This window comes from Maribacter sp. TH_r10, assembly GCF_033101095.1.
Classification (GTDB): domain Bacteria; phylum Bacteroidota; class Bacteroidia; order Flavobacteriales; family Flavobacteriaceae; genus Maribacter_A; species Maribacter_A luteus.
This window is the reverse complement of sequence record NZ_JAWMPY010000006.1, coordinates 115,344-173,014: the sequence shown is the minus strand read 5'-3', so window position 1 is coordinate 173,014 and position 57,671 is coordinate 115,344. Positions and strand designations below refer to the sequence as shown.

General features: G+C 37.2%; 48 protein-coding genes and 1 pseudogene (2 of these 49 cut by a window edge). 32 read left to right on the top strand and 17 right to left on the bottom strand.

Translation table 11 applies throughout. The features are described 5' to 3' along the window. Positions 1-21 carry the final stretch of a xanthine dehydrogenase family protein molybdopterin-binding subunit gene (locus R3X28_RS14690; RefSeq protein WP_317665267.1) on the top strand. The gene continues 2,178 nt to the left of window position 1, outside the view, so only the last 21 of its 2,199 coding nucleotides appear in the window; the start codon falls outside the window, past its left edge; it ends in the stop codon at positions 19-21. 50 nt (positions 22-71) lie between these two features. Here R3X28_RS14690 and msrA read toward each other — a convergent pair whose 3' ends face one another. Together msrA and R3X28_RS14680 are read right to left on the bottom strand one after the other, a co-directional pair. After that, positions 72-566, bottom strand: a complete 495-nt coding sequence (gene msrA, locus R3X28_RS14685) for a peptide-methionine (S)-S-oxide reductase MsrA (protein ID WP_154365122.1) — start codon at positions 564-566, stop codon at positions 72-74. Positions 567-702: 136 nt separating this feature from the next. Further along, positions 703-2,268: a protein adenylyltransferase SelO gene (locus tag R3X28_RS14680; protein ID WP_317665265.1), complete on the bottom strand. Its 1,566-nt coding sequence runs from the start codon at positions 2,266-2,268 to the stop codon at positions 703-705. 305 nt (positions 2,269-2,573) lie between these two features. Between R3X28_RS14680 and ppdK the strand changes: the two genes are divergently transcribed. The 25 genes from ppdK to R3X28_RS14555 all read left to right on the top strand — a co-directional run bounded on the left by ppdK (position 2,574) and on the right by R3X28_RS14555 (position 29,901). Further along, positions 2,574-5,303 (top strand): pyruvate, phosphate dikinase, encoded by a 2,730-nt coding sequence (gene ppdK / locus R3X28_RS14675; protein WP_317665263.1) that lies wholly within the window; start codon positions 2,574-2,576, stop codon positions 5,301-5,303. 163 nt (positions 5,304-5,466) lie between these two features. Then, positions 5,467-6,204, top strand: coding sequence for a tyrosine-protein phosphatase (locus R3X28_RS14670; protein ID WP_317665261.1), 738 nt, complete (start codon positions 5,467-5,469; stop codon positions 6,202-6,204). Between the two features lie 675 nt (positions 6,205-6,879). Continuing rightward, complete coding sequence (locus R3X28_RS14665) at positions 6,880-8,223, top strand: MraY family glycosyltransferase (protein WP_317665259.1); 1,344 nt, start codon at positions 6,880-6,882, stop codon at positions 8,221-8,223. 308 nt (positions 8,224-8,531) lie between these two features. Further along, positions 8,532-9,599: a dTDP-glucose 4,6-dehydratase gene (gene rfbB, locus R3X28_RS14660; RefSeq protein ID WP_317665257.1), complete on the top strand. Its 1,068-nt coding sequence runs from the start codon at positions 8,532-8,534 to the stop codon at positions 9,597-9,599. A gap of 2 nt (positions 9,600-9,601) precedes the next feature. Beyond that, on the top strand, positions 9,602-10,480 hold the full coding sequence (gene rfbA / locus R3X28_RS14655) for a glucose-1-phosphate thymidylyltransferase RfbA (protein WP_317665255.1): 879 nt from the start codon (positions 9,602-9,604) through the stop codon (positions 10,478-10,480). A gap of 1 nt (position 10,481) precedes the next feature. Then, entirely contained in the window at positions 10,482-11,054 is a 573-nt protein-coding gene (gene rfbC, locus R3X28_RS14650) for a dTDP-4-dehydrorhamnose 3,5-epimerase (protein ID WP_317665253.1), read from the top strand. Then, the gene (rfbD, locus tag R3X28_RS14645; RefSeq protein ID WP_317665251.1) at positions 11,047-11,931 is read left to right on the top strand and encodes a dTDP-4-dehydrorhamnose reductase; all 885 of its coding nucleotides are present in this window, start codon (positions 11,047-11,049) and stop codon (positions 11,929-11,931) included. Before rfbC ends, rfbD begins: the two co-directional genes overlap by 8 nt. Positions 11,932-12,000: 69 nt before the next feature. Further along, positions 12,001-12,429: an FdtA/QdtA family cupin domain-containing protein gene (locus R3X28_RS14640; protein ID WP_317665249.1), complete on the top strand. Its 429-nt coding sequence runs from the start codon at positions 12,001-12,003 to the stop codon at positions 12,427-12,429. After that, positions 12,401-12,820 (top strand): FdtA/QdtA family cupin domain-containing protein, encoded by a 420-nt coding sequence (locus tag R3X28_RS14635; RefSeq protein ID WP_317665247.1) that lies wholly within the window; start codon positions 12,401-12,403, stop codon positions 12,818-12,820. The genes R3X28_RS14640 and R3X28_RS14635 overlap by 29 nt, the downstream gene beginning before the upstream one ends. A gap of 5 nt (positions 12,821-12,825) precedes the next feature. Beyond that, complete coding sequence (locus R3X28_RS14630) at positions 12,826-13,845, top strand: GNAT family N-acetyltransferase (protein ID WP_317665245.1); 1,020 nt, start codon at positions 12,826-12,828, stop codon at positions 13,843-13,845. 115 nt (positions 13,846-13,960) lie between these two features. After that, entirely contained in the window at positions 13,961-14,533 is a 573-nt protein-coding gene (locus R3X28_RS14625) for a GNAT family N-acetyltransferase (RefSeq protein WP_317665243.1), read from the top strand. 223 nt (positions 14,534-14,756) lie between these two features. After that, entirely contained in the window at positions 14,757-16,484 is a 1,728-nt protein-coding gene (locus R3X28_RS14620; protein ID WP_317665241.1) for an HAD-IIIC family phosphatase, read from the top strand. A gap of 5 nt (positions 16,485-16,489) precedes the next feature. Further along, complete coding sequence (locus R3X28_RS14615) at positions 16,490-16,732, top strand: acyl carrier protein (protein WP_317665239.1); 243 nt, start codon at positions 16,490-16,492, stop codon at positions 16,730-16,732. A 130-nt stretch (positions 16,733-16,862) separates the two neighbouring features. Next, on the top strand, positions 16,863-17,930 hold the full coding sequence (locus R3X28_RS14610; RefSeq protein ID WP_317665237.1) for a ketoacyl-ACP synthase III: 1,068 nt from the start codon (positions 16,863-16,865) through the stop codon (positions 17,928-17,930). A 1-nt stretch (position 17,931) separates the two neighbouring features. Then, positions 17,932-18,147 carry an acyl carrier protein gene (locus tag R3X28_RS14605; protein WP_317665235.1) on the top strand — a complete coding sequence of 72 codons (216 nt, stop codon included), beginning with the start codon at positions 17,932-17,934 and terminating at the stop codon, positions 18,145-18,147. Between the two features lie 146 nt (positions 18,148-18,293). Further along, positions 18,294-19,397, top strand: a complete 1,104-nt coding sequence (locus tag R3X28_RS14600; protein ID WP_317665233.1) for a DegT/DnrJ/EryC1/StrS family aminotransferase — start codon at positions 18,294-18,296, stop codon at positions 19,395-19,397. Further along, complete coding sequence (locus R3X28_RS14595) at positions 19,390-20,889, top strand: O-antigen translocase (RefSeq protein WP_317665231.1); 1,500 nt, start codon at positions 19,390-19,392, stop codon at positions 20,887-20,889. The genes R3X28_RS14600 and R3X28_RS14595 overlap by 8 nt, the downstream gene beginning before the upstream one ends. Next, positions 20,889-21,875: a glycosyltransferase family 2 protein gene (locus R3X28_RS14590; protein ID WP_317665229.1), complete on the top strand. Its 987-nt coding sequence runs from the start codon at positions 20,889-20,891 to the stop codon at positions 21,873-21,875. Before R3X28_RS14595 ends, R3X28_RS14590 begins: the two co-directional genes overlap by 1 nt. Positions 21,876-21,933: 58 nt before the next feature. Then, on the top strand, positions 21,934-23,151 hold the full coding sequence (locus R3X28_RS14585; RefSeq protein WP_317665227.1) for a glycosyltransferase family 4 protein: 1,218 nt from the start codon (positions 21,934-21,936) through the stop codon (positions 23,149-23,151). Positions 23,152-23,176: 25 nt separating this feature from the next. Further along, positions 23,177-23,887 carry an acyltransferase gene (locus R3X28_RS14580; protein WP_317665225.1) on the top strand — a complete coding sequence of 237 codons (711 nt, stop codon included), beginning with the start codon at positions 23,177-23,179 and terminating at the stop codon, positions 23,885-23,887. Between the two features lie 147 nt (positions 23,888-24,034). Beyond that, positions 24,035-25,087: a glycosyltransferase gene (locus R3X28_RS14575; RefSeq protein WP_317665223.1), complete on the top strand. Its 1,053-nt coding sequence runs from the start codon at positions 24,035-24,037 to the stop codon at positions 25,085-25,087. Positions 25,088-25,114: 27 nt separating this feature from the next. Beyond that, positions 25,115-26,275 carry an EpsG family protein gene (locus R3X28_RS14570; RefSeq protein ID WP_317665221.1) on the top strand — a complete coding sequence of 387 codons (1,161 nt, stop codon included), beginning with the start codon at positions 25,115-25,117 and terminating at the stop codon, positions 26,273-26,275. 64 nt (positions 26,276-26,339) lie between these two features. Further along, the gene (locus tag R3X28_RS14565; protein WP_317665219.1) at positions 26,340-27,557 is read left to right on the top strand and encodes a glycosyltransferase; all 1,218 of its coding nucleotides are present in this window, start codon (positions 26,340-26,342) and stop codon (positions 27,555-27,557) included. Between the two features lie 353 nt (positions 27,558-27,910). Beyond that, complete coding sequence (locus R3X28_RS14560) at positions 27,911-28,810, top strand: NAD(P)-dependent oxidoreductase (protein ID WP_317665217.1); 900 nt, start codon at positions 27,911-27,913, stop codon at positions 28,808-28,810. Between the two features lie 2 nt (positions 28,811-28,812). Then, positions 28,813-29,901, top strand: a complete 1,089-nt coding sequence (locus R3X28_RS14555; protein ID WP_317665215.1) for a DUF1972 domain-containing protein — start codon at positions 28,813-28,815, stop codon at positions 29,899-29,901. A 256-nt stretch (positions 29,902-30,157) separates the two neighbouring features. Here the strand turns inward: R3X28_RS14555 and R3X28_RS14550 are convergent. Then, a pseudogene (locus R3X28_RS14550) lies at positions 30,158-31,285 on the bottom strand (IS3 family transposase). 230 nt (positions 31,286-31,515) lie between these two features. Then, a complete protein-coding gene (locus tag R3X28_RS14545; protein WP_317665213.1) occupies positions 31,516-33,108 on the bottom strand; it encodes a glycosyl hydrolase family 28-related protein in 1,593 nt (530 codons plus the stop codon). A 376-nt stretch (positions 33,109-33,484) separates the two neighbouring features. On the opposite strand from R3X28_RS14545, the gene R3X28_RS14540 reads away from it, so the two are divergent. Then, entirely contained in the window at positions 33,485-34,345 is an 861-nt protein-coding gene (locus tag R3X28_RS14540) for a DUF1080 domain-containing protein (RefSeq protein ID WP_317665211.1), read from the top strand. Positions 34,346-34,395: 50 nt separating this feature from the next. Here the strand turns inward: R3X28_RS14540 and R3X28_RS14535 are convergent, their stop codons facing one another. Then, a complete protein-coding gene (locus R3X28_RS14535; RefSeq protein ID WP_317665209.1) occupies positions 34,396-36,774 on the bottom strand; it encodes a polysaccharide biosynthesis tyrosine autokinase in 2,379 nt (792 codons plus the stop codon). Positions 36,775-36,815: 41 nt separating this feature from the next. Next, entirely contained in the window at positions 36,816-37,580 is a 765-nt protein-coding gene (locus R3X28_RS14530) for a polysaccharide biosynthesis/export family protein (protein WP_317665207.1), read from the bottom strand. 525 nt (positions 37,581-38,105) lie between these two features. Here R3X28_RS14530 and R3X28_RS14525 point away from each other — a divergent pair. The 3 genes from R3X28_RS14525 to R3X28_RS14515 all read left to right on the top strand — a co-directional run bounded on the left by R3X28_RS14525 (position 38,106) and on the right by R3X28_RS14515 (position 42,241). Continuing rightward, complete coding sequence (locus tag R3X28_RS14525; RefSeq protein WP_317665205.1) at positions 38,106-39,140, top strand: NAD-dependent epimerase; 1,035 nt, start codon at positions 38,106-38,108, stop codon at positions 39,138-39,140. Positions 39,141-39,362: 222 nt separating this feature from the next. After that, positions 39,363-40,760 (top strand): nucleotide sugar dehydrogenase, encoded by a 1,398-nt coding sequence (locus tag R3X28_RS14520; protein WP_317665203.1) that lies wholly within the window; start codon positions 39,363-39,365, stop codon positions 40,758-40,760. A 185-nt stretch (positions 40,761-40,945) separates the two neighbouring features. After that, complete coding sequence (locus R3X28_RS14515) at positions 40,946-42,241, top strand: nucleotide sugar dehydrogenase (protein WP_411556617.1); 1,296 nt, start codon at positions 40,946-40,948, stop codon at positions 42,239-42,241. Positions 42,242-42,377: 136 nt separating this feature from the next. Here R3X28_RS14515 and R3X28_RS14510 read toward each other — a convergent pair whose 3' ends face one another. From R3X28_RS14510 to R3X28_RS14470, 9 genes are all read right to left on the bottom strand, one after another. Continuing rightward, complete coding sequence (locus R3X28_RS14510) at positions 42,378-43,544, bottom strand: OmpA family protein (RefSeq protein ID WP_317665201.1); 1,167 nt, start codon at positions 43,542-43,544, stop codon at positions 42,378-42,380. A gap of 119 nt (positions 43,545-43,663) precedes the next feature. Then, positions 43,664-44,128: a hypothetical protein gene (locus tag R3X28_RS14505; RefSeq protein ID WP_317665199.1), complete on the bottom strand. Its 465-nt coding sequence runs from the start codon at positions 44,126-44,128 to the stop codon at positions 43,664-43,666. A gap of 1 nt (position 44,129) precedes the next feature. Then, positions 44,130-45,278 carry an N-acetyl-alpha-D-glucosaminyl L-malate synthase BshA gene (gene bshA / locus R3X28_RS14500; protein WP_317665197.1) on the bottom strand — a complete coding sequence of 383 codons (1,149 nt, stop codon included), beginning with the start codon at positions 45,276-45,278 and terminating at the stop codon, positions 44,130-44,132. 161 nt (positions 45,279-45,439) lie between these two features. Next, a complete protein-coding gene (locus tag R3X28_RS14495) occupies positions 45,440-48,352 on the bottom strand; it encodes a glycoside hydrolase family 3 N-terminal domain-containing protein (RefSeq protein ID WP_411556616.1) in 2,913 nt (970 codons plus the stop codon). Positions 48,353-48,459: 107 nt separating this feature from the next. Beyond that, positions 48,460-48,942 (bottom strand): ABC transporter ATPase, encoded by a 483-nt coding sequence (locus R3X28_RS14490; RefSeq protein WP_317665193.1) that lies wholly within the window; start codon positions 48,940-48,942, stop codon positions 48,460-48,462. Between the two features lie 37 nt (positions 48,943-48,979). After that, complete coding sequence (locus R3X28_RS14485) at positions 48,980-49,771, bottom strand: (Fe-S)-binding protein (RefSeq protein WP_154364959.1); 792 nt, start codon at positions 49,769-49,771, stop codon at positions 48,980-48,982. Positions 49,772-49,789: 18 nt separating this feature from the next. After that, a complete protein-coding gene (locus R3X28_RS14480; RefSeq protein ID WP_317665191.1) occupies positions 49,790-51,115 on the bottom strand; it encodes a (Fe-S)-binding protein in 1,326 nt (441 codons plus the stop codon). Then, positions 51,116-52,084, bottom strand: coding sequence for an MlaD family protein (locus R3X28_RS14475; RefSeq protein ID WP_317665189.1), 969 nt, complete (start codon positions 52,082-52,084; stop codon positions 51,116-51,118). A gap of 55 nt (positions 52,085-52,139) precedes the next feature. After that, positions 52,140-53,435, bottom strand: coding sequence for an N-acetylmuramoyl-L-alanine amidase family protein (locus R3X28_RS14470; protein ID WP_411556615.1), 1,296 nt, complete (start codon positions 53,433-53,435; stop codon positions 52,140-52,142). 71 nt (positions 53,436-53,506) lie between these two features. Between R3X28_RS14470 and R3X28_RS14465 the strand changes: the two genes are divergently transcribed. Both R3X28_RS14465 and R3X28_RS14460 read left to right on the top strand, forming a co-directional pair. Continuing rightward, complete coding sequence (locus tag R3X28_RS14465; protein ID WP_317665187.1) at positions 53,507-56,248, top strand: putative LPS assembly protein LptD; 2,742 nt, start codon at positions 53,507-53,509, stop codon at positions 56,246-56,248. Between the two features lie 75 nt (positions 56,249-56,323). Next, positions 56,324-56,704: a RidA family protein gene (locus R3X28_RS14460; protein ID WP_317665185.1), complete on the top strand. Its 381-nt coding sequence runs from the start codon at positions 56,324-56,326 to the stop codon at positions 56,702-56,704. A 3-nt stretch (positions 56,705-56,707) separates the two neighbouring features. On the opposite strand, the gene R3X28_RS14455 is transcribed toward R3X28_RS14460, so the two are convergent. Together R3X28_RS14455 and gap are read right to left on the bottom strand one after the other, a co-directional pair. Beyond that, on the bottom strand, positions 56,708-57,559 hold the full coding sequence (locus tag R3X28_RS14455) for an N-acetylglucosamine kinase (RefSeq protein WP_317665183.1): 852 nt from the start codon (positions 57,557-57,559) through the stop codon (positions 56,708-56,710). An 81-nt stretch (positions 57,560-57,640) separates the two neighbouring features. After that, positions 57,641-57,671 carry the final stretch of a type I glyceraldehyde-3-phosphate dehydrogenase gene (gene gap, locus R3X28_RS14450; protein WP_154364969.1) on the bottom strand. The gene runs 971 nt beyond the window's last position, so only the last 31 of its 1,002 coding nucleotides appear in the window; its start codon lies off the right edge, out of view — the gene reads right to left on this strand; the stop codon is at positions 57,641-57,643.

The following is a 57,671-nucleotide window of genomic DNA, read 5'->3' as shown; positions in this document are numbered from 1 at the left end:
GAACGGCAGGTAATCGGCTAAAAAACCAATATACAACGTAATAAAAAAGGAGGGTATATAAATCCCAAATCTTATAAAAAACTTTCAGTAAACCGCTCAAAATGGCAGGTATACCCATTAGGGTTGCGCACCAAATAATCTTGATGTTCAGGTTCTGCCGGCCAAAACGTCGTATAGGGTTCCAAGGTCGTCACAACTTTCCCTTCCCATTTTTGTGAGGCGTCAACAATGGCCATGACTTCCTGCGCTTGTTCTTTTTCCTCTTCATTCTGAAAAAAAATGGCCGAACGGTAACTAGAGCCCAAATCGTTCCCTTGCCTATCAATGGTTGTGGGGTTGTGCATCCGAAAGAAATAATCCAGCAGCTCTTTAAATGTGGTAACTGAAGGGTCATAAGTGATTTCTATACCTTCGGCATGACCGGGGTGATTCTTATAGGTAGGGTGTTCATTTTCCCCACCGATATATCCTACTTCGGTATCCTTTACTCCAGGGCGTGTTCTAAAAAGTTCTTCCATTCCCCAAAAACACCCACCGGCTATATATGCTTTTTTATCGTTGTTCATCATCTAAGAATTTAATTGTAATGCAATATCAATATAACGGGAATGTTAGTCAATTTTAATTTCAAAAAATTACATATTGATGTGATTATTTACATCTTTTTTAATTGACCATCACCTTAATTCAAAAGAAATAAACCTACGAACTACAGGACAACATAGAACAGCCTACTTTGTTCCTTGCCCATTCGGGACGTTTGGCAAACCATTTGCCGCTATAGGGCTGCTCATCATAAGGCTTCTTCAAGAGATTGAAAAGTTCATCTAAAATAGTGTAGTCCCCTTTATCGGCGGCATCAATGGCCAATTGAGCCATATAATTGCGAAGTACGTACTTAGGATTTACGGCATTCATTCCTGCAACCCGTTCAACGTCGTTTTTCCCCTCTAATTTCAATCGTACCCTATAAGCCGAGAACCACTCTTTCCATTGTCTTGAAACTTCACCTTTAATGTCTTCAGGATGGTAAAAAGCATCTTTTATCAAATCCAATCCATCATTGGAATCATCTCCTTTAAAACCAGTAAGCAATCTAAAGAAGATAGTCATATCGGTTTCTGAAAGTTGTAGTACATCTTCCAGTTTATCTACCAAATCCTGATCATTTTCATCTGTCTTATATAAACCTAACTTAGATTTCATCATGTTCAAATAAGCTACTTTCAACTCATCTTGATATTCTGCAAGTACGGCCTGTAGGGGTTCTACTTCTTCAATAAGTGGATATAAGGCATTTGCTAGTTTCAACAGGTTCCATAGAACAACCTGAGGTTGGGTGCCATACCTATAACGCTTATGTGCTTTATCGGTTGTATTGGGTGTCCACCCGTGATCATACCCTTCTAACCATCCATAAGGGCCATAATCAATGGTAAGGCCTAAAATGGACATATTATCGGTATTCATTACCCCATGTACAAAACCTACACGTTGCCAATGCATCACCATTTCCAGGCTTTTCACGGCAACTTCCTTAAAAAAAGCCAAATAAGTATCCTTGGAAGGTTTGCCCAAATATGAAAAATAGTGCTTTATGGTAAAATCAGTTAATTTACGCAATGTTTTCACATCATCCTGTGCCGCCAATATCTCAAAATTACCAAAACGGATAAAGGATGGTGACACACGGCATACGATGGCACCTTTTTCATAAGCAGGATTACCATCGTACATGACATCCCGAAGCACTTGGTCTCCGCTTAAGATCAAAGATAGTGCCCTTGTTGTAGGTACACCAAGGTGGTACATGGCCTCACTACAAAGATATTCCCGAATGGAAGAACGTAAAACGGCCAAGCCATCTGCAGTTCTAGAATAAGGGGTCTCCCCTGCCCCTTTGAGCTGAAGCGCCCATGTTTTACCATTATTTTCTACCTCGGCAAGGTTTATGGCCCGACCGTCACCCAACTGTCCTGCCCAATTCCCAAACTGATGTCCGCCATAGCACATGGCATAGGGTTTTGTTCCTTTCATTACTTTGGCACCCGAGAATACGTTTAAAAAATCTTTTGACTTAATAGAATTCATTATCCCAAGCGCCTCTCCCATTTCTGGAGAAACATGCACCAATGAAGGATTGGAAGGCTTTTTTGGGGTAACATAAGAGAAACATGCGTTGCGTACTTGTCTTCTTGTATTCTGCTCATTAGGATCCGCCGGAAGCTCCTTATTGAATTTATCCGCTATGTTGAGTTTTAATTTCAATTTATAAATTTATCAAATAAAGGTACAACCTTGGAAATATCATTGACTTCGATTTTTCAAAGATTCATCCTTTGTTTCCTTATTGTTCTTAATAGGTTAGTAATATAAGATATAAAACAATACTAGAATTTTAGTTAAAAATAATTTATCAAAACATTATTTTTTGAACTCCAAACAAAAACCCCGTTTTAAGTACAATAATTTTGTAACCTAGGTTACACAGAGGTAGTTATCATGATAAATGTCATGAGATTTGGTTTTCTAAGTCTTTAAATTTGGTAGAATACATACTAATATAAATTCTTATGGAAACCTTAACAGAAATAAAAAAAAGAGTATTCCTATTTGGAGATAAAAAAGCTGATGGGAACAGTAAAATGAAAAACCTTCTAGGAGGTAAAGGGGCCAACTTAGCCGAAATGAGCGCAATTGGTATACCCGTGCCCCCAGGATTCACAATTACCACAGAGGTATGTACGGAATATAACACCCTAGGGAAAGATACCGTGATCAATGAACTTAAGGAAAGTGTTGAATCGGCTATCGAATCCATCGAAAAAACAATGGGCACTAAATTCGGGGATTCCGAGAATCCATTGTTGATTTCCGTACGATCCGGTGCTCGGGTTTCCATGCCGGGAATGATGGACACCGTTCTTAACCTTGGACTTAACGACCAAGCAGTACTAGGCTTGGTAAAGAAAACCAATAACGAGCGATTTGCATGGGATTCATACCGTAGATTCATTCAAATGTACGGTGGTGTTGTTCTAGGAATGAAACCCCATACCAAAGAAGATATTGATCCTTTTGAGGAAATAATGGAACACCTTAAGGATAAAAGAAATATAGAGTTGGATACTGAATTCACGGTTCAGGATTTACAGGATTTGGTCTATGACTTCAAAGATGCCGTAAAAAAACGAACCGGTCATGATTTTCCTACCGATCCTTGGGATCAATTATGGGGAGCGGTAATGGCCGTTTTTGATAGTTGGAACGGTGATAGGGCCAAATATTATCGTAAAATGCATAATTATCCCAGTGATTGGGGAACGGCTGTGAATGTACAGGCTATGGTTTTCGGTAATATGGGAACCAATTCAGGAACCGGGGTATGTTTTACAAGGGATGCAGGTACGGGAGAGAATGTTTTTAATGGCGAATACCTGATTGATGCTCAAGGAGAGGATGTTGTAGCCGGGGTAAGAACACCACAACAGATTACAAAATTGGGATCACAACGTTGGGCAGAACTAGCTAAGGTTGAAGAAGCGGATAGAGCTGAGAATTATCCTTCTTTGGAAGAATTGATGCCTTCTATATATGCCGAACTCAATGAGTACCAACAAAAACTGGAAGACCATTACTCCGATATGCAAGATATGGAGTTTACCATCCAAGACGGTAAATTGTGGATCCTACAAACCCGAATAGGTAAGCGAACCGGTGCCGCAATGGTCAAAATAGCGATGGACCTCTTTAAAGAAGGAGTTATAGATGAAAAAGAAACCTTATTACGTATTGAGCCCAATAAATTGGATGAATTATTGCATCCTGTCTTTGATACTAAAGCCTTGAAAAGGGCCAATGTAATTGCACAAGGGTTACCTGCATCCCCAGGTGCGGCAACCGGTCAGATCGTTTTCTTTGCTGATGAGGCCAAAAAATTCAAGAATACCATATTAACACGTATAGAAACATCACCTGAGGATTTAGAGGGTATGAATGTCGCTAAGGGAATCTTAACCGCTCGTGGGGGTATGACCTCCCATGCAGCCGTTGTGGCACGTGGTATGGGCAAATGTTGTGTTTCAGGGGCAGGAGCCTTAAAAATCGATTATAAGAATAGGGTTCTAAGGGTCGATGGCAAGGAATTTCATGAAGGGGATTGGATTTCCCTAAATGGATCTACAGGGAACATCATCGAAGGTAAAGTCGCCACTATGGAACCCGAATTAAGTGGTGAATTTGGGGAGATTATGGAACTTTCGGATAAATACAGTACCATGGAAGTGCGTACAAATGCCGACACCCCCAAAGATGCGGCCATCGCAAGAAACTTCGGGGCACAAGGTATCGGGCTCACAAGAACGGAACATATGTTCTTTGAAGTAGACCGGATTAAAGCCATGCGTGAAATGATATTGGCCGATACAGTTAAAGGAAGAAAACATGCGTTGGAAGAATTACTTCCCATGCAACGAAGTGACTTTGAGGGTATCTTCGAAGCTATGCAAGGGTTACCGGTAACCGTTCGTTTATTGGATCCACCATTACATGAATTTGTTCCCCATCAATTGGCAACACAAAAAGAATTGGCCGAAGACATGCATATTTCCTTGGCGGCAGTCAAAAATAAAGTAGCCGAACTACAGGAATTCAATCCCATGTTGGGACATAGGGGATGTAGGCTAGGTAACACCTACCCTGAAATTACGGAAACGCAGACCAGGGCGATCATAGAGGCTGCATTGAACTTAAAGGAAAAAGGCATAGTGGCCAAACCTGAAATCATGGTGCCGCTCGTAGGAACCGCTAATGAGTTCATAGAACAGAAAAAGATCATTACCGAAACTGCCAATAAAGTTTTTAAAGAAAGAAATGACAGCATCGAGTATTTGGTCGGTACTATGATCGAGATTCCACGTGCCGCATTAATGGCCGATAAGATTGCCGAACATGCGGATTTCTTTTCTTTTGGAACCAATGATTTAACACAGATGACCTTGGGCTATTCCAGGGACGATGCCGGTAAATTCTTAAATGTATACCTTGAAAAAGGAATCCTTACCCACGATCCTTTCGAAGTATTGGATCAAGAAGGCGTTGGCCAACTAGTGGAAATGGGAACGTTAAGGGGCAGAAGCACCAAACCGAACCTAAAAGTAGGTATTTGTGGTGAGCATGGTGGAGAACCAAGCTCAGTGGAATTCTGTAACAAAACAGGTATGAACTATGTTAGTTGTTCGCCCTTTAGAGTGCCTATAGCAAGACTTTCCGCTGCTCAGGCCGCCATTAAAGCAAAAGCTTAATGAAGGTTATTAATAGTTAGAATAAAGGCTTTACAAGACTGTAAAGCCTTTTTTGTTTTACAACCTAAAGGTTCATCAATAGCTGTAACAGTCAAAATAGAAGTACTATATTTGTTGTTTCCAAACTACACGGTTGTAGTGTAGCTACAAATTAATTTGAATAATGTTTGACTTTTTCAAAAAGAAAAATTTTCTAGTCGATTATTTAGAAGGTTTTATTGATATTCACAATCACATCTTACCGGGTATTGATGATGGGTCAAAAAATGTTGATGAATCCATTGAGCTGATCCAAGGCTTTGGGGAAATCGGAGTTACCGATTTCATTGCAACGCCACACATTATGAACAATTATTACCCGAACGATCCAAAATCCATTAAGGACGCTTTGATTGTTGTAAAAAATGAATTGATACAACACAAATTGAAAGATGTCTCTATTCGGGCCGCAGCCGAACATATGATCGATGACAATTTTGAAGCTATTCTGGAACGGGATGAGATCATGCCATTGGGAGGCAATTACCTCTTGGTTGAGATGTCTTATTTACAGGCTTCCATCAATTTTGAGGAGGCGTTGGAAAAAATCAGGCAGAAAGGGTATTTCACCATCTTGGCCCACCCGGAAAGATACCTTTACCTACATTCAAAGATGGGGTCCCATAAAGCATATAAAAAGCAGGGAGTACTCTATCAGTTGAACTTACTTTCATTAAGCAAGTACTATGGAAAAGAAGTACAACAAATGGCAATGAAATTATTGAGTAAGGGATTAATAGACTTTGCTGCGACCGATGTTCATAATAAACGGCAATTGAACAGTCTTAAGGAAGTACAGGTAGATACCAAAACATTGGAACTACTAAAACCTATACTCCTTAAAACCAATAATTCATTTTAGAAAAAGAAATTATTATAAGACTTAATTAATTAGAAATCAACTTCATAATTATTACTATTCTTTTAGGTACCAAGAAAAACCTTCAACAAGAATACTCTTGAGGTGTTATATAATATTACCTAATTAAGACTTGTAAAGTGATAAGACCTTTTATATGAACATGGCCCCAAATTACTTACTTAAAGTATTCTTATTTAGCCTCTAGTCAAAAAGAAATTCAACCGTCTTTATGTAAGAAAGGCATTTCAACTCATTCGTAAAATATATAAACTATCCAAAGCCTGTTTGGACTTATTATTAAACAAATTCATAATTGGCATAAGTTTTGAACAGGTAATTGTGACCATTAATAACAAACCTAAGACTGAACCTTAAAAACAATCGAAGCTCCTTAAAAACTCAGATTATTACTGAAAAAATGATACACATCATTTCCCTTGACACATCATCATTTTAACTTTCATCCCAAAACATTGATGTACTTAACAAAATGGTAAAATCAATCGAAATATGAAGGATAAGTGTCGATAACATGTTTTTTTCGTATTTAATCGAAAATTAACCAGCAAACATATTGAAGTGCAATATCTTCGATGTAAGTTTCCCATAAAACCAATTATTTTTTTAATACACTAGATACTAGATATTTGAAACAAAACTAACCAAACACTTTTTATGGACTACTTAATTGACTTATTTTCCAACATTTACGTTTTAGCTGGACTTTCAGTAATAGTGGCTTTTTTGTCATCCATACGCATGTTCCCTGTTATCATTTATATTGTTAGAACAAAAAACATAATGGATGAGCCCGGTGGAAGAAAAGTACATTCTGAAAAAATTCCGACTTTTGGGGGCGTTGGGCTATTTGCTTCATTTGCCTTAGCTATCATCTTATTTGGCATGTCCATTGGATTGGAGCATAAAGACCTAATAAAACTTTTATCCCTTTTAGCGGCGACCATTCTGTTATTATTCATGGGGATTAAAGATGATTTAATCGCAATTCCACCAAAGAAAAAATTATCTTCTCAATTAATTGCATCTGGCATAGTTATATTTATGACCGATGTCCGAATCATGGATTTTCAAGGATTATTCGGCATAGGTGAATTGCCTTATTTAGTTTCGGTCTTATTTACTTTCTTTGTTTTTATTTTAGTAATAAACGCTTTTAATCTTATTGATGGTATTGACGGTTTAGCCGGTTCAATTGCCTTAATCGGCTCCTGTACCTTAGGCATATTTTTCTTACAGAACGATCAGTCCCTGTTGGCATTGGTATCTTTTGTATTAATAGGTTCTCTATTAGGTTTTCTAAGGTTCAATTTATCGAAATCTAGATCAAAAAAATTATTCATGGGAGATTCCGGGTCAATGTTCATAGGTTTTCTATTGGCTTATTTGGGAATTTCATTCTTGGCAGTCAATGCATCTGTAAATATTCCAATGCCTACCACAAATGCTCCGATTCTACTACTTACCATTTTATCCTTCCCCCTTTTGGACACCCTTAGAGTGTTTATTATTCGATTAAGTGAAAAACGCAGTCCTTTTAGTCCTGATCGAAACCATATTCATCACCGCCTATTGAATCTCGATATGTCGCATAGAAAATCTACCTTATTTATAGTTAATTCCAATTGGTTGGTAATAGGTACGGCTTTTATGGTTCAAGATTTGAATATTAACCTGCAATTAGTAATTTGTCTAATGATGATGGTAGTACTTTACCTCTCCCCTTATCTGCCGTTTGTTGAAAGCTTTCTTCGTCAAAAAGTCTCAAAGAAAAAAGACCTTCTGATAAAATTGAATGGCAATGATATTAAAAATGAAGTCCCTGAAACGAAAGGTTCACTTGAACCTGATCTTGAATGTGAAATTACTGAAAATGAAAATTCTGAAGTTTTAAAAGTAGCCAATAGTAATATAAATTACTCAAAAGAAAAAGACTCTGAATTACAAAAAATCATTGACAAAAGGGCTTCAATTTTAAAAAAGACGACTGTTCTTGAATAATTATTACAAACACCCATTAACTAAAAACCCAAGAAAATATTGACAAATAGGTTCATTATAAAACCAAGGGTTTTTTTGTCTAAATTAATACGAAATACCTATTTTTAATTTCCTGCCATATATTTTACCAAATAATTCATGTAAAAAAAGATTTAACATACCAACAAAATCGGTTTCAGCTTTTTAAATTGAGTTTATAGTTCATAATTATAGCATTCCGATTTCTAAATAAGACAAAAAAAGGAAAGAATATTATTTGATTTTAATCGTTTAACATTACGATGATAATATAATTAATCAATTAAGACATGCCAGAAAAAAGAAATGCCAGAAAATCAATATTAATAACCGGAGGGGCTGGTTTTATAGGTTCCCACGTAGTCCGAAGGTTTGTCAACAATTATCCTGAATATCATATATATAATTTGGATGCCTTGACATATGCCGGAAATTTAGAAAATCTAATGGATATAGAAGAAAAAGAAAATTACACTTTTCTTCAAGGAGACATTACCAATGAAAAATATATCAACACGATTTTTGATGAATATCATTTTGACAGTATAATACATTTAGCTGCGGAGTCCCATGTCGATCGATCCATAAAAGACCCTCTAGCTTTTGCCAAAACCAATATTTTAGGCACCATGATACTTTTAAATGCATTTAAATCACAATGGCAGGATAATTGGGAAGGTAAACTATTCTATCATGTAAGTACAGATGAAGTTTATGGTACATTGGGAAAAACCGGATTATTTACTGAGTCAACTTCCTATGACCCTAATTCCCCGTATTCATCATCAAAAGCTAGTTCTGACCATTTTGTAAGGGCATATGGCGAAACATACAATCTTCCATATGTGATTACCAACTGCTCTAACAATTATGGGGCAAATCAATTTCCCGAAAAGCTAATTCCATTGTTTATACACAACATTATCAATAATAAACAACTGCCCGTATATGGTGATGGGGATTATACAAGGGATTGGTTATATGTAATCGACCACGCGATAGCCATTGACCTTGTTTTTCATAAAGGTATAAATCATGAGACCTATAATATTGGTGGTTTTAATGAATGGAAGAATATTGACTTGGTGAAATTACTTTGCCAACAAATGGACGAAAAATTGGGTCGTGAGAAAGGAAGTAGCGAGCAGTTGATCACTTTCGTCAAAGATAGGCCTGGCCATGACCTACGATATGCGATTGACGCAACCAAAATAAACAAGGAATTGGGCTGGAGCCCAACCGTCACTTTTGAAGAAGGTCTAGCAAATACTATTGATTGGTATTTAAACAACGAAGAATGGCTAAACAATGTAACCAGTGGAGCCTACCAAAAATATTATACATTACAATATAAATAAAAATGAAAGGAATAGTATTAGCGGGAGGTTCAGGCACAAGATTATACCCTTTAACCAAGGGTACGTCAAAACAATTATTACCTATCAATGATAAACCGATGATTTATTATCCCATATCGGTATTAATGTTGGCCGGAATCAAAGAGATATTGATTATCTCCACACCATTGGATTTACCGCGCTTCAAACAACTTTTAGGTGATGGATCTGATTTTGGGATAGTTTTTGAATATAAGGAGCAGCCTTCCCCTGACGGTCTTGCCCAAGCCTTTATTATTGGAGAAGATTTTATCGGTAACGATGACGTATGTTTGGTTTTAGGAGACAATATTTTTTATGGTCACGGATTTACCGATTTATTATCCAAATCACTGACCAATGTAAAAGAAGAAAATAAAGCCACCGTATTTGGGTATTATGTACAGGACCCTGAGCGATATGGGGTTGTTGAATTCGATAAGAGTGGAAAAGCGTTAAGTATAGAGGAGAAACCCTTAAAACCCAAAAGCCCCTATGCTGTTGTCGGCCTTTATTTTTATCCCAATAGTGTGGTGAAAATTGCAAAAAATGTTAAACCGAGCCATAGGGGAGAATTGGAAATAACTTCTGTGAACAAAGCTTATTTGGATAAAGATAACTTAAAAGTGGAAATCATGGGAAGAGGTTATGCATGGTTGGATACAGGCACCCATGAATCCCTATTGGAGGCATCTAACTATATACAGACCATAGAAAACAGGCAAGGACTTAAAGTTGCCTGCTTAGAGGAAATTGCTTATCAAAAGGGATATATCTCCAAAGGTCAATTATTGAAATTAGCTGAACCATTGAAAAAGAATAATTATGGTAAATATTTAATACAGCGTGCTGAAGAATATTAATATGAATTTCAAAAGATTGGAAATACCGGATGTTGTATTATGTGAACCCAAAGTTTTTGGGGATGAACGAGGCTATTTTACCGAAACCTTTCGAGAGGACCGGCTTACAGAGTTTTTGGGTTACAAGGTAGATTTTTGTCAGGACAACGAATCAAAGTCTACCTATGGCGTTATTAGGGGCCTTCATTATCAAATGCCCCCTTTTGCCCAAACCAAACTTGTTCGCGCCATCAAAGGTAGAGTATTAGATGTTGCTGTTGATGTCAGAAAAGGCTCACCAACTTTTGGAAAGCATGTAGCTGTGGAGTTAAACGAAGAGAATAAAAGACAATTATTTATACCAAGAGGGTTTGCCCATGGCTTTGTTGTATTAAGCGAAGAAGCCCTATTCGCCTATAAAGTTGATAATTATTACAGTAAGGAAAGTGAACAAGGAATTGCTTTTGACGATGAAGCACTTGGAATTGACTGGAAAATAAACAGGGATTTACTTGAACATTCTTTAAAGGATTCACAATTGCCTTTATTTGAAGGAGCTGAATATTTTGATTTCAAAACCAAATGCTATGAATAATATATTGGTGACCGGCGCTAATGGTCAATTAGGTTCTGAAATACGCGCTTTAAGTACAAATTATCCTAGGAACAACTTTATGTTTACGGATTTTTCCCAATTGGATATTACAAATCATTCCGATGTAAAGAATTTTATAGAAGCCCATAATACAACAGTAATTATTAATTGTGCTGCTTATACTGCTGTTGATAAGGCAGAGTCAGATGAGGTCAAGGCAAACGAAATAAATAATTTGGCTGTCCAAAATATGGCCGAAATCGCAAAAAAAAAGAATGTGAAATTGATACATATCTCAACGGATTATGTATTCGATGGAAATGGACACCAACCTTATCAGGAAGACGACCTTCCCAACCCCCAAAATGTTTACGGTAAAACCAAGTTGGAAGGAGAACAAGCCATGCAAATGATAAATCCTGATAAATCTATAATAATTCGAACTTCTTGGGTGTATTCCAGTTTTGGTGCAAATTTTGTTAAAACTATGTTGAGGCTTGGAAAGGAACGAGATCAATTGGGAATAATTGCTGATCAGATCGGCTCCCCTACGTATGCCAGGGATTTGGCAGCGACCATCTTAAATATCCTACCTAAGTTGGAAAACAAAAATGTGGAAGTTTACCATTTTTCAAATGAAGGAGTCTGTAGTTGGTATGATTTTGCCAAGGCTATTTTTGAATTGGAAAAAACACTAATCAAAGTAAATCCTATTGAAACCATAGATTACCCTACACCAGCTACAAGACCGTTTTATAGCATAATGAATAAACGTAAGATCAAGGATACTTTTGAATTGGATATTCCATATTGGAAAGAATCTTTACAGTCTTGTTTGCAACATATGCATGAATTAATATTGGATAAATCAAAATAAGGGTTTAGAGACCTTTCAACTTAATTGACGTATTATATGATCCAATTTTAAAAACAATACAATCGAAAAATGATCAATGACGAGCCTAGAATTATTGAACTCCCAAAAATATTGGATGATAGGGGAAATTTAAGCTTTTTTGAAAACAGCAAACAGATTCCTTTTGATATTAAAAGAACATATTGGATTTATGATGTACCTGGTGGTGAGATTAGAGGGGAACATGCCTTTAAAACTTCTACCGAATTCATAATTGCGTTATCAGGAAGTTTTGATGTTATACTAAGTGATGGGGAAAATGAAATGAAATTTAGTTTAAACCGTTCTTATTATGGTATATATGTCCCCAATTTGTATTGGAGAAGAATAGAGAACTATTCCACGAACTCCTTGTCTTTGATTGTTTCTTCTATTCCATATGACGAACAGGATTACATTAGGGACTTTAACAGTTTTAAACGAATTAGAAATGAAACTAAAGCGAAATACGGTCTTTGATTGCTCGGTAATCGATATTTCGAAAGTACATTCGGAATCTGGAAATATTACCGTTGTAGAAAATAATAAAAATATTCCATTTGCAGTTGAAAGAATCTATTACTTATATGATGTACCCGGTGGGGAAACCCGAGGTGGGCATGCCCATTATGAACTGGAACAATATATTATAGCTGCCAGTGGAAGTTTTGATGTTATTATCGACGATGGTATAAATAGAAAAACGGTGTCCCTGAACAGACCTAACCTGGCTTTACATATTGTACCAGGGCTTTGGCGAGAATTGAATAATTTTTCTTCTGGCTCCATATCAATGGTACTAGCTTCCCATGTTTTTGAAGAAAGCGATTATATTAGGGATTATAATTCTTTTTTAGAATATAGAAAATAATCAAAATGCAAGGTTTAGAAGCAATAACGGTCAGAAAATATAAAAAAGGGGATAAGGAAATTTGGGATGATTTTATCGATCATTCCAAAAATTCCACTTTTTTATTCAAACGGGATTTTATGGATTATCATAAAGACCGCTTTAACGATTGTTCGTTGATTGTTTTTGAAAACGATGTAACGGTAGCCGCCTTTCCTGCACATAGAGTTGATGAGTATACCATAGCCTCTCATTTTGGTCTAAGTTATGGTGGCATAATACTCCGCAAAACTGAAACACTTTATAAAACCCTCCAGATAGTCTATAAAATACTCTACGTTCTAAAAGAAAACCATATCAATAAGATTATTTATAAATCATTCCATAAGTTTTATAATTCAATAGGTGCTGAAGAAATAACCTATGCCAAATTTTTGGTCAAAGCAAAGCTTACCGTAAGGCAATTTTCATCCGTAATCAATTTAAATGATAAACTGGAAATGAATAGAACTCGATTGAGACTTGTCAGAAGGGCAAAAAAATTGGGTGTGGTGATTAAGGAAGTAGACACCTTCCATGAATATTGGAACCAAATATTGATGCCGAACCTAAAAGACAAATATAATGCCAAGCCTGCCCATACCGTTGAGGAAATCATAAGGTTACATAAATCGTTCCCCAGCAACATTCGCCAATTCAATGCGTACTTAAATAATACCATTGTCGCAGGCGCAACAATTTTTGAAACGACTAACGTTGTTCGCGTGCAGTATAATTCAGCCAATGATGAAGGAAGGCAGTCAGGCGCATCTGACCTTCTTTATTTTGAATTAATTGAAAACAATTTCAAACATAAAAATTACTTTGATTTTGGAAGCTCCTTTGATTGTAATGGCCTTAACCTTGGATTACTTAAATGGAAAGAAAGTTTTGGAGCAAGGGCATTTTCAATCGATACCTTTGAAATAGAAACAAAAAATTACCACTTATTGGAAAAAGATTTAATTTTTAATAATCAAAAAGTTGTATTAAACTACCACCATTAAGGTGCCCATGACATAACCCATAAGTAAGTTCTCGTTAATTTTACTGATGTTATTGCATTTAGGGCCTGACAATCACTTTTTCGCAAACAGAATTAATAACATTAAAAAAACACCGATGATCGATAGAAAAAAAATAATAGATGAAATTTTGCCAACAACTGCCTATGGTTGTTATTTCAGATTGGTTGAAATTGAAGATGCCGAATTCATTCTTTCGTTGCGAAACAATGAAAAATTAGCCAGATATATCAATAGGACGAGTTCCAAACTCGAAGACCAGATTAATTGGCTCAAAGAATATAAGATCAGGGAAAAAGAGGGTAAGGACCTTTATTTTATGTGTTTAAAAGAAGACAAAAAAACAAGATTGGGCTTAAATAGGTTATATGATATCTCAGGGGACATTTGCGAATATGGCAGTTGGTTATATGGTCCGGAAGCTGTTTCTAATGAAGCCGTTCTCGGGGATTTGTTCATTAAATCACTAGCTTATGAAAAACTTGGATTTAAGACACTTACTATGTCGACCATGAAAAAGAACATAAGTGTTATGAGATATACCAAATCTTTTAACCCCAGGTTTATCAAAGAGGATGAAATAAGTGAATATTTCGAATTAGAGTATGACGATTGGGATGCCCAAAGAAAAAAGTATTTGAAAATATTTCTTAAAGAGGACAAAAAATAATCTCATAAATATCGAATTCCGTAACTTATAAATAAATCCATTTCCCTAAACAATATTTTGATGATTTTCACTAAACTTACTGTAAACTGATTTTAGTAATCAATTCCAATTTATAGCGTAATTTGTATGCAATTGGGATGTTATATTTTATTAATCTCTAAACATGATATTTTTAAATTTAGCGTTAGCATAAAAAAGATAATCAATCGATAAAACATCCGATATGGCGAAAAATTTCATACAGATTAAAAAAAACCTAAAAAAGGACTTTTCTGGATTAAAGACCATAAAGTTAGCCATTTTGGGGGATACCGCAACTCAATTCTTGAGCCAAGCCTTAAAAGGCACTGGCTATGACTATGGATATAATTTCGATCTTTGGGAAGCGGATTTCAATCAAATAGAACGGCAAGTATTCGATCTTTCTTCCGAGTTTTACGAATTTAAACCGGACATCGTTGTAATATTTCGTTCTTCCCATAAACTATTGGGGAAATACAATAAGCTCAAGCCAGCTAAACACTCAGCTTTGGCTAACGATGAATTGGAGATCATAGATTCCATTTACAACAATATCACAAATCATCTTTCGGCAAAAATCATTTATTATAATTATACTGAAATCGACGATTCTATTTTCGGAAATTATGCCAATAAGACACCTTCTTCATTTGTATTCCAATTAAGGAAACTGAACTTTGAACTCATGTTGTCGGCATCCGAAAAGCCCAATTTGTTCCTATGTGATATTTCCTCGCTTCAAAACCAAAAAGGTAAATCGACCGTTTTCCAACCCTCCCTTTATATAAGTACGGAGATGGTTTTAAGCATCGACATTCTACCCAAAGTAGCCCATAAGACCATTGACCTGATCAGGGCTTTATATGGTAAAATAAAGAAGTGTATAATCCTCGATTTGGACAATACAACCTGGGGTGGGGTTATAGGTGATGATGGACTAGAGAATATTCAAATAGGAAGCTTGGGTATCGGAAAGGCCTTTTCCGAATTTCAATATTGGGTCAAAAAATTAAAGGACCGCGGTATTATTGTTGCCGTTTGCAGTAAAAATACTGAGTCAATTGCAAAAGAGCCCTTTGAAAAACATCCTGATATGGTTTTACGTCTAAAGGATATTTCTGTCTTTAAGGCAAATTGGGACAATAAGGTTGATAACATTCGACAGATTCAGAGCATCTTGAATATCGGTTTCGATTCCATGGTGTTTTTAGACGATAATCCTTTCGAAAGAAGTATCGTTAAGGAGAACATTCCTGAAATCACCGTGCCCGAATTGCCTGAAGACCCTGCCAATTATCTTGAATATTTATATAGTTTGAATCTTTTTGAAACAGTGTCCTTTTCCAGTGAAGATTCAGAGAGAACCAAATTATACCAAATCGAAGCTGAAAGGGTTAAGGAGTTCCAAAAATTTACTAGTGAAGATGATTTCTTGAAGAATTTAGAAATGCATTCCAAGATTGAACCTTTCAACAAGTTCAATACACCTAGGGTAGCCCAATTATCCCAAAGGACAAATCAGTTCAACCTTAGGACAATACGATATACTGAAGCGGATATTGAACGAATATCAAAATCCGATGATTATGCGACGTTTACCTTTACCTTAGATGATAAATTCGGCGAAAATGGCTTAATCTGCGCAATTATACTGAAAAAAGAAGATCATAATACACTGTTCATTGACACGTGGTTTATGAGCTGTAGGGTCTTAAAGCGTGGCATGGAAAAATTCGTTTTGAACACCATTGTGGATTACGCCAAAGAAAACGGTTTTACAATCTTAAAAGGGGAACACATACCCACCGCTAAAAATGTTTTGGTAAAAGACCATTATACAGATTTGGGATTTCTAAAAAATGGTGCTTTTTTCTCCCTCATGGTAGATGAGTATAAAAATATTAAAAGTTTTATAAAAATTAAGGAATAGATTATATGACACGAAACGACATATTAAAACAAATCAATCAGATTTTCATTGAGACATTGGACAATGAGGAGATTACACTTACGGAAAATACACAAGCGTCGGATGTTGACGAATGGGATTCCTTAATGCACGTGTTATTGGTTGATGCAATGGAAAAACATTTCAATCTCCGCTTTAAGGCTAGTGATATCCAAAATTGGAACAATGTTGGGGAAATTATTGATTCGATCAACCATGATTTACATTGATTCAACTAAGAAAAATCATTATTTAGTATTCAATATTTAATTTTGTTCCCCGGCTAGCAATAAAGGCTCTCCTTACTAAAGAAGAACTAACGCGTTTCAAAAAAAAATAACCCTTTTAAATAAAGGCATCATGAATTTAAAATTTAAGAACAAGAAAATCACCGGCATTCTGACCATCTTGCCAGAAAAAGAAGTCAAATTTGAAGATGAAATCGAGAATTATGATTTTACCCGCCGACAATCAATGAAATTAAAATTGGTAATGGGCTTTAATAAGCGAAGGGTAGTCAAAAAAGGAACTACCGTTTCAGACCTTTGTATATTTGGCTTAAATTATCTATTTGACAAAAACTTGTTACAAAAGGACGATATTGATGCGCTAATTTTGGTAACAGAATCCCCGGATTATTTCATGCCGGCCACAAGTCATGTGATTCATGGTATGCTAGACTTAAAAAAAGATATTTATCTCGATGACATTACCCAAGGGTGCTCTGGTTATTCATTTGGATTGAATAAGGCGTTTATGCTACTCGAACAAGAGGAAATAAAAAAAGTAGTCGTTTTAAATGCCGATATCATGAGTACCAAAGTATCCAAACATGATAGGAGTAGTGCCCCCTTAACAGGTGATGGAGCAGCAATAACCATCGTTGAAAATGATGATGCGGGGAATAGCATTTATGGTGCGGTTAAAGCGGATGGGCAAGGTGTAGATGCCTTGATCATTCCTGCTGGGGCATTCAAGTTACCTTCTTCCAATGAGACGGCTAAATTAGAAAAAGATAAGGCAGGGAATTTAAAAGCCTTGGATCATATCTCCATGAAAGGGGATGATGTTTTTAATTTTGTTCAGCGTGAAGTACCTCCAATGATCGATACATTATTGGAAAAGGCCGGTAAAAGCAAAGACGATGTGGATTATTTCATGTTTCACCAGCCCAATAAATTCATGGTAAAACAATTGGCCAATGCCATGGGTGTTTCCGACGAAAAAATGCCCAACAATCTCGTTGAGAACTTTGGTAATTCAGCCAGTGTTACAGTACCTGCGCTTATCTCCTTTAATCTTGGCGATAAACTAAAAAATGAATCCTTCCTTATTTGTATGGCTGGATTCGGTAATGGCCTAAGTTGGTCCTCCCTGCTTATGGATATAGGGAATTTAAACTTTTGTAAAATAATTGAATATAAATAATATGGAAGAATATTTAGCCACAATGTCTGAAATTTTAGACGTCGAAAGTGTGGAACTCAGTGATCATCTCACCTCGTTCGAAACTTGGGATTCACTAACCAATTTGGCCTTGATCGCCCATTTTTCAAGTGAATATAATATCTCATTGTCCGCTGAGGAAATAGAAAATGCAGAAACCATTCAAGGCTTAAAAGAATTGATAGACTCAAGGAGATAATAGATTTTGAACTTATAAAAAATAAGGAATCCACATTAGTCAATTTTTAAAATCCCCCTTATTGATTTTTCCAAGTAAAGTATTTTTAAATGTTGCATGTAAGCACATAAAAACACCTTGCTATTAAACCTTAAAAAATAAATTTTGTGATTAAATTTTTAGATCTTCAAAAAATCAATGCCCAGTTTGCCACTGAGTTAAAGGAAGCTTCCCAAAGGGTAATTGACTCTGGTTGGTATTTATTGGGGGCTGAATTGGCTACATTCGAGCGTGATTATGCCGAATATTGTGGTGCCAAGAATGTTATTGGTGTCGCTAACGGGTTAGATGCCCTACGAATGATCCTTAAAGGATATATAGAACTCGATCTTATCAAAAAAGGGGATGAGATCATTGTTCCTGCGAACACATACATAGCTTCAGTTTTGGCCATCACTGATAATGATCTGATTCCCGTTTTTGTAGAGCCCAATCTTAAGACCTACAATTTGGATTCCTCAAAAATCGAAGCTGCCATCACCAAAAAAACGAAGGCTATATTAACCGTGCATTTGTACGGTCAAATTTCGATTGACCAACAGATGTTGGATATTTGTGCCAAACATGGTTTAAAACTTATCGAGGATGCGGCTCAATCGCATGGAGCTCAATGGCAGGACAAAATATCAGGGGCAATTGGCGATGCTGCGGGACATAGTTTCTATCCAGGCAAAAACCTTGGTGGTCTTGGTGATGCGGGGGCTATTACCACCAATGATGAGGAATTGGCCACTATTACTAAGGCGCTTGGAAATTATGGGTCGATTAAAAAATATGAGAATATATATCAAGGGCTCAATTCCAGACTGGATGAAATACAAGCTGCTTTTTTAAGTGTAAAATTAAAACACATCAAAAAGGACATCGCGGCAAGAAGAAAAGTTGCCAACTATTATCTACAGAACATTACGAACCCATCGATAGTATTACCAGAAGTGGTTCATAAAGACGGTCATGTTTGGCATTTGTTCGTGATTCGTACTGAAAATCGCGACAAACTTCAAAAACACCTTCATGAACAAGGGATACAAACGCTGATCCATTACCCAATCCCCCCCCATAAACAAGAGGCTTATAGCCATTATAACCACTTACGTCTTCCCATTACCGAACGCATACACGAAGAGGTATTGAGTTTACCCATTAGTGCAGTGATGACAGAAATTGAAATTGAAAAAGTGGTAGACGCCGTAAATAAATATAATGGTTAAAAACGATAATGAATCGGAAAAAGTAGGTGGTTATCGACAGATTATGAAAGCGACCTCCATTTTTGGGGGGGTACAGGTGTTTAACATCATTATTTCCATCATTAGATCTAAGGTAATTGCCGTTTTATTGGGCCCCACTGGTATGGGTATCGCCGGCTTATTGACTTCAACCACAGCCCTTATAGGTTCTCTTACCAACTTTGGTTTGGGAGTTAGTTCGGTAAAGGATATTGCCGCCGCCAATGAAACCAAGGATGACTTGGAAATTTCTAAAGTGGTTGTTGTGGTTAGGCGCTTGGTATGGTTTACAGGCCTATTAGGTGCTTTAATCACCCTCATACTTGCTCCCTGGTTAAGTGAGTTGTCCTTTGGAAATAGCGATTATACCATTGCTTTTTTATGGCTTTCCATCACCCTCCTTTTTAATCAGTTGACGAGTGGGCAAAATGTATTACTACAAGGGTTGCGTAAATTAAACTTTCTTGCCAAGGCCAACATGTTCGGTTCGGCCCTTGGGTTATTGGTATCCTTCCCTCTGTATTATTATTTTGAAATTAGGGGTATCGTGCCTGCCTTGATTTTAACCACCATAATCACCTTCCTTGTCAACCTATATTTTTCCAATAAGATACCTATCCAAAAGATCCAGGTTACTTTAAGCGAAACCAAAACTCAGGGCAAAGGCATGATGCTTATGGGTTTTATGTTAAGTTTAAGTGGCATAATGACCGTAGGCTCTTCCTATGTGGTACGAATTTTTATAAGTAATACCGGAGGTGTTGATGATGTGGGATTCTTTAATGCGGCCTTTGCCATTATCAATACCTATGTCGGTCTCGTATTTACGGCCATGGCTACGGATTATTACCCTAGGCTTTCAGGAGTTGCCCAAGACAATAAAAAGGCTACTTTATTAATAAACCAGCAGGCAGATATTGCCATTTTGATTTTAGCCCCTGTATTGGCCGTATTCATCATTTTTATCAATTGGGTTGTTATTTTACTGTATTCCACAAAATTTGCCCCGATCGATTCCATGTTACATTGGATGGCTTTGGGCATGTTCTTTAAGGCAGCCAGCTGGTCCATTTCCTTTATTTTACTGGCCAAGGGAGCCTCAAAAGTATTTTTTTGGAACGAATTGATCGCCAACATCTATGGGCTCGGATTAAATCTTTTAGGGTATTATCTCTTTGGATTGGAAGGCTTGGGCATCTCCTTCTTGATCAATTATGTGCTTTACCTAGTTCAAGTTTTTATATTAGCTAGGTATAAATATGGATTTAAATTCAATACTGATTTCCATAAAATTTTTGTTATCCAATTCATATCCGCAATGAGTTGTTTTTTTATTATAAAATTCACTCCCCTACCCTATTCTTATATATACGGGACACCAATTATACTATTCTCGGCCTGGTATTCGTTTAAAGAACTGGATAAACGCATGGATCTTAAGGAACTATTGGGGAAAATAACTAAAAAGAAATAATGACAATAGATAGGTCAATAAAAGAAATAAAACCCAAAAATCAATTACTTCCGGATAAACCCTTGGTCTCCATTATTGTAGTCACCTACAATTCGGCCAAATATGTTTTGGAAACTTTAGAAAGCGCCAAGGATCAAACGTATACCCATTGTGAACTCATTATCACGGATGACGGCTCCAAAGATGACACTTTACAAATTTGCTCTCATTGGCTTGCTGAAAACAAGGATAATTTTGTTCGTACAGAATTGATCCGTGTGGAAAAAAATTCAGGAATCCCTGCCAATTGCAATCGAGGTCTAAAGGCAGCACAAGGATCTTGGATTAAATTGATAGCAGGGGACGATATGCTTCTGCCCACTTGCATAAGTGATTGCCTTGCTTATACCAATGAAAACAATGTGGCGGTTTTAGCAGGGCAAATGCAACCTTTCTCTGTAGATTCCAATGGTACTGAAAAACTCCATCCATTATTGCCCTTAGGACAATTTATACCTTTTTTTGCACTTAATGCCAACCAGCAGAACAAATACCTTCTTAAAGGGAGTTTTAATTTTGCACCTACCGTATTTTTCAATAAAGCTATATTGGATGAAGTTGAGGGGTTTGATGAACGCTATCGGTTCTTTGAAGATCTCCCGATGTGGTTAAAACTGACCTCAAGAGGACACAAAATAAACTATAACAATACCTGCTTGGTCAAATATCGAATTAACCACGATAGTATGGTCAATCGGGAAAAGGATTTTTATAATCCAACCTTTATGCAATGTATGTGGGATTTTCGAAAAACCTATGTATATCCAAAAATAGGCTTTTGGAATATCCTTTATTATCAAGAGGAATTAGTATTTTGGTGTAAATACCTGATAATAATACATTTATTAAAAAACAAGAGAAATAATTTAACTAAGAGAATCGACAAATATTCCTTTTATTTCATTCTTAATAGTTATATAAACAAAATAAAGAAGATTTTAAAGTGAAAGATTTAGATTTTACCTATTGTAAATTCAAACCCAGATAGGCCAAAAAAACTCATAAATGAAAATATTATTTTTCTGCGATGAATACCCACCCGCTAAAACGGGTGGTATAGGTAGCGCTACAAAAATTGTGGCAGAAGAGCTGGTAAAAAGAGGGCATGAGATTTTTGTGGTGGGTAATTATGATTATTCCTGTAACCTACCCTATTTTAGTATTATCAATGATGTTAAAATATTTAGATTAAAGTGTTTTTCTTATTCTAAATTTGTCCCCAACAAACTCTTGAAATATATTAATTATCTCCTAACTCGAACAGGTATTTTTTCGTACCTGTCCGAATTAAATATCAAAAAAACCGAAGATTTCATCTTAGAGTTGATTAAGATTGAAAAAATCGACTTAATAGAATTGGTTGATTTCACAAAACTGATAAAAAATTTAAAAAAGGTTATTGAGTTTAAAAGATTTCCTATTCCCACCATATTAAGGGTTCATGGTTGCAAATCCTTTTTTGAATACTATCAAGATAAAATACAACCTATCACTTTAGCAAATGACACTGCTAATTTTAAACGTGCAGATGTATATTTAGCGGTAAGTCATTTTATATCTACATTCATTATAGAAACACTAAACATAAATAAGAAGAAGGTTAATATGATTTACAATCCTATTGATTCTTTTTTCCTAGAAAATAAATCTTTTAATAAAATCAATACTCAGAACATTTTATTTGTCGGTAAAATTATCGAAACGAAAGGTGCCTTTTCTTTAATAAAAGCTTTTAATATTATTGCAACAATATATCCAGACATAAAATTAATTATGATTGGAGGTGGTGAGTTGGATAAAGGAATGTCCTTGGTCAATGAAAAATATGTGAATAGAGTGGAGTTCAGGGGCTATGTACAAAGGGAACAAATTAGAAAGGAAATCGATCAATGCAAATTTGCGGTTGTTCCTTCTTACTTTGAATCGATGGGTATGGTGGCTATAGAAATTATGGCCAGGGGTAAGGCCTTAATATTTACCAATCGTTCAGCTGGTCCAGAAATGATTAAGCATAATTTTGATGGGCTATTAGTTGACCCTACAAACGTTGATGATATTGTTGATAAGATGAAAAAATTATTGATCAATGACCAATTGCGTATATCAATTGAAAGCAATGCAAGGAAAAAAATAAAAAATCATTTTTCACAAAAGATGATTGTCGACCAGTTGGAAACATTTTATAAAGCCACGATTCATAATATGAATAGAGGGATTAAATGATTTTAACAGCTAATGCGCACAGGCTATGACAGAATATATCAAAAATAAAATATTTCATTTACGAAAAAGACTTGGCACCTTAGGTTCAAGGCATTATATTCAATATTTAAAAGACAAGGGAGTTTCTATTGGTGATAATTTTATCATTAAAGGAGATATTAATTCCATTCTAATTGATGTAACAAGACCTTCTTTAGTTAAAATAGGTGACAATGTTGCTGTTAATCACAATTTTAAATTGCTTACCCATGATTTTGTTTCAAGAATTTTCATTAGAAAATTCAATGAGTTCATTCCTTCCTCGGGGCAAGTTGTTATTGGAAATAACGTAAGCTTTGGGATGGATTGTACGGTATTAAAAAATGTTACTATTGGTGATAATTGCTTTATCGGAATCGGATCGATAGTCTCCAAGGATATACCTTCAAACTCAATTGCTGCTGGTTCACCAGCCAAAGTAATATGTACTATTGATGAATATTTTGAAAAGCGCAAATTACTTCAAGTTGAAGAAGCTTTTGCCTATGCCCGTAGCATTAAGGAACGATTTGGAAGGAGACCGGTAATAGAAGACTTTTGGGAGGAATTCCCTTTGTTCGTTAATGGAAATGAGGTTTCCAAATTCCCTATGTTACCTATAGAATTTCAACTTGGTGATGCTTATGAGAATTGGGTACATGATCACAGGGCTCCATTTAATGGTTTTGATGATTTTTTAAATAAAGCTGGTTTATAGATAAAATAAGTATCATTCCGTTTTACATGAAATTTTAAATACAAAATTATTTCCCTTCTAAAAACCAATATTCTCAAATTATGGAAATGACAGCCATGGTTATTTCAAAGCTCAAAAAATCCATAAACATTTCAACACATAGAAAGTATGAGCCAATATATTACAACTAGAAAGCTGCCAAAAGTAAGCATTATTGTACCCATTTATAATGTGGAACCCTATCTGTCCCGCTGTATGGATTCTTTATTGGGGCAAACCTTGGAAGACATCGAAATCATAATGATCGATGATGAATCTCCGGATAATTGTCCTCGATTATGTGATGATTACGCGGCGCGGGATTCCCGAATTAAAGTCCTCCATAAAAAAAATGGCGGATTGGGTTATGCCCGGAATTCAGGGCTGGATATCGCTACCGGGCAATACGTTGCTTTTCTGGATTCCGATGATTTTGTTGATTTGGACATGTATGAGATACTCTATAAAACCGCCGTTAAACACGATTTGGATACCGTATATTCCGGATGCACCAGATTGGATGACAACCTCAAAACCACAGCTGTTTACAAAATCCCTGAACTCGAGTTGCTTTCCTCTCCCGATGAGATCCATAATGTGATACTAAACATGATTGCAACAGAACCTTCGAATCCAATAGAACGAAAATACGAGATGTCAACATGCTTTAGTATCTATTCTAGGGAATTGATTGAAAAATACCGAATCCGTTTCCTTTCTGAACGTAAATGTCTCTCCGAGGATATCATCTTTAATATGGATTATTTGTCAAAGGCCCAAAATTTGGCATTTGTTCCACAAGCCTTCTATTATTATTGTCATAACGGAAGTTCCCTTACAAGAACGTTTCGTGATGATTCCTTTGAGAGACAGAAAAAGCTTTATTATCTCATTGAAAATCGATTAAAAGCCATGCACGTTGTCCCCTCACTTTATAAAACCCGACTGGATAAATTCTTTATCGGATATATTAAGTTTAATTTAAATCGGATTGCAAAGGCAGATATTCCCTATTTTCGTAAAAGGCTATTAGTGCGTGAAATGTGCGATGATCCTATTTTGGATGCAATGGATAACTTTCCTATAAAGGAGATGCCTTTAAAACAACGAATAATCTTCTCTTTGATCAGAAACCAAAGTATAAATTCCCTATTATTGCTGTACCGATGGTTTCGAAGTTAATTAAGCTTATTTTACACCCATAAAAAGATGTTACAAAGCTTTGTCGTATATGGCGGCCTCTTTATCGCAATGTTTCTATTGAACCTCAAATACGTTGCCTTACCTAGGGACAAATACAAGGGTAAATTCCCTTTTTTGGAACCTGGATTACTACTTTCCCTTTTGCTTTTTGCCATAATAAGCGGATTACGATACCAAGTCGGGGTAGATTACATTACGTATCAATTTATATTTGGCCGAATTAAATCACAACCCTATAATTTACATTTTCCAGAGTATGAAACAGGATTTGTTTGGTTACTGAAATTATTTGCGAATGCCGATTTTCACTATACCTTAATGTTTGGCATTTTTGCCTTTATACAGATTTTCTTTATCTATTACGCTTTTCGAAAACAACGTTTTTTATATCCGATACTGGCCTTTGTCATTATGACCGTATTTTATTTTACAATGATGAACGCAATAAGGCAAAGTATTGCTTGGTGTATCCTATTTTCTGCTATTCCCTATGCCAATAAAAAGGATTTTCCTAAATACGCCCTATTGACCCTCATGGCTTATTTATTCCATAAATCGGCATTACTTTTCATCCCTATTTTTTTTATCGCCTATCCTGAAAAAGGCTTTCTTAGGAGTATTCCTCTACAATTAGGACTATTATTTAGTGCGATTCTTTTAGGGGAAACCTCTTTTATAGACATTTTTATAGATCAAATGCAGTATGTGGTGAATCTTATCGGATACGGGGAACGATATGGAAACCTTAGCGAAGTATTAAGCAATTTTCAAACCAATTATAGCAAAGGAGCCCGCTATTTTGGTCCTTTTGTTATCTATGTCACTGCTATCTTTTATAGCAAAGAAATGAAGGAATTTTTCACATCTAAATCGTTTGTTAAATTCTATAATTTGTTTTTTATCGGGGCCTTATTATTTTTTCTAACTTATCAAAGTATGCTTTTGCAACGCCCATCCCGCTATTTTATCGTAATGCAACTGCCTATTACAGCCTATTTGATTTATTATTTATGGAAAAGACCCAATAGAAGACCTATTGATCTTTTTGTACTTTGGGGAATAGTACTAATTCATATCCTAATATGGTACGCTTTCATTAAATCCAACTTTTACACCCAATACCTATTCTATTGGGAAAATTTACTTTTTATTAGACCGTCATTATGACACTTATTTAAAGTAATTTTTTGATCTTTAAATTATATTATTTTAACTTTTTACCAACTATATTTTGAAAATACTTTTAATCAATAATTACCACTATGCCCGAGGAGGTGCCGACACCGTATATTTAAACACCGGTAAATTGTTAAAGAATAACGGAAATGAAGTTATCTACTTTAGCACCACTGATGAACAAAACCAAAAAGAAGGCCAGAACATTTTTTTTATAGCTCCCTTTAATACCGGATTAACCCACTTACCGCGTTTCTTTTATTCTCAAAAGGCCTTTCTAAACCTCAAAAGTTTAATATCTAAAGAGAGACCAGACGTAGCCCATGTCCACATCTTTTATGGGCAATTGACAAATGCTGTAATAAAAGCCTTAAAGGATAATAATATTCCAATCGTAATGACAATACATGATTATCGCATACTTTGTCCAATCAATATAATGCTGAATAACAATGAAAAAATATGCGAGAAATGCGCAGGAGGCAAATATTATAATTCAGCCCTATATAAATGCAATAAAAGTAATTTCTTGTTTAGCACAGTTTCTGCAATGGAATCCTATTTTAGAGACATCTTTTTTGATTATAAAAAAAATATCGATCATTTTATAATGGTAAGTGAGTTTATTAAGAATAAGCATGTAGAATATTATCCTTCATTAAAAGAGAAGTCTTCTACACTTTACAATTTTAAAGATTTTGAGGATCGTAAACTCAACACTGAAAAAAATGGAAATCTATTATACTTTGGACGCCTATCCAAAGAAAAGGGCATTATGACTTTACTTAAGGCCCTTCGATTACTTCCGAACATAACACTAAAGATTGTAGGGACAGGTCCTATGGAAAATGAAATAAAAGATTTCCTTTCAAAGAATAAAATGCATAATATAAAATTGTTGGGATATTGTAAAGGTGATGTTTTATGGTCAAATATTGAAAAATCAAATTTTTCGGTAATTCCTTCGGAATGGTACGAAAACAATCCCATGACCGTGATAGAAAGTCTACAATTAGGGACTCCCGTTATAGGGGCGAAAATCGGTGGTATTCCAGAAATAGTACGTTCTGAACATGGCTTTATTTTTAATTCTGGGTCTGTTGAAGACCTAAAAAACACCATTGAACGAGCTTTTGCTTTAAACATCGAAGATTATAAGCAAATGCAATTAAACGGAATTAACTTTGCCCAAACAAAATTTGCAGCAAAAAGCCATTATAGCACATTAATGGGTATTTATAAGAAAACCATTAATAGTTATAATAAAAATTAATTAAAATCCTTATCTCTAATAATTGTTAAATAGCTTATGGGTTGGATTTAAATAAAATGGATTAATGTACTTCCTAAAATGTAATTAAGGATTAATATCGATTTAAAATGAATAAACGTTTAAATATTTTTAAAATGTACAATATTTAGATATAATAAAAGTTTTAATTCCATACTAAATTAAGCTATTTCCATAGCTATTCATAAACAGTGTCACAAAAAACCTATCAAACTATCTATCCTACTAATTGTCTTTTTAAGGGCACATTAATGTTTATCAACAACATTAAGAAAATGTTTACAATAAAATTAATTATGTTTCATAAAAAACACTAATAAAAAATCCCATTAATTATGAAAAAAAAGATTTACATTGCCGGATCTGGCGGAATGCTAGGAGAAGCTTTTTACACCCAATTTAAAGATGACTATATCATCAAATGTTCTGATATTGATGTTAATGAACCTTGGCTATCCTTTTTAGACTTTAGGGATTTTGAGGCCTATAAAAAGGAACTGGAAGAATTTAAACCGGATTACCTGTTCCATCTAGGAGCTTATACCGATTTGGAATATTGCGAGGAACATGTAGACGATACATATGCCACGAACACTATGGCGGTTGAAAATGCCGTGTATTTGGCCAATGCCATGGATATACCCTTGCTCTATATCAGTACAGCTGGTATCTTTGATGGCAAACAAGATCTTTATGACGATTGGGATCTCCCGAATCCGTTAGGAGTCTATGCCCGATCCAAATACATGGGCGAGCGTTTTGTTTGTGAAAATGCCAATCGCTTCGTTATTTGCCGAGCTGGTTGGATGATGGGATCCGGTCCTAAAAAAGACAAAAAATTCATTCAAAAATTGATGAAACAACTCAAAGACGGTAACAAAGAGCTGTTCATCGTAAACGATAAGGATGGTACCCCTACCTACACTCAGGATTTTGCAAAGACCGTTAAAAACTTGATTGAGAAGGAGTATTGGGGCTTGTACAATTGTGTCTGTGGTGGCGAAACCAGTAGGTTGGAAGTTGCCGAAGAATTGGTCAACCTGCTTGGACTCAAAGATGAGATTAAAATAACCTCGGTAAGTTCCGATCACTTTAAAGATGTGTACTATGCCGAACGCCCACCTTCTGAACGATTGGTTACCAAGAAATTAAACCTTAGGGGAGTCAATGAAATGCGGGATTGGCGTATCGCCCTAAAAGAATATATAGAAGGCTATTACCAAGATTATATATAGGAATGACTAAAAAGAAAAAGGTAGCAATTATAGGGTCAGTGGGTTTACCTGCCAATTATGGAGGGTTTGAAACCATGGTCTATTATTTAACTAAGGAAAAAAACTCAGAATTTGACATTACAGTATTCTGTGAAGGTGTTCCAAAAGAAAAACGCCTTCCCGAATATCATGGGTGTACCTTAAAATACCTACCTTTTAAAGCCAATGGTGGTCAGAGTATCCTATATGATATCACCGCCATGGGTCTTAGTTGGTTTACTTTTGATATCCTCTTGATTTTAGGGACCCCAGGATGCATCATTTTACCTTTTTTCAAGCTTTTTAAAAAACCCAACATCGTGGTTAATTTTGGAGGTTTGGAATGGAAGCGGGATAAATGGGGGGCTTTCGGGAAATGGTATCTCAAACTAACCGAGAAACTGGCCATAAAACATTCCTCGGTAATTGTCGCCGATAATCAACATTTTTGTGACTATATCGAAGAGGAATATCAAAAGAAGAGTGCACTTATTGAATACGGAGGTGACCATACCGCCAAAAAACCATTGGACCCCAAACTATTGGAAAAATACCCTTATTTAAAGGGTGCATATGATGTTAGTGTTTCCAGGGCCCAAGTCGATAATAATTTGCATATGGTCTTAGAAGCCTATACCCAACTTCCTGATCGCAATTTAGTTTTGGTTTCGAATTATGACAAGTTCGAATATGGGCGGGAATTAAAAGTAAAGTATGCCGGTTACCCAAATATCTATATGCAAGATGCGGTGTATGACCTGTATGAATTGGATGTGATTCGGAGTAATGCATCGCTTTATATTCACAGTCATACGTTCTGTGGCACGGCACCTTCTTTGGTAGAGGCTATGAGCCTTAATTTACCCATTATCGCATTTAGCGTACCTACCAATCATTTTACAACGGAAGAAAAAGCCTTATACTTTTCCAACTCCAATGAACTGGTTAATAGCCTAAAAAATCTTTCCCCAATCAAATTGAAGGACAATGCTCTAAATATGTCAGAAATTGCGGAACGGAGATATACCTGGACGGGTATATCAAACAAGTATGCCAAGGTTTTTAACCAGTAGATTTTAATCATCAAACTATTTTAAATTTTATAGGACTATCCCATAGAGTGCATGAATAGAAAATAGTGGGCCATTGCCCCGTTATTTTTTTAGTTTAATTTTATTATACATCAATAAATAAGAGACACTATTCAGTAATAACCTTCTAAAGTAGTTCAAGACCGGGGATGAACTCAACGATTTTTTGAAGGAACTCCAAAAACAGAATATTTAGAAAAAAGTACTAAGGATGTAAGCTTCCCCTAATTAGAACTGCTTAGTTTTCTAAAACTTCATTAAAGTTATTGTTTTTAATTCTTTTGGGGCTAGCCCCAAAAGAATTAAGTTCCGCGTATTTTACGGGCGGTATTTTACCCAAGGCATCGTGGGGCCTATGATGGTTATAATCGTTCATCCAGATCTGTGTCTGTTCCCTTACCTGGTCTAGGTTTTCAAAGATATATTTGTTCAGCACCCCACATCTATAGCTTCCGTTGAACCTTTCCACATAAGCATTTTGGGTCGGCTTGCCCGGTTGGATATATTTGAACTCTATCCCGTGCATCTGGCTCCAATCGTTCGTTATATGGGCTATGAACTCCGGGCCGTTGTCCATGCGGATCCTCTTTGGCTTTCCTTTTTTATTGATAAGGTGGTTCAGTACCCAGACAACGCGATTGCTGGTCAAGGAAAAGTCGACTTCTATATGAAGTGCTTCTCGATTAAAATCATCGATGACGTTGAACGACCTGAAGCGTCTCTTGTTTTCCAGGACATCGGTCACAAAGTCCATACTCCAAGTGTGGTTAAGTCCATCAGGTACCTCTAAGGGCTCTTTCACCCTTGCGGGTAAACGTTTCTTCACCTTTCTTCTCAATGGCAGCCCAAGGGCCTTATAGATACGATGGACCCGTTTATGGCCATGGCTTCCCTTCATTGCGCAAACGATCGTAAGCCTTCCAAAAACCTTCCTCCGAATGTTCTTCGGTCTTTTGCCGCAAAGCATCCTCTATTTCGGTGTCGTCTTTCGGCAAAGGTTTATAATAATAGACGCTCCTGCTCATATTTAGGACACGGCACGCCCTGCTGATACCGTAATGAACAAGTTCTTTGGCAATAATGCGCTTACGGCAAGGCTTCATAGCTTTTTTTCGATGATCACCTTAGCCATTTGATGGTCCAAAGCCAAGTTGGCGTGCATCTGCTTGAGCTTGCGGTTCTCTTCTTCCAGTTCCTTTATGCGCCTGAGCTCCTTGCCGCTCATTCCGGCGTACTTCGAACGCCACTTGTAAAAAGCGGCCGAACTCACACCATTTTAACGGGTTATATCCGCAACGGTCTTGCCATTATCGAACTCTTTTAAAATCTTCGCGTTCTGCGTGGATGAAAATCTACTCTTCCTCATAATACTGTTTAAAATTAAGATTATTATTCTACTTTTAAACAGTTCGGTTTTAAGGGAGGAAGCTTACATACCTGTTAATAATCCAACAACAATTTTTAAATCCCTTTTCAGTATATCAAAAACAATAACCAAATAACTTCAAAACCCCAGCAGAGCGATATAATTTCAAAAAATCAGTTAATTCAAAAACATTTCAGTAAAATTCCTTGTAATGTTACGTGTATTCATTTTTAAAATCTTTTGGCAGAACTATTATTACTAGTGGTAACATCGCCTGTAGCAATAATTGCACTCCAACCATAATGCGTAATATCATTATTAGAAACATTACAATTAACTGCTTCACTTAGATGAATTCCATGTCCACCATTGTTAACACCTTCTGCTATTTCAACATGCGAAGTACTTTGACCTGATGTAACATCCTCAAAACCACCCCAACCAGTATCGATTTCATTACTAGAAATATCACAATTAGTACATCCGGCAATACGAATACCTGAACCTTGCCATTGGGAATAAATTTTATTGTTCTTTATTACTAAATTAATTCTATTTCCACCTACACCAACAATACCACCTTGAACTTTCCAAAGAGTATTGTTTTCTATCAAAATATTTTCATGTACTGCACTTGAATCTAAAGAATCAAAACCAGATCCTATAATTATTCCTGGAGAGTGATTTTTATTTTTTAAAGTGCAACCACGAATTATAATATTGTATGTGCTTCCCCTATATAAAGCAATTGGTTCAGACCAAGCATGACCATCAACATAATGGTTTTCGATTAGTCCGTTTCGCATATAACTATCAGGATTTCCCACGGTTAATATGGAACAATCTGTATTAATACTCCTACTATTGGTGATTTCAAATCCATCTACATTTTTAGTCCATATATTTCCTGACCAACTATTACGTCCGGTCATATTATCTATCTTCCAATTATTAGAATTTTGGATTAGAAAGTTACCCGTCCCTTCCTGTGCATAACCTGCAACTAAATCACTACCCCCTAAATAAGAATTACCACCATTTCCATCTATGGTCATATCCCTAAATTCCCAATTATCGGCTTTGGAAGCCTGCAAAATTTGCCCACTTTTAATCTCAGGTTGTGGGTAAATACTGATTATAGACGAACTAATACTATCATTCCCTATCAATTCCCCTTTTATTATAATATTTGATTTAACAAAAAGCCTAGTATCACTTGATGGAATCTCTGACAACATATAAGTTCCAGAAGGAAAATACAATACCTTTTTGTTAGAAGGTGTGCTCGCTGCAGAAGCTTCATCTATCGCCTTTTGGATGGCCGTCCTATCATCCGAAACCCCATCCCCCTTTGCGCCAAAATCTTTCACATTAAAATCAAATTGTAAACTGGTTTTTGATTCTTCCGATACCGTAACCGTAACATTCCCCGTTTCCGTACTTACCGTGGCATCTTCATTGGCCACTTCTACAGTATAGGTAAAGGAATCCTCTACTCCCTCGGTAAGATCGGCATCGGGAGTATAGGTAATGGTATCGTCTTCATTAACCACTACAGTACCATTGGCCGGTTCTGTAGCATCAATTATTTCAACATTCTCTTGGTTTTCAAGATTATCATTGGATAATACATCAAGGACCAAACTACTTTGACGAGATACGGTAAACGAATCATCTACTAAATAAGAATTCAAGAGGGTTTCCTCTGTTTCTGAAATCACATAATCCGTTAGAAGATCCGAATCCTTGGAACAGGAACTGTTTAAAATTAAAACAAAACAAAGCAAGAGTAGGGTACGTGGGGATAAAAAATTTAAAGTCATGGGGATTTAATGATTAAGTATTATATTAAGTACTATTTGGGTTTATAAAAATATTTAAATTTTACTTACTAACGACGAAATACATCTTATTTTCGATGAACTGCATCTTTTAACAATAATACTTATACGGCTGCATTCCTTAGTTTAGATCTTTACAAATTTTTTATTCGATGAACGGCAGCTTTTTTTAACATTATGGTTAAAAATCAAGTGATTTTATAAAACATTTCCCACTATTAATTAAATGGCATATAATGGTTGTTACCTTTTTAAATAAAAAAAACTTACTTCATTTAACGATGAAATACTAGCTTAAATAACGAATTAAGAACAATATTGGTAATACGTTCGTCGTTTCGTATAATATTCACCCACTATGAATAAGATCAAAAATTATCGGTGCACACTTTTTATCCTTATTAGTATAGGTCTACTTTGTTCGTATCTGCTATGGAAATCTTGCAAGCCTGTTTTGAAAGTATCGGAAAGCGCCAGTACCAAGGAATGGGTAAGCCTCTTCAATGGTAAGGATTTCAATAATTGGGATTTATTGCTTCGAGATGGCCTACCTGAAGAAATTTCCAAGGTTTTTACCATAGACAAGGATAGCTCCATTCATTTTTATCGGGACATACCTGATGGCCAAGGTGCCGAGACCCGAAAAAATGCCACCCATGGCTTAATGGTTACTAAACGCAATTACAGTAAGTACCACTTAAAATTTGAATACAAATGGGGGAAAAAACTGGTCAATGATTTTATTGAAAACCAATATGACGCGGGGGTATACTTTCATATTACGCAATTGCGGTTCTTCCCTAGCGGAATACAGTATCAAATTAGATACGACCACTTGAAAAATATCAATTATTCCGGAGAATTAAGGTCGCATATAAAAGCACAATGGTACTCAACGGATGGTAATTTTTTTGCCTTACCACACCTTGGGGGGATACTAAGACCTATTTCCAGTGATGGATGGGGCGTAGGTGGCGTTAATCAAAAAGCAAATGCCCACGGTCTTGATAATGAATGGAACCAATGTGAAATTATTGTCATGGGCAATGAGTATGTTATCTTTAAACTCAATGGCCAAGTAGTAAACATGTTGGTCAATTTAAATATAAACGAAGGTCCTATTGCCCTTGAAGCAGAAACAGGTGAGATTTTTTGGCAGAATATTGAAATCAAAGAATTTGAACACTCAGTGCCCATGGTTGAATTTCTTTTAGAATAACCGTATATTCCATTCATAAAACCGGGGTATTAAACACATTCCTACTCAAATTATATTTTCCACCATTTTTTTGTCGATTTCCCGTAGCCGTAGCCATATTTACCGCCATAACCCAAATTAGACTCCTTAACCCCATTGACAATAAAGGACAAACCTTTTAGTTTCCCTTCCTTTTGCAATTTAATTGGGTAATCTAAGACTTTCAGCTCGGTAACTCCTGCTCGGGTCACATATAAAATCTGATCGGCAAACTCACTAATTAGCAAGGTATCAGTGACTACCATTAAAGGTGCCGTATCCACCACAATGTAATCATACTGGTCAACAACCTCATCCAACAATTCCTTCATACGGCCATTCATCAAAAGCTCAGCAGGATTCGGTGGAATTTTCCCCGAATAGATAACATCCACAGTCTGTTCATGGGCCAACATGCTAGAAACTATATCGCTACTAGTTAAGGTCTTATCCACTAAATACTCTGTAAGTCCATTTTTTCCTTTTTCCCTCTTTGCTTTACCCAATTCATCGACGTTCTTACCCGAATAGAACTGATATATTTTGGGGTTACGAATATCCGCCCCTATCAATAAAACCTTTTTATCGGTATTCGCAAAAATCATAGCCAAATTGGAAGAAACCAAAGTTTTTCCTTCCCCAGACACACTGGAAGTAATGTAAATAATATTACCTTTTGTTTCTTTCTCAGCATGGGACTTAATGATATAATCCAAATTGGTTCGTAGAATTCGCAAAGATTCTGCCAATACGGTGCGTTCTCCCAATTTAACCAACGAATTCTCTTTTTTTGAGATTTTAGGAAGTTCCGCCAATACCGGAATATTTCCAGTCAATTTTTCCAAATCCACCTTATTGTGTATTTTATTATCCAACAATTCATGAACATAAATTACGGTGAATGGAACTAACAATCCCAAAAACAAAGCCGCTAACATTACGATCTTTTTCTTAGGTGAAATCGGAAATGTACTTACAGGAAATGCACTGTCCACAATCTTGGACTTAGCTGAAGAGGATGCAAAAGTTATCTGGGCCTCCTCCCGTTTTTGAAGTAAATATAGATATAATGACTCCGTCGTCTGCTGTTGCCTCGCTATATCCCTTAAGGCACTTTCATTTTTCGGGGCCGAATAAATCCGCGAATTGATTTTGGACAAACGGTTACTCAAACTATTAACCTGAAGCCCTAAATTATTCGTCATCCCATTTAAACTGGAACGCATACTGCGTTTAAGCCCCTCCAACTGTTGATCCAAATTAACGATGATAGGGTTCTTCTCATTGGAACTTTCCAACAACCGCTTTCGTTGTAATGCCAATTCATTGTATTTTGCCGTGGTGTTGGCAATAGAGGCATCTTCCAACCCAACATTCGAAGGAAGAACCTCATAACCCTCTTCATTCTCAATAATCTCTTTCATTGAAGAAGCTATCTCCAATTGGATCGAGGCATTCTGCAATTGTTCCTGGTTTTCGGCCCCAATACTAAGGTTCAGGCTGTTTTGTGTAGCCACATCCGTAATACCCCTACCCGATTTGAATTCAACAGCCGATTGATCAGCAGAGGATAGTTCAACAGAAATTTTAGCTATTCGATCATCTATAAAACTGGAGGTCCGATCCGCTATGGCCTTTTTATCTTCAATGGCATTCTGGTTGTAGTTTGATATCAAGGAGTTGATAACATCCTCTGCGCGCTGAATTATTGGATCATTCAAGACAATGGTTATAATCTTGGATTGGGCATCCGTATAGGAAACTATTAAACTTTTTTGATATTGTTCTGCAACGGAAGCAACAGAACTTACAGAAACAGCATATTTATTTGTCCCTAACTTAGGTATGTTCTTAGTATTTGGTGTTACAATAATATCACCTGCAGGGGAAGCAATGGTTTTTCCATAGGAAAAACTCATAAAAGGGCCATCATCGTTCTCGGAATATTCAAAAGTTGTTTCATTTACAAGATTAACAAAAAAATGTGCCTGTGAATTGTTCACAATGGAATCGGGAGCGAGATAATTGATATTGAACGGTGGATTCGGATTTTTATAAATCCCGGTTTTTTTAATGTTACCCAAGGCCGTTATGGTTTTATTCAAACCAAGCTCTTGAACCACGTCTATTAAAGTAGATCTAGCTACAAGTACTTCAATTTCATCTTCGATTCGATTACCTACCCCTCCAAAAACATCCAAGTCCTGAAACACATTCAATTGGGATGATCCCTTCTCATCCTCTAAAATCTGGATTTTTGCTTGTACCGAATAAAGAGGAACCGCATAACGTGTATAAATATAACCTAGTATCATCGCAAATAACCCAGCGACCACAAACCATTTCCATCGCCTTACATAAGGTTTGATCATTTCTCTATAGTCCATATTCGAAGATAAAAGATTACTCATCGGGCTTTAAATTATTTTTAAATAGAATAAATTAGATCTTATTATCTAGTAAGGATTATAACTGTGGAGGTAATTAAAATTGAGGCAATGGAAATTGCGATATTGGCCCTATTATCCAAAGAGGAGGCAGTAATACCCGATTTATTGGGCTCCACATAAACCACATCATTCTGGGTGAGGTAAAAAACCGGGGATTTCACCATATCCTTGGAGGTAAGATTAATACGGTTATACACCTTGGTACCATTAAAATCCCGTATGACCAAAACGTTTTGACGCACCCCTCGAATGGTTAAGTCTCCAGCCAAACCTAGGGCTTCCAAAATTGTTATTTGTTCCCCGTTGACAGGATAAGTCCCGGGTTTATTTACTTCTCCCAAAACCGTAACCGTAAAGTTTTTTAATCGGATATTGATAATCGGGTCTTTCAAATAATCCGATAAGCGTTCCCTTAACAACAATCGCAATTCATCGGGAGAGAGTCCTTCTATCTTTAATTTACCAATTACCGGAAAATCAATTTCCCCGGCCTGATCCACTAAATAATCTACTTGCTCTGGCATATAACCGCTTTCAGGATTACCGCCATACAGATTAAAGGGGGCACTGGCCTCGGGATTCAAAGAAGAAACGTGGATCGAAACCAAATCATCAACCTTAAACTTGGAAACAAAATCATTATTATTGACCAATGTTTCAAAATCACCCGTATCCTGGAAATACACGACCTCTTTCCTAGAAGCACAGGATGTAATAATAAGGCCCGCAAGTAGTATGAAAAAATAGTGATTGAATTTTCTTGACATTTTATTGAATTTAGTTTACAATTATAATAAAAAAATAGGTTTGAATTACCTTCTTAACTGGTTTATTCCCAACTTACTTTTTATTCTCTTTAAATTATTCAGCCCCTTAACTAAAAGGTAATTTCTTTTTGATATACCAATTAACCTAAAATAATCAGGTGCAACATTGGAGCGATAATTATTCGTAATAGTTTTTGAAAAAAAACCAAACATTCTTTTGCAATATAAAATGCTAATTTAAAACGTTAAAAATCCGTAACCACCTAAAAGTTGATAGATTTCGGTGAAGTCTTTAAATAATCGATTAAGCGTAAAAAACACAAAAACAAACCCTTGTACGGTTTCTCAATTAATTTAAATAAATTATATCCGCAAATATTTCATTTTCATATGATATGATAGCGGACAGAAAATAAGGAAATCCAGAAAAGCCTACTAGTGAACAAATCTTTTAAGGGGTTACGTTAAAATATTTGGTTAATTACATACTTTTGAATTTCTTATTAACTAAAAATACAATCTAGGATGAAGATTTTAGTAACCGGAGCTGCTGGTTTTATCGGCTTTCATGTCTCAAAAAAATTAATAAGCCTTGGCCATAAGGTGGTCGGTCTAGACAATATCAATGACTATTACGATGTTAACCTCAAATATGAAAGGCTTAAGCAGCTAGGAATCAATAAGAAGGGTGCTGAAATTTTCGACACACCTAGCCAGAGTGATTCACACCCAGACCCCGACACATTCAATTTTATCAGAATGCATCTTGAGAATAAAGAAAGATTGGAAGAACTTTTTAAAAATGAAAAATTCGATGTGGTCTGTAACTTAGCTGCCCAAGCAGGAGTACGTTATAGTTTGGAAAACCCGAGTGCTTATATCAATAGCAATATTGTAGGCTTTATGAACATTCTGGAATGTTGTCGTCATTTTAACATTCAACACTTAGTGTACGCCAGTAGTTCCAGTGTTTATGGTCTAAATGAAAAAATCCCTTTCGAGACAAGCGACAGTGTTGACCACCCCATCAGTATTTATGCAGCTACGAAAAAAAGCAATGAGCTTATGGCCCATACTTACAGTCATTTGTATGGTTTACCTACAACCGGCTTGCGCTTCTTTACCGTTTATGGTCCTTGGGGCCGACCAGACATGGCCATATATCTTTTTGCCGATGCCATGACCAACGGCAAACCCATCAAAGTTTTTAACCAAGGCAAGATGGAACGGGATTTTACCTATATTGATGATATCGTTGAAGGGGTTACCCGTATTATCGAAAAAAAACCTGTTGATCGTCAAACAAATAAAGATTTATATAAAATATACAATATCGGCAACAACAAATCCGTTAAACTGATGGATTTCATTGAGGCCATAGAAATTAGTTTGGGTATAGCCGCAAAGAAAGAAATGTTACCCATGCAGCCCGGTGATGTAGCGGCAACCTGGGCCAATGTAGATGATTTAATAAAAGACTATGCTTATCAACCCAATACACCAATTAAAAAAGGTATTGAATCCTTTATTAAATGGTATAAAAATTATAATAAAATCTAATTATAAACAAAAAAATTAAAAACCACATTATATCTAAAAGAATACCTTTATCAATTGAACTAAGAATTACCGTTAGTGAAAAATATAAACTGGTTTTGCTTCAATACTTTTAACAAAAGTAAAATCAGGCCCATTAATTAAACTACCTGCAAATAATGGACTTTTTTTATGCCGTTAAAGTGTTCTCAAGATATTTTGCGATATTTGTTCAAAAAAAATTATATGAAAGAAATAACAAAAATTTGTTGTATAGGTGCTGGTTATGTAGGCGGACCAACTATGTCGGTGATTGCAAAGCAATGTCCGAATATTGAAGTTACCGTAGTGGACATCAATCAAAACAGGATTGATCAATGGAACGACGAAAATTTAGATAACCTACCCATCTATGAACCGGGCCTTAAAGAAATCGTGGCTGAAACCAGAGGTAAAAACCTTTTCTTTTCCACGGAAGTGGATAAGGCTATCGATGAAGCACAACTGATTTTCATTTCTGTAAACACCCCGACCAAAACCTACGGAAAAGGAAAGGGACAGGCCGCAGATTTAAAATACATTGAGCTATGCGCCAGAAATATCGCACGTGTATCCAAAGACGATAAGATCGTGGTTGAAAAATCGACTTTACCCGTACGTACTGCGAGTGCCATCAAAAGTATCTTACAGAATACAGGGAACGGCGTTAATTTCGAAATACTCTCAAATCCGGAGTTTTTAGCCGAAGGTACTGCCATTGATGATCTTTTGAATGCAGACCGTGTACTCATTGGTGGTGATGAGACCCCATCGGGACAGGAAGCAAAAGATGCCCTTAGTGCCATTTATCTGCAATGGTTACCTAAAGATAGGGTTTTACAGACCAATGTGTGGTCATCGGAATTATCTAAATTGGTCGCGAATGCCTTTCTTGCTCAAAGGGTTTCTTCTATAAATTCAATATCAGCACTTTGTGAAAAAACCGACGCCAATATTTCGGAAGTTTCCAGAGCCATAGGCTTTGATAGTAGGATTGGATCCAAATTCCTGAATTCCTCCGTAGGTTTCGGGGGTTCCTGTTTTCAGAAAGATATATTGAACCTTGTTTATATAGCCAGAAGTTTTGGACTACCGGAAGTTGCCGATTATTGGGAACAGGTCATCATTATGAACGATTACCAGAAAAAACGTTTCGCAGAAAATATTATCACGACCCTATACAATACGGTTTCGGGTAAAAAAATCGTATTCTATGGTTGGGCATTCAAAAAAGACACCAATGACACTCGGGAATCCGCTGCGATCTATGTGGCCGACGCCTTATTGGACGAACAGGCGGAAATCGTGGTATATGACCCAAAAGTACCCGCAGAAAGGATATATGCAGACCTTGATTACTTGAATACAAGGAGCCCTGAGGAAAACAGACGACTTTTAAAAGTGGTCAAAGATCCTTCCGAAGCGGTTGAGGATGCCCATGCAGTTGCCGTGCTTACGGAATGGGATGAGTTCAAAACATACGATTGGAAAGCCATCTACGATAAAATGCTGAAACCAGCTTTTGTTTTCGATGGAAGACGTTTGTTGGATAATGAAAAAATGAAAACCTTAGGATTTGATTATTACAAAATAGGGCAATCATAAAATCCTTCACGAAATACAATTGATTACAAGCTTTTATGGTTTAAGATTGATTAGCCTACTTCAAATGTCGCTTTGAATCATTAGACTACAACATCGATTATCCCCAAGGTATTCAATCCTAAGGAAGTTATGGATTGGTTTTGAACAGAATTAAAGTAGTAAGTTTGTGATTACTTAATATGTTAATGAAGAACTCAAAAATGGTCATTCCTAAGATTGCTGTTATTGGCCTTGGTTATGTAGGTTTGCCATTGGCCAGATTATTTGGAACAAAATATCCTGTAGTAGGTTTTGACATCGATTTAAATCGGGTTACCCAAATACAATCAGGCACTGACAAGACTTTAGAAATCGAAGAAACAATTTTACAAAAAGTACTTCGAAATAGTCCTAATATGAAAACTGGATTATACTGTACCAATAATATACAGGATATTAAGGATTGTAATTTCTATATTGTAACGGTACCAACACCTGTTGACAGCATCAATAGACCAGTACTCGACAACTTATTCAAAGCCAGTGAGACAGTTGGAATGGTTCTTAAACCTGGAGATATAGTCATTTATGAATCTACTGTTTACCCAGGGGCTACTGAGGAGGAATGTGTCCCTATTCTTGAAAAGACAAGTAGATTAATATTCAATATTGATTTTTTCGTGGGTTATTCCCCTGAAAGAATTAACCCTGGAGATAAGGAACATACTATTGAAAAAATATTGAAGGTTACTTCCGGATCCACAATGGAAATTGCAGAACAAATTGATAATTTATATGCCTCCGTAATTAAAGCTGGCACATATCGCGCCCCATCAATAAAGGTAGCTGAAGCAGCAAAAGTCATTGAAAATTCACAGCGAGATATCAATATTGCATTTGTAAACGAATTGGCTAAAATATTTAATTTAATGGGTATTGATACCCATGCCGTGTTAAAAGCGGCTAGTACTAAATGGAATTTTCTTCCATTTAAGCCAGGATTAGTTGGAGGACATTGCATTGGTGTAGACCCCTATTATTTAACCCAGAAGGCACAAGAATTTGGATATCATCCAGAGATTATTCTTGCTGGGCGACGCATGAATGATGGAATGGGCAAATACGTGGCTTCAGAAGTGGTAAAATTAATGGTGCAAAATGACATTAAGGTCAAGGACTCCCAAATTCTCGTATTAGGAATTACGTTTAAAGAAAACTGTCCTGATGTTCGAAACACCAAAGCTGTAGATGTCGTAAAGGAATTGGGCAGTTATGGTGCAAAAGTAACCATCTATGATCCATGGGCAATGGCAAAGGAAGTTAAACGTGAATATGGAATAGATACCACAAAAGTAATTCCAAAAGGAAGATTCGATGCTATTGTATTGACCGTAGCCCACAAACAGTATCTAGAAACTAAATTTAAAGACCTACTTAATCCCAATGGAATTCTGTATGATATAAAAGACTTTTTGAGCGAGGAAGTGGATGGTAGACTTTAAATCATAACATACTACAACCTTCCATATAACAACTTACGTTAGCATCAATACTTTTTTCTCGAATTTCAAGAATAGTTATATACGACAACAATAGTCACAATATCAATTAAAAAACCATTTGAATTTTTTAAGCCAATTAAAACTTCACTACCTCAAACTCAGATCTTCTATTCAGCCTATGCTTACTTTCAGAACAACGGACGGTACCATCACATTCATTAACCAATTGGGTCTCTCCAAAAGCCTCTATTTGCAATCTATCCGTGGTTATTCCTTGAGCTACCAAATACTCCAAAGTGTGTTCGGCCCTTTGTTCCGATAACCATAAATTATAGGATGCCGCACCCCTGGAGTCGGTATGGGCCCCAATCAAGATGGTTACTGTAGGGTTCTCTTTAAGGATTACGACCAATTGGTCTAATTTCTTCCTGTATGACGCATTCAAAAAAGACGATTCAAAATCAAAATAAACATTACCTAAGGCAGCGATAGCGTCCTTTACCCCTTGTTTACGCTGATTTTCGGCATCAATTTCCGCTGCCAATCTAGCTCTTTCCTTTTCTTGGGCCAAACGTTCCGCCAGAGCGGCCTCGTCTTTGATACGTTGCTCATTGGCCAAGGAATCCGCAATGCGCTGTTTTTCCTTTTCCATTGCCTGGATCAATGCCAGTTTCTCCTCCCCTTTTTTAGAAAGTCCTTTTTCAATTCCGAATTGATACACCACTCCAGCAGCGTGTTGAATGTGATTGGTAGCCTCATCATTGCCCATAGCCCATTTTCCCGAAGAACTTAGGTCTATGCCCCAACGATCAGAGAACCATGCCCTAAAACCTACTACGGCATTGTAAGTGCCCCTTGTTTGATCATTGGCGTCGGTATATCCTGCCCCAACCCCAACGTATGGGTCGAACCAACCGGTCTCCCCTATCAATTTGTTCAGATCATAAGTCAATCTAGCATCCAGTCCCAGATAGGTAGTTTCTTTCGTATTTACCCTGCGGTCTATGGTTTTACCCATTTTATACTTATTGTAGGTTCCAATAGCCTCCAAACCCAACCCATTCTTGAAATACCTGCCTATACTTACCCTGGAAGGAAAGGCAACGGCATTCCATTGTTCATCAACAGAAAACAACTGATCGAAAACATCACCGGAATCATCTACGATATTGTAACCGATACCGAACATCCAAGAGCTTTGAACAATACTATCCTTTGAGGTGAGTTGTAATTCGTCTTGTGAAAAAATCGGAGTGCAGGCAAGCATTGAACATACCAATGCACACATCATACTTTTCTTCATAGGTTAAAATTTAGGCTTTAAAAAAACAAAGTAATCAGTAAATAAAGCCCCCTACAAATAAGTTGTTTGAACTGCACGGATTTTCGTTAGGTTACATAAAAAATGTCATAATTATCATCTTACTGCTCTTTCTGAAAAGTGATTCTTTTAGATGTCAATGGTATTTTATACACACTAAACGGACTTACGGTGACTGAAGATGTACCTTTTTTTTTCATTTTGGTAACAGACGACCGCAACCTTATCTCTTTGTCATTTTCATTGGCAATAGACCATAAAACCTGTTCCCCCAGAGGTTGCTCCCCTGGGCAATGGATCAAAACCATGTCTTTGGTGAAGTCGACAACCGGTATGGGAATCCCTGGTTTTCGCGTTCTATTGATCTTTGAAAAGAATTTTTGTAAAGATTTTTGGTCCCTTATTATCAGTGTTTCCGAAGTATCGGCCCCACTGTAATTATCTTGAAGTAACAAGATTAAACCTTCTTTTGATGAATTTGACCCGTTCCCATCCCCCATGGTTGTTTTTTTCTGTCCGTTACAGGAAAAAAGAACTATAAAAACAAATACAGGTAAATATCTCATCTTACTTTACCATCTCATTCATTCGGGTATTATACGCTTTTAAGTAGATGGTCTCGTACATCGGCAGGACATTCAAAATATCGAATTTGGCAGCCACTTTTACAGCATTCTGCTTGAATTTCTCCAAGGTTTCATCATCCCGTAAGATTTTCAAAGCGTTACTGGCCATTTCGTCAACATCACCGACATCGCTTAAATACCCTGTCACACCTTGTATGTTGACCTCTGGGATACCACCTGCATTACTGGAGATTACCGGAACCCTATTGATCATAGCCTCCAAAGCCGCCAAACCAAAACTTTCCGCTTTCGAGGGTAGTAAGAACAAATCTGAAAAACACAATATCCTGTCTATTTCATTACTGTTCCCTAAAAAATGTACCTTATCGATAATACCTAATTGCTCGCACATGAATTCCGCATTTTCCTTCTCTGGCCCCTCACCTACCATAACCAATTTGGCCGGAATTTCCTGTTGGATCTTATTGAATATTTTGATTACATCGGGAATATGCTTTACAGCCCTAAAATTACTGATATGCGTAACGATACGCTCATTATCCTGAGCCATCATGGATCGTTGACAATCGGTGTATGATGCATTCTCATACTTTGATTTATCGATAAAATTGGGAACTACCTCAATTTCCTTCTCAATATCAAAGAATTCCAATGTTCGCTGTTTTAAATTCTCGGAAACCGCGGTTACCACATCAGATTGATTGATACTGAAATTTACGGCCGTCTTATAAAATGGATGTTTACCTACTAGAGTAATATCAGTGCCATGCAACGTTGTTATCATTGGCAGGTAGATTCCCTCTTCCTCCAACATTTTTTTTGCCATATATCCTGCATAGGCATGGGGTATGGCATAATGAACGTGCAATAAATCTATCCCGAATAATTTAACCGTATCGACCAATTTACTGGACAAAGCCAATTCATACGGCTGATAATGGAATAAAGGATATTCAGGCACATGTACCTCATGAAAGTGTATGCGCTGACTCAACAAGTCCAAACGTACGGGCTGGCGATAAGTTACGAAATGTACTTCATGCCCCCTATCGGCCAATGCTATGCCCAATTCGGTGGCCACAACACCACTTCCTCCAAATGTTGGGTAACAAACTATTGCTATTTTCACTCGTTGAGAATTTTATATTATTCGATAAAAAAGAAATAAGGATAAATCCTATTCGATCTTAGTCGGTATTCTATGATTTCCTTAATAAAAAAAACAATCATTCTATCATAAATACGAATTGACCTCCTAAAAATGCAATCTCATTTTTACAAAACTACTTTTTAATTGATAATAGCATCGTAAATAGCTTGCTGAATCCTAGTTCTTAACGCAGATTTAACTAAAAGGGTGTTCGATGAAGACGGGTAGGTTCTGTTCGATAAAAAAACATAAACGATTTCCTCCTCTGGATCGGCCCAAGTAAAGGTACCCGTAAAACCGCTATGACCAAAACTCTTTCTAGAAACACATCCGCAAGTTGGGCCACTTTCCTTCAACTGTGGTTTATCAAATCCAACCCCCCTTCGTACGTTCTTATCGCAAAAGTAGCAGGTATTGAATTTTTTTATGGTCCTCCCATCCAAAAACCGAGTTCCTCCATATTCACCTCCTTGTAGGTACATTTGCATGATCTTTGCAACATCATTGGCATTACTGAACAGTCCTGCATGTCCACCTACGCCACCTTGCATGGCCGCACCCATATCGTGCACATAACCTTGCACTGTTTGATAACGATAATATTTATCTACCTCTGTAGGCACAATCCTATTTTTTGGAAATTTTTCCAACGGATTATAACTGGTATCCATGGCCCCCAAAGGTTTATACAGAAAATCGTCCGCCAATTTATCCAAACGGGTCTTATAGGTGTCTTCTATATATTTTTTCATTACATAATAAGTGACATCACTATACCGATATCGGTTCGATTTCAGGTCCTGTCTGCCTATTCTATTGTAAATGGAATCCTTATAAGCATCGGTCAAATAGAGATTGTCGGTTACTTTGATACTGAATCCTGGGGTTGGCTTGTTCCTATAAAACTCTGAAGAAGGTTTTCTTTTTTCATCCAATGTACTGACATAAAAAGCTATCCAAGCCGGTAAACGCCCATAATGCGACAATGCCTTTAAAACGGTCACGTTCTTAATCGCGGTATCGGAATATTCGGGTATTAGATCCTGAAAAGTATCGTTCAAGGCGATCTTTCCCGTTTCCTCCATTTTCATTAACATAGGTAAGGTTGCCAATATCTTTGTCAACGAAGCAAGGTCGTAAATATGGTCCGTGGTTATACTATCAGTAGAGGAATAGGTAGGTTTTCCAAAACCTTTGTTATACACGACTTTCCCTTTTCGGGCCACCAAAACCTGAGCCCCTGGAAACATCAATGAATCCAATCCGTTATGTACAAGCCTATCGACCTCGGCCAATTTCCCCGAGCTTAACCCCACCCGTTCGGGAATACTATATCCCAAACGTTTCAATGAACTTAGATTTACTGAAGTATTTACCGGAAAATCAGCATGTGATGATACTGGCAAAACACCTTTGGCACTAATTGCCCCGAAAATAAGCTGGGCCGTTTTTTGTTGTGCCAATACACTATTTTGATAAGCTACCACAACACCGTCTATACTGTTGAACGAAGTTATATCTTTTAAAGCATAAGGTTTGGTAAATACGGCGAGCACAAGGTTAGAAGACCTCTCACTGGCTATTCCTTGTAACCATTGCAACTCCTGCTTTGTAAACTTATAGGCTTTCCACGGACTTTCATTACTCTTATGATGCCCTATGATCACTAGATTATAATCCTTAAGTTTTTCTTTGAGCGTAGCCAGGTCTTTACCATTAACCTGGGTGACTTTTGCATATTTATTCAACTCATCAAGAAATGGCTTACTGTCGGCATCCCCGAATTTTACATAAGCGATCTTTTTATTCTCCAATTTCTTGATTCCCAAAAGATAGAATTTATTCTTTACCACAGTGATGGCATTCTCAATGGCCTCTTCATAAATCAGGTCATTCTCCAACCCATTAAGATCTTCATATAGATTATCAATCGGAATAGGTTTGTATTTATTTAGCCCGACCTTATATTTGGCCAAAAGGATTTTTTTAACGGAATTGGCCAGTCTTTCCTCCGAAATCCTTCCACTTTCATATGCCTTTTGCAGTTTTTCCTTGGCCTTGGTCACCGCTGTGGGCATTAACAAAATATCATTGCCCGCCAAAAAAGCAGCCAACTCAACATCGCCATCCTTTCCCCTGGTACTTACCCCCTTCATATTCAATGCATCTGTAAAGACCAAACCTTCGAAGCCCATCTGCTCTTTTAGGATTCCAGAAATTATCTGTTCTGATAAAGATGAAGGAAGATCTTCTTGGATTTCCATGGCCGGAACATTCAAATGTGCCACCATTACACTGCTTAACCCCTCTTGTATTAACCTGCGATAAGGGTAGAGTTCCAAACTATCCAAACGTTGTCTTGTAAATGGTATCAATGGCAATGCGTTGTGTGAATCCGTTGCCGTATCACCATGTCCTGGAAAATGTTTTCCGCTAGAGAGTACGCCTGTACTTTCCATACCTTTCATAAAGGCGATTCCTTTGTTGGCCACATTTTCCTTATCCTCACCAAAAGAGCGATTTCCGATAATAGGATTCAAAGGATTTGTATTGATATCGATATCCGGGGCAAAATTTATATGCACCCCTAAACGTTTAGCATGTAATCCTATCTGTTTCCCGACTTTTTCTACAATTGAATTATCTTTTATGGCCCCTAATGTCATATTCCAAGGGAAAGCATAGGTAGAATCCAATCGCATGGCCAAACCCCATTCCGCATCCATTCCGACCAATAAAGGTATTTTGGATAGGGATTGAAATGAATTTGTGATTTTTGCCTGTCGGATGGGTCCCCCGGTGGAAAAAATAACCCCACCTATATGTTCTTCCCTTATAAGGGTTTTTATGTTGGCGATACTAGCCTTGTCCTGGCTTGATGCTACACTCACCATGAACAATTGCCCCAATTTTTCATCCAATGACATGGCGTTGTACTGGGATTCGACCCAACGCTCTTGCCCAAGGCTATCGTTGACCACCAATGGGTTATGCTGTGCATTGGCACAGTACATAAATAATAAGAAAAATGAAAAAATGCTATACAAACGCATATTGGACAAGTCTAAGGAAATAACTTAAAAGGAAAATTAATATTGCATATCACTAAGTAACCCTTATGTTAAAACATATCGATTGCAAATACAATACCAAGAAAAAACTACATAAAACGGCTATGCCAGCTTTCAGAAGCAGGAACCTCCCAATGCTCTGAATATTCCCCTTTATTTGTTACTAAATTATTAAAAACTATAGTGTTTTTTGAAACCGCCTTTTGCTTGGCCATTTTCTTGAATTCGCTCAATGGTTTGTAGGCTATGTAATCGCCTTGTTTATAAGATACATTCATCTTATCCAATAATTCCACATCGTATTTCTTTTCCAATTTTTGGATAAAATGCACCGATGCATCAATAGAGCAGCCAGAGGCCGAAGTCAACGTTTGATCCAATGCCAATATTATAAATCTCTTGTACCGTATCTCGTAACCGGCCTTTAAATCACTCCCATGGGTAGTCCACTCCTCAATGAATGCATCTAACTCCAGCCCTATTTCCTGCAATTCCGAATCGGAAAAACTTCTATTGGCCTGGAATACCCATATTCTGGATGAATCCGGTAATGCATTGAAATCTACTAACATAGTAAAAGATTTTGGGTATTATTAAAATTAAAACAGTTTACAGGTCCTCGGCGTTCGCGATAAGCTCGGCAATATCCATTACCTTGATTTCACTTTCCTTTTCTTTGTTCTTGACCCCATCGGTCATCATGGTATTACAAAAAGGACAAGCAGCGGCAATAATCTCCGGTTCTGTCTCCAAGGCCTGCTCCGTACGCTCAATATTAATGTCCTTATCGCCCTCCTCTGGTTCTTTGAACATTTGGGCACCACCGGCCCCACAACATAAACCGCGGGACTTACAATTCTTCATTTCAACCAATTCGGCATCCAACTTTTTGATCAAATCCCTAGGGGCTTCATAAACATTGTTCGCCCTACCTAAATAACAAGGATCGTGAAAAGTGATTTTTTTCCCTTTGAACTTTCCTCCTTGCATCGAAATTCGGCCTTCTTCCAACAATTGTTTTAAAAATTGGGTATGGTGCACTACCTCATAATTACCTCCTAATCCCGGATATTCATTTTTTAAGGTATTAAAGCAATGCGGACAAGTGGTAACCACCTTCTTTACCTCATAAGCATTCATCACCTCTATATTCGTAACAGCCTGCATCTGGAACAAAAATTCATTTCCTGCCCTTTTTGCCGGATCACCGGAACAACTTTCTTCGGTACCTAATACAGCAAAGGACACATTGGCCTTATTCAGGATCTTTACGAAGGCTTTGGTTATTTTCTTTGCCCGATCGTCAAAACTCCCTGCGCAACCTACCCAAAACAAAACTTCGGGTTGTTTACCGGCCGCAAAAAGTTCAGCCATTGTCGGTACTTTCATTTCACTTCCCATACTAAGGATTTATTTTGTTTAGGATTCGTCTTTCCAATTCAACCTATCCATTTGATTGAATGGCCATGGCGCCCCGTTATTCTCTATATTGCCCATCATATTATTCAAATCTGATGGTGCTGCGGATTGTTCCATTACCAAATATTGTCTCATATCCATGATAATGGATAATGGATCTATACTTACAGGACATGCTTCGGTACATGCATTACAAGAGGTACAGGCCCAAAGTTCTTCATTGGTAATATAATCGCCCAACAATTGTTTGCCATCATCAACGAATTTGCCATTATTGGCATCTATATTCTTACCTACTTCCTCTAATCGATCACGGGTGTCCATCATGATCTTTCGAGGTGACAGTTTCTTTCCTGTAAGGTTCGCGGGACATTCACTGGTACAACGGCCACATTCGGTACATGTGTAGGCATTGAGCAATTGTACCCTGCTTAAATCCATCACATCCGATGCCCCGAATTTACCGGGTTCCCCTGCGTCCTCAGCGGGAGCAGCATAAGGATCCGCATCGGGATCCATCATTAGTTTAACTTCTTGGGTAACGGCATCCAAATTCCTGAATTTACCTTTTGGTCCCAACTTACCGAAATAGGTGTTTGGGAATGCCAACAAAATATGTAGATGTTTGGAATAGTAAAGGTAATTCAAAAAACATAGAATACCGACAATATGCAACCACCAAGCTGTTCTTTCAATAATGATTAATGTTTGTGCCGACATTCCATCTAAAATCGGCACCAAAAATTGACTTATGGGAAAGGTTCCGGCCTCAACATAATGTGCAGCCCCCAACTGCTGCAACTGAAAATCAGCGGCATTCATCGTTAAAAACAGGCACATCAGGACCAATTCTATATACAAGATCATGTTCCCGTCATTTTTCGGCCATCCACTCATTTCGGGGCTCATGAACCTCTTTAACCGTATAACGTTTCTTCGAATCCAAAAGAGTATGACCGAAATGATAACCAAAAAAGCCAAAATCTCAAATGAAGCGATCAAAACATCATAAATTACTCCTAGGTCCGCAAAAATCCTGTGAGTACCTAAAAGACCATCTATGACTATTTCAAGAACCTCTAAGTTTATGATAATGAAACCTACATAAACCAGAATATGTAAAATACCGGGTACAGGCCTAACCACCATTTTGGTCTGACCCAAAGCGATCTTGACCATATTCTTCCATCGTTGGGGCTTGTTGTCGCTTACATCGACCTCTTTTCCCAGCTGAATATTACGAATAAGCTTTTTTACATTACGTGCAAAAAAAACAATACCGATAACCAGTATCAGTGCGAAGATAATATTGCTAATATATTCCATTTATGGCTGTTCTTTATTTTCCGCAGGGTCATTTTCAGGAAGCGTATAATCCTTTTGCTTTTTTCCGAAAACGGATACGTTTACATATCGTTTCGGATTTAAACGAAAATCCTGTAATAACAGATCTAATTCCTTTGATGCGTTGTTCAGGTTATTATACAGGGCCTCGTCTTTCATAAGTTTCCCCATTGATCCATCACCGCGTTCTATTTGCCCCAGAATCTTATCCAAGTTAGAAACAGTGGATTCCAAACTGGCCATGGTACGTCCTAATCCCGCATTGTTCAATGAATCTGAAAGTTTAGCGAAATTAGAGGATAGCTCTGAGAAGTTGGTCAACGAACTATCTAACTTCCCTTGGTTTTTTTGTAATAATTGATTCAACACCTCGGCACTGCCCTGAAGACTATGCATAAGCTCGTTAAGACCGGCAATTGATTCCCTTAATTCGTTTTTGGTCTTATCGTCCAATACTTGATTCACATTCATCAATAAGGAATCGGCATTGGTAAAGGCCCCTTCTATTTTCTGTTGTAACGGTGTAAGTTTTTGCTGAACCAGTTCGGTCAATCCAGGACGGGTATCCGTAATCAAGGTATCCCCTGATTGGGCCTCACGGGCACCATCAAAAACAGGTCTGATCTGAATTCCCTTACCTCCGATTATTCCAGTATCGTACAATTCTGCCTTACTGTTCTTGGAAAAACTGAATTCATTGTTCACGGAAAAAGTGACCAATAAATTTCCGGTCTCATCTTTGAATTTTATGTCATTGACTATACCTACATTATACCCATTGATAGAAACCTGTGTTCCGGGCTGAAGCCCTCCAACATGCTTATAAACAGCATAAAAAGTCTTACTATTATCAAATATAGGTGTTGATTTCAAATAGCTAAAACCTAAAATAAAAAGGAGGATGCCCCCTACCACTATTATTCCCGTTTTAATTTCCCTGGATAGTTTCAAATGGATTGATTTATCGTTTCTAACAAAATTAGAAATAAAATTGAGACTGCTGTTATTATTCCGAAACGTATTTAAGCGCATCGGCCACAGGTATGCGCACACCATCCTTGTAAGCAACGATATAGGAGCCTGTAAACCCTTTTATATCAGCGTTTGACTTTAACATTTTCGCTTCTTCAAAAGAATGGGTTTTACCGTACATGTAGCGATAAAGGTTCTTAAAACGTTCTCGTGAAACATTTCCCAGCCCCTTGAAATTTTGGGGAATCAATTCCAAATCCTTGCCACTCGCCATGATCTGCACCTTAAATGCTACATTGGTCTTTTCCATGGATTTTACCGCTGTTATCCCCTCTTCTTTTTTCTTGACCTCTTCTTCTACCGTGGTTTTCGATGCCGCTATTTCTTCTTTAATAGGCTCCTTTTTCAAATCAACAGGCTCGGGTTCAGGTTTCTTTTCTTCCTTGGGAATCGGAGGCACTTCAATTGGTTTTTCCTCCTTTGCGGGTAAGACTTCCTCATTTAGGGCAACTTCCGTATCAAGGGTTTGTTGACCGGTTATCCCTGTATGTACACTATTTTTGTACTTTAAAACAGCTTCCGCAATCGCCTGTGCAATTTGGGCCTGCCCCTTTTTTGAGTTCAAATAAGCCCCTTCTGATTTATTGGTCAAAAATCCTGTTTCTACCAGAACACTCGGCATAAACGTTTGGTGCAAGACTATAAAACCTGCTTGTTTCACTTTGCGGTTTACCCTATTCAGTTGTCCTGAAAAATTATCCTGTATCATTTTGGCCAGGGCAATACTTTGGTCCAAGAACTCCTCTTGCATTATGGTCAACCCAATGATCGACTCTGGGGAATTGATATCGTAATCGGCATATCGATCCTCATAATTATCCTCCAAATAAATTACCGAGTTCTCTTTCTTGGCTATTTCAAAATTCTGTTTATTGGCATGTAGCCCCAAAACGAACGTACCAGCCCCATGGGCATCGGAAGAATGCGAATCACAATGAACGGAAACAAACAAATCGGCATTCGCCTTGTTCGCAATTTCACCCCGAACGAACAAATCAACGAAGGTATCGTCCTTTCTGGTGTATATTACCTTGAAATCCGGATTGGCCTCCAATATCCTACCAACATTCAATACAATATTCAAGGCAATATTTTTTTCTAAGTAGCCATTGCCAAGGTTACCAGGGTCGTGCCCGCCATGTCCTGCATCCAAAACGATCACGAATTTACCATCATTGCGTTGAAGCCCTTTGTTTACTGTGTTTGCGCAAAGTAGTATTGGAAATAGTAATATGGTTAAAAGATAAAAACGTTTCAAATTCATTTTCATGAGGTAATTTGAGAATCTTAAATAGGTTAAATTTATTGTAATACCCTATAAGTGGAACAAAAAATATATGTATGTTTGACCTTCAAAAAGTCAAGCCAACCTTTACAAAAATAGGATATCTAGCCTTGCAATCAAATAAACAATATTTACTTTTCATTTTCCTACTTATAATCGGTAGTGGTATCGGGCATGCCCAAGAGGACAAAATAGTGCCTTTAACCATTAAGGTTGAACAGGATACTATTTTCGCCCCCCTTTTGACCGAGGCTGAACTCAGAAAAGAAACGGGCAATGATTCTACCGAGGTCGATACTACAAAAACCAAACCACCTTTATTATTGGATGTAATAAAGTACAAGGCGAAGGATTATGTACGTATGAGCCAAAAGGAACAAAAAATCTACCTTTATAACGAAGCTGAGATCCTATATCAAGATACAGAACTCAGGGCAGGTATAATCGTTATGGATTATGTGAAAAATGAAGTTTATGCCGGACGAATCAAAGATTCACTGGGCAATTACACCCAGCTCCCATTTTTTAAACAAGGTACCAATGAGGTAATCCCTGACTCCATCCGGTTCAATTTCGATACACAAAAAGCGATTATCTGGAATTCCCGTACAGAACAACAAGCCGGTCTTGGCCAATTAGGCAGTGATGCCATGAAGGTTTACGCAGATATCACGAAAAAGGAAAATGACTCGGTCTATTTTTTGAGTGAAGGAAAGATTACGACCTCTACCGATACCATTGACCCTGATTATTACATTAGGATCCGAAAGGCCAAATTTGTACCGAAAAAGAAAGTGATAGCAGGTTTCAGTAACTTGTACATTGCGGATGTGCCCACACCGATAGCGTTACCTTTTGCTTACTTTCCGTTAAGTGTGGGAAGAACGGCAGGGGTAATGATGCCTACTTTTGGTAACCAAGCCGACAAAGGTTATTTTTTGCAGGATTTGGGCTATTATGTCCCTATTGGTGAATACGCCGATATTTTGGTCACCGGTGATTTTTACACCAATGGTAGTTGGGGTTTCAAGACCCAATCCATTTACTCCAAACGTTATAAATACAGTGGAAATGTAAATTTCAGGTTTGAGAACATCATAACAAGTCAAAAAGGCTTCAGTGATTACAGCCTCACCAAGAACTGGAACATTCAGATATCACATTCACAGGATACCAAGGCCAGCCCAAATTCCAGGTTCTCGGCATCGGTGAACATGGGAAGTAGTGAATACTATCGTAATTCGCTGCAACAAAGAAACTTGCCGAGTACCCAAAACAACACCCTGTCTTCGTCCATTTCCTATTCAAAGACTTTTCCGGCCTACCCATCCGTGAATATGAGTTTATCTGCCACGCACAGCCAAAACACCAATACAGAGGCCATTGAATTGACCCTACCGACGTTACAAGCAAGTATGGAGCGTATTTACCCATTTGCGAAACGGGATGGCATTAAAAAGGGAATCATTCAAAATATCAACTTTCAGTATGATTTAAATGCGGCGAACAAAATATCGACTACTGATGATGATTTTCTGAAAGCCGAAATGTTCGATGGGGCTAAAATCGGGGCAAAACACTCCATACCACTTACCACGAACTTCAAGGTCGCAAAATATTTCAGTGTTAGTGTAGGGGGAACTTATCAGGACATATGGACCATGCAGACTTATGGCCAAAGTTATGATGAAACAGAGGACGAAGTGGTCACGGACACCATAAGTGGCTTCGACCGTTTTAACAAATACAATTTCAGCGCAAGCATTGGAACTACCCTTTATGGTACTTTCAATTTTGGGGAAGACAAAAAGATACAGGCGATAAGACACGTAATGCGACCTTCGTTGAGTTATGGTTACGCCCCTTCTTTTGAGCAGTTTTATGACGAATATATTGATGAAGATGGTGAAGTAGTACAGTACTCCAGATTTGAAAACACCCTTTATGGATCACCAAGCCTTAGCAAATCGAACAGTTTAAGTTTCTCTCTTGCAAATACCCTTGAAGCTAAGGTACGTGATAAGGACTCAACGGCCACAGAACCAAAAAAGGTCCCCATTCTGAGTAACTTCAATATTTCAACAGGATATAATTTTGAATCGGACTCGCTCAGATTAAGTCCGTTAAGTGTAAATGGTGGTACGACCTTATTGGACAGTAAGATGTCAGTTAATTTCTCCGCTGGTCTTGACCCCTATGCTATTGACAATAATGGTACACGAATAAACACCTTAAATATAAAAAACGGGGGAAGCCTATTTCGTCTAACCCGCGCTAACGTTAATGTAGGGTATTCATTAAGCAGTGATATGTTCAGTAAGGACAAGGGCGAAGACAAGGAGAAAAAAGATGATCGTTTTGACTATGTGGCACAAAGTGGTGGCCGTACGGATGATTTATTCGGTCGGGCCGATAGTTTTCAGGACAACCCGGACCAATCAAAAGAAGGTGAAGATGTTGAAAACCCCATATATGGCACCAAAATTCCTTGGAACCTTAGATTGGCTTACTCGGCTTCTTACACCAATTCGGCGAGGCAGAACGAATTTAGCAGTCACTCCCTTATGTTCTCCGGAGACGTAGAACTGTCACCTAGATGGAAGGTTGGTGGTTCCTCTGGGTATGACTTCAAAGGAAAAGGCTTTACCCTTACCCAATTGCGTTTTGAACGCGATTTAAAAAGTTTCGTAATGCGTTTCAACTGGACACCCTTCGGAACTTATAAACGATGGTACTTCTTTATCGGAATCAAAAGCTCTATACTCAGTGACCTTAAATGGGAGAACAGAAGTAAGTAAGTTTCGGAACCGCGTTTTAACAACAGTATTAATCATACTATATAAAATCCCTAACATTATAACAACAATTGACCTATGAAGAAAATAATAAACACAGAAAATGCCCCTGCACCAATTGGCCCTTACAATCAAGCCGTACTTTCTGGAAACACCTTATATATTTCTGGTCAAATACCCATAGACCCTAAAACAGGCGAACTTATCGAAGGTGATATTGCCAAAGAAACGGAACAATGCATGAAAAACCTAAAGGCTATACTTACTGAAGCTGGAATGACTTTTGAGCACGTGGTCAAGTCTTCTATTTTCATAAGTGACATGAACCAATTCGCTGAAATAAATACCGTTTACGCCAAATACTTTAATGCAGAGACTGCTCCTGCCCGAGAAACGGTAGAAGTCGCCAATCTGCCCAAATTCGTAAATGTGGAGATCTCGATGATCGCCGTTGCTTAAAAGCTATAGATTCTGTTGATGGAACTGCATTAAACCTTCAATAGGTTTTTGACGGATTTCACCCACGATCAAATCATTACGTTCCAATACTGTGGTAAGTTCCTCTTTTAGATAATAAGCAATACTGCCCACAAAATTGATCGGCACTTTAGTGGCCAACTCAAATTGCATAATGTAATTGTTCACGAACTGCTGAAAACCTTTGTCTATCACCCCTTTGCAGTATGGATGCTCCTTGTTTTCAATCAAAAACCTGGCGAATGTTGCCAAATATGTATTAGGATTGGGCTGCTTATATAGGTTTTCTTTGATAACGTCTGCCTCTAGATCGTATTCCTTAGAGAATTTCATACCTAAAGATTGAGGCATTTTATGAAAGTAAAAGTCCCTAATCAATTTTCTACCGAAGAAATTACCGCTTCCGTCATCCATCGGGATGTAACCCAAAGAAGTCACTTTCTGTATGGCCTGGTTACCATCGTAATAACAGCAATTGGACCCTGTACCTAAAATACAGACAATTGCCTGATGACCTATTTTCGTTGTAGCATAAATGGCTGCATAAGTATCTTCCTTAATATTGGCCTTGGCGTTTGGAAAGAAATCGGCAAATATTTCCTTTAAGAATTTCCTCATGCGATCCGTACCACAACCGGCCCCATAAAAATAAAGCCTGGTTACCTTTTCGCTATTCTTGGAAAGTTCAAAATTATTGGCCAAACGATCCTCGATTACCGAACGGGTAAGTACTTCCGGACTCAAACCTAGGGTTTGGGTCATGAACAATTGATTTCCTTTCTCATCCAATGCAATCCAATCGGACTTCGTAGCCCCACTATCAACAATTAAAATCATAGATCACTATTTAAGAACAATCCTGAAAACTATTGATCAGATCATAATTTTCAGGATTGCATATTCTAATTAATTTAAAACTTATAGGCTGTTTACATATTGTACCATATCA

Bases quoted from the DNA above. Each gene is read 5' to 3' on its own strand.
- R3X28_RS14615 (WP_317665239.1), top strand. From the start codon at position 16,490: ATGACACGAAACGACATATTAAAACAAATCAATCAGATTTTCATTGAG.
- R3X28_RS14670 (WP_317665261.1), top strand. From the start codon at position 5,467: ATGTTTGACTTTTTCAAAAAGAAAAATTTTCTAGTCGATTATTTAGAA.
- rfbD (WP_317665251.1), top strand. From the start codon at position 11,047: ATGAATAATATATTGGTGACCGGCGCTAATGGTCAATTAGGTTCTGAA.
- R3X28_RS14535 (WP_317665209.1), bottom strand. From the start codon at position 36,774: ATGAGTAATCTTTTATCTTCGAATATGGACTATAGAGAAATGATCAAA.
- R3X28_RS14595 (WP_317665231.1), top strand. From the start codon at position 19,390: ATGGTTAAAAACGATAATGAATCGGAAAAAGTAGGTGGTTATCGACAG.
- R3X28_RS14510 (WP_317665201.1), bottom strand. From the start codon at position 43,544: ATGAAGAAAAGTATGATGTGTGCATTGGTATGTTCAATGCTTGCCTGC.
- R3X28_RS14455 (WP_317665183.1), bottom strand. From the start codon at position 57,559: ATGATTTTAATTGTTGATAGTGGGGCTACGAAGTCCGATTGGATTGCA.
- R3X28_RS14640 (WP_317665249.1), top strand. From the start codon at position 12,001: ATGATCAATGACGAGCCTAGAATTATTGAACTCCCAAAAATATTGGAT.
- R3X28_RS14555 (WP_317665215.1), top strand. From the start codon at position 28,813: ATGACTAAAAAGAAAAAGGTAGCAATTATAGGGTCAGTGGGTTTACCT.
- R3X28_RS14520 (WP_317665203.1), top strand. From the start codon at position 39,363: ATGAAAGAAATAACAAAAATTTGTTGTATAGGTGCTGGTTATGTAGGC.
- R3X28_RS14530 (WP_317665207.1), bottom strand. From the start codon at position 37,580: ATGTCAAGAAAATTCAATCACTATTTTTTCATACTACTTGCGGGCCTT.
- R3X28_RS14580 (WP_317665225.1), top strand. From the start codon at position 23,177: ATGACAGAATATATCAAAAATAAAATATTTCATTTACGAAAAAGACTT.
- ppdK (WP_317665263.1), top strand. From the start codon at position 2,574: ATGGAAACCTTAACAGAAATAAAAAAAAGAGTATTCCTATTTGGAGAT.
- R3X28_RS14560 (WP_317665217.1), top strand. From the start codon at position 27,911: ATGAAAAAAAAGATTTACATTGCCGGATCTGGCGGAATGCTAGGAGAA.
- R3X28_RS14525 (WP_317665205.1), top strand. From the start codon at position 38,106: ATGAAGATTTTAGTAACCGGAGCTGCTGGTTTTATCGGCTTTCATGTC.
- R3X28_RS14635 (WP_317665247.1), top strand. From the start codon at position 12,401: ATGAAACTAAAGCGAAATACGGTCTTTGATTGCTCGGTAATCGATATT.
- R3X28_RS14485 (WP_154364959.1), bottom strand. From the start codon at position 49,771: ATGGGAAGTGAAATGAAAGTACCGACAATGGCTGAACTTTTTGCGGCC.
- R3X28_RS14620 (WP_317665241.1), top strand. From the start codon at position 14,757: ATGGCGAAAAATTTCATACAGATTAAAAAAAACCTAAAAAAGGACTTT.
- R3X28_RS14470 (WP_411556615.1), bottom strand. From the start codon at position 53,435: ATGAAAATGAATTTGAAACGTTTTTATCTTTTAACCATATTACTATTT.
- R3X28_RS14585 (WP_317665227.1), top strand. From the start codon at position 21,934: ATGAAAATATTATTTTTCTGCGATGAATACCCACCCGCTAAAACGGGT.
- rfbB (WP_317665257.1), top strand. From the start codon at position 8,532: ATGCCAGAAAAAAGAAATGCCAGAAAATCAATATTAATAACCGGAGGG.
- R3X28_RS14630 (WP_317665245.1), top strand. From the start codon at position 12,826: ATGCAAGGTTTAGAAGCAATAACGGTCAGAAAATATAAAAAAGGGGAT.
- R3X28_RS14505 (WP_317665199.1), bottom strand. From the start codon at position 44,128: ATGAGATATTTACCTGTATTTGTTTTTATAGTTCTTTTTTCCTGTAAC.
- R3X28_RS14605 (WP_317665235.1), top strand. From the start codon at position 17,932: ATGGAAGAATATTTAGCCACAATGTCTGAAATTTTAGACGTCGAAAGT.
- R3X28_RS14490 (WP_317665193.1), bottom strand. From the start codon at position 48,942: ATGTTAGTAGATTTCAATGCATTACCGGATTCATCCAGAATATGGGTA.
- R3X28_RS14570 (WP_317665221.1), top strand. From the start codon at position 25,115: ATGTTACAAAGCTTTGTCGTATATGGCGGCCTCTTTATCGCAATGTTT.
- R3X28_RS14625 (WP_317665243.1), top strand. From the start codon at position 13,961: ATGATCGATAGAAAAAAAATAATAGATGAAATTTTGCCAACAACTGCC.
- rfbC (WP_317665253.1), top strand. From the start codon at position 10,482: ATGAATTTCAAAAGATTGGAAATACCGGATGTTGTATTATGTGAACCC.
- R3X28_RS14480 (WP_317665191.1), bottom strand. From the start codon at position 51,115: ATGGAATATATTAGCAATATTATCTTCGCACTGATACTGGTTATCGGT.
- R3X28_RS14495 (WP_411556616.1), bottom strand. From the start codon at position 48,352: ATGCGTTTGTATAGCATTTTTTCATTTTTCTTATTATTTATGTACTGT.
- R3X28_RS14465 (WP_317665187.1), top strand. From the start codon at position 53,507: ATGTTTGACCTTCAAAAAGTCAAGCCAACCTTTACAAAAATAGGATAT.
- R3X28_RS14665 (WP_317665259.1), top strand. From the start codon at position 6,880: ATGGACTACTTAATTGACTTATTTTCCAACATTTACGTTTTAGCTGGA.
- R3X28_RS14515 (WP_411556617.1), top strand. From the start codon at position 40,946: ATGAAGAACTCAAAAATGGTCATTCCTAAGATTGCTGTTATTGGCCTT.
- R3X28_RS14540 (WP_317665211.1), top strand. From the start codon at position 33,485: ATGAATAAGATCAAAAATTATCGGTGCACACTTTTTATCCTTATTAGT.
- R3X28_RS14610 (WP_317665237.1), top strand. From the start codon at position 16,863: ATGAATTTAAAATTTAAGAACAAGAAAATCACCGGCATTCTGACCATC.
- rfbA (WP_317665255.1), top strand. From the start codon at position 9,602: ATGAAAGGAATAGTATTAGCGGGAGGTTCAGGCACAAGATTATACCCT.
- R3X28_RS14575 (WP_317665223.1), top strand. From the start codon at position 24,035: ATGAGCCAATATATTACAACTAGAAAGCTGCCAAAAGTAAGCATTATT.
- R3X28_RS14590 (WP_317665229.1), top strand. From the start codon at position 20,889: ATGACAATAGATAGGTCAATAAAAGAAATAAAACCCAAAAATCAATTA.
- R3X28_RS14545 (WP_317665213.1), bottom strand. From the start codon at position 33,108: ATGACTTTAAATTTTTTATCCCCACGTACCCTACTCTTGCTTTGTTTT.
- msrA (WP_154365122.1), bottom strand. From the start codon at position 566: ATGAACAACGATAAAAAAGCATATATAGCCGGTGGGTGTTTTTGGGGA.
- R3X28_RS14460 (WP_317665185.1), top strand. From the start codon at position 56,324: ATGAAGAAAATAATAAACACAGAAAATGCCCCTGCACCAATTGGCCCT.